55 protein-coding genes and 1 riboswitch (2 of these 56 only partly in view) are annotated in these 56,198 nt (G+C 64.7%); of the genes, 44 read left to right on the top strand and 11 right to left on the bottom strand.

Annotated elements, in window-relative coordinates; genetic code table 11:
• Positions 1–592 carry the 3' portion of a protein-methionine-sulfoxide reductase heme-binding subunit MsrQ gene (gene msrQ, locus LJ655_RS24945; RefSeq protein ID WP_230563883.1) on the top strand. 116 nt of this gene lie to the left of the window's left edge, so the window shows 592 of its 708 coding nt (coding positions 117–708); the start codon falls outside the window, past its left edge; its stop codon occupies positions 590–592.
• 114 nt (positions 593–706) lie between these two features.
• On the opposite strand, the gene lysA is transcribed toward msrQ, so the two are convergent.
• Together lysA and lptM are read right to left on the bottom strand one after the other, a co-directional pair.
• A complete protein-coding gene (gene lysA, locus LJ655_RS24940; protein WP_230563882.1) occupies positions 707–1,969 on the bottom strand; it encodes a diaminopimelate decarboxylase in 1,263 nt (420 codons plus the stop codon).
• 9 nt (positions 1,970–1,978) lie between these two features.
• The gene (gene lptM / locus LJ655_RS24935) at positions 1,979–2,323 is read right to left on the bottom strand and encodes an LPS translocon maturation chaperone LptM (protein WP_230563881.1); all 345 of its coding nucleotides are present in this window, start codon (positions 2,321–2,323) and stop codon (positions 1,979–1,981) included.
• Between the two features lie 35 nt (positions 2,324–2,358).
• On the opposite strand from lptM, the gene cyaY reads away from it, so the two are divergent.
• The gene (gene cyaY / locus LJ655_RS24930) at positions 2,359–2,679 is read left to right on the top strand and encodes an iron donor protein CyaY (RefSeq protein WP_230563880.1); all 321 of its coding nucleotides are present in this window, start codon (positions 2,359–2,361) and stop codon (positions 2,677–2,679) included.
• A gap of 79 nt (positions 2,680–2,758) precedes the next feature.
• On the opposite strand, the gene LJ655_RS24925 is transcribed toward cyaY, so the two are convergent.
• Positions 2,759–5,158, bottom strand: a complete 2,400-nt coding sequence (locus LJ655_RS24925; RefSeq protein ID WP_230563879.1) for a penicillin-binding protein 1A — start codon at positions 5,156–5,158, stop codon at positions 2,759–2,761.
• 295 nt (positions 5,159–5,453) lie between these two features.
• Here LJ655_RS24925 and pilM point away from each other — a divergent pair, with 295 nt between their 5' ends.
• From pilM to LJ655_RS24890, 7 genes are all read left to right on the top strand, one after another.
• The gene (gene pilM / locus LJ655_RS24920; protein ID WP_230563878.1) at positions 5,454–6,446 is read left to right on the top strand and encodes a type IV pilus biogenesis protein PilM; all 993 of its coding nucleotides are present in this window, start codon (positions 5,454–5,456) and stop codon (positions 6,444–6,446) included.
• Positions 6,443–7,150: a fimbrial assembly protein gene (locus LJ655_RS24915; RefSeq protein WP_230563877.1), complete on the top strand. Its 708-nt coding sequence runs from the start codon at positions 6,443–6,445 to the stop codon at positions 7,148–7,150. The genes pilM and LJ655_RS24915 overlap by 4 nt, the downstream gene beginning before the upstream one ends.
• A complete protein-coding gene (locus LJ655_RS24910; protein WP_230563876.1) occupies positions 7,147–8,055 on the top strand; it encodes a pilus assembly protein PilP in 909 nt (302 codons plus the stop codon). Before LJ655_RS24915 ends, LJ655_RS24910 begins: the two co-directional genes overlap by 4 nt.
• Positions 8,052–9,761 carry a type IV pilus secretin PilQ gene (locus LJ655_RS24905; protein WP_230563875.1) on the top strand — a complete coding sequence of 570 codons (1,710 nt, stop codon included), beginning with the start codon at positions 8,052–8,054 and terminating at the stop codon, positions 9,759–9,761. Before LJ655_RS24910 ends, LJ655_RS24905 begins: the two co-directional genes overlap by 4 nt.
• Before the next feature lie 114 nt (positions 9,762–9,875).
• A complete protein-coding gene (locus LJ655_RS24900) occupies positions 9,876–10,427 on the top strand; it encodes a shikimate kinase (RefSeq protein ID WP_230563874.1) in 552 nt (183 codons plus the stop codon).
• 8 nt (positions 10,428–10,435) lie between these two features.
• Positions 10,436–11,512, top strand: a complete 1,077-nt coding sequence (aroB, locus tag LJ655_RS24895) for a 3-dehydroquinate synthase (RefSeq protein WP_425605837.1) — start codon at positions 10,436–10,438, stop codon at positions 11,510–11,512.
• A gap of 161 nt (positions 11,513–11,673) precedes the next feature.
• Positions 11,674–12,861, top strand: a complete 1,188-nt coding sequence (locus LJ655_RS24890; protein WP_230563898.1) for a deoxyguanosinetriphosphate triphosphohydrolase — start codon at positions 11,674–11,676, stop codon at positions 12,859–12,861.
• A 110-nt stretch (positions 12,862–12,971) separates the two neighbouring features.
• Here LJ655_RS24890 and LJ655_RS24885 read toward each other — a convergent pair whose 3' ends face one another.
• Together LJ655_RS24885 and LJ655_RS24880 are read right to left on the bottom strand one after the other, a co-directional pair.
• Positions 12,972–13,352, bottom strand: a complete 381-nt coding sequence (locus tag LJ655_RS24885; protein ID WP_230563872.1) for an ElaB/YgaM/YqjD family protein — start codon at positions 13,350–13,352, stop codon at positions 12,972–12,974.
• Positions 13,353–13,717: 365 nt separating this feature from the next.
• Entirely contained in the window at positions 13,718–14,443 is a 726-nt protein-coding gene (locus tag LJ655_RS24880; protein ID WP_230563871.1) for an OmpW/AlkL family protein, read from the bottom strand.
• A 187-nt stretch (positions 14,444–14,630) separates the two neighbouring features.
• On the opposite strand from LJ655_RS24880, the gene LJ655_RS24875 reads away from it, so the two are divergent.
• From LJ655_RS24875 to LJ655_RS24865, 3 genes are all read left to right on the top strand, one after another.
• Positions 14,631–15,338 carry a transposase gene (locus LJ655_RS24875; RefSeq protein ID WP_230563870.1) on the top strand — a complete coding sequence of 236 codons (708 nt, stop codon included), beginning with the start codon at positions 14,631–14,633 and terminating at the stop codon, positions 15,336–15,338.
• 353 nt (positions 15,339–15,691) lie between these two features.
• Positions 15,692–20,395: a glutamate synthase-related protein gene (locus LJ655_RS24870; protein ID WP_230563869.1), complete on the top strand. Its 4,704-nt coding sequence runs from the start codon at positions 15,692–15,694 to the stop codon at positions 20,393–20,395.
• A 104-nt stretch (positions 20,396–20,499) separates the two neighbouring features.
• On the top strand, positions 20,500–21,969 hold the full coding sequence (locus LJ655_RS24865; RefSeq protein WP_230563868.1) for a glutamate synthase subunit beta: 1,470 nt from the start codon (positions 20,500–20,502) through the stop codon (positions 21,967–21,969).
• A 198-nt stretch (positions 21,970–22,167) separates the two neighbouring features.
• Here the strand turns inward: LJ655_RS24865 and LJ655_RS24860 are convergent, their stop codons facing one another.
• Positions 22,168–23,433, bottom strand: coding sequence for a D-amino acid dehydrogenase (locus LJ655_RS24860; RefSeq protein WP_230563867.1), 1,266 nt, complete (start codon positions 23,431–23,433; stop codon positions 22,168–22,170).
• 396 nt (positions 23,434–23,829) lie between these two features.
• Between LJ655_RS24860 and LJ655_RS24855 the strand changes: the two genes are divergently transcribed.
• Entirely contained in the window at positions 23,830–24,705 is an 876-nt protein-coding gene (locus LJ655_RS24855; protein WP_230563866.1) for a tyrosine-protein phosphatase, read from the top strand.
• Between the two features lie 190 nt (positions 24,706–24,895).
• Here LJ655_RS24855 and LJ655_RS24850 read toward each other — a convergent pair whose 3' ends face one another.
• The 4 genes from LJ655_RS24850 to LJ655_RS24835 form a co-directional block, all read right to left on the bottom strand.
• Complete coding sequence (locus LJ655_RS24850) at positions 24,896–26,209, bottom strand: ATP-binding protein (RefSeq protein WP_230563865.1); 1,314 nt, start codon at positions 26,207–26,209, stop codon at positions 24,896–24,898.
• The gene (locus tag LJ655_RS24845; RefSeq protein WP_230563864.1) at positions 26,206–26,946 is read right to left on the bottom strand and encodes a response regulator; all 741 of its coding nucleotides are present in this window, start codon (positions 26,944–26,946) and stop codon (positions 26,206–26,208) included. The genes LJ655_RS24850 and LJ655_RS24845 overlap by 4 nt, the downstream gene beginning before the upstream one ends.
• 679 nt (positions 26,947–27,625) lie before the next feature.
• Positions 27,626–27,904 (bottom strand): hypothetical protein, encoded by a 279-nt coding sequence (locus tag LJ655_RS24840; RefSeq protein ID WP_230563863.1) that lies wholly within the window; start codon positions 27,902–27,904, stop codon positions 27,626–27,628.
• 247 nt (positions 27,905–28,151) lie between these two features.
• Positions 28,152–29,903: an ABC transporter ATP-binding protein/permease gene (locus LJ655_RS24835; protein WP_230563862.1), complete on the bottom strand. Its 1,752-nt coding sequence runs from the start codon at positions 29,901–29,903 to the stop codon at positions 28,152–28,154.
• A gap of 423 nt (positions 29,904–30,326) precedes the next feature.
• Positions 30,327–30,450, top strand: a riboswitch (TPP riboswitch).
• A gap of 221 nt (positions 30,451–30,671) precedes the next feature.
• Here LJ655_RS24835 and LJ655_RS24830 point away from each other — a divergent pair.
• The 28 genes from LJ655_RS24830 to tatC all read left to right on the top strand — a co-directional run bounded on the left by LJ655_RS24830 (position 30,672) and on the right by tatC (position 52,296).
• Positions 30,672–31,802 carry an FAD-dependent oxidoreductase gene (locus tag LJ655_RS24830; protein ID WP_230563861.1) on the top strand — a complete coding sequence of 377 codons (1,131 nt, stop codon included), beginning with the start codon at positions 30,672–30,674 and terminating at the stop codon, positions 31,800–31,802.
• Positions 31,803–31,863: 61 nt separating this feature from the next.
• Positions 31,864–32,061 carry a sulfur carrier protein ThiS gene (gene thiS, locus LJ655_RS24825; protein ID WP_230563860.1) on the top strand — a complete coding sequence of 66 codons (198 nt, stop codon included), beginning with the start codon at positions 31,864–31,866 and terminating at the stop codon, positions 32,059–32,061.
• A 109-nt stretch (positions 32,062–32,170) separates the two neighbouring features.
• Positions 32,171–32,986 carry a thiazole synthase gene (locus tag LJ655_RS24820; protein ID WP_230563859.1) on the top strand — a complete coding sequence of 272 codons (816 nt, stop codon included), beginning with the start codon at positions 32,171–32,173 and terminating at the stop codon, positions 32,984–32,986.
• Complete coding sequence (thiE, locus tag LJ655_RS24815) at positions 32,983–34,086, top strand: thiamine phosphate synthase (RefSeq protein WP_230563858.1); 1,104 nt, start codon at positions 32,983–32,985, stop codon at positions 34,084–34,086. Before LJ655_RS24820 ends, thiE begins: the two co-directional genes overlap by 4 nt.
• 94 nt (positions 34,087–34,180) lie before the next feature.
• Positions 34,181–35,002 (top strand): ABC transporter ATP-binding protein, encoded by an 822-nt coding sequence (locus LJ655_RS24810; protein WP_230563857.1) that lies wholly within the window; start codon positions 34,181–34,183, stop codon positions 35,000–35,002.
• Positions 34,999–35,766 (top strand): lipid asymmetry maintenance ABC transporter permease subunit MlaE, encoded by a 768-nt coding sequence (mlaE, locus tag LJ655_RS24805; RefSeq protein ID WP_230563856.1) that lies wholly within the window; start codon positions 34,999–35,001, stop codon positions 35,764–35,766. The genes LJ655_RS24810 and mlaE overlap by 4 nt, the downstream gene beginning before the upstream one ends.
• Before the next feature lie 92 nt (positions 35,767–35,858).
• Positions 35,859–36,389: an outer membrane lipid asymmetry maintenance protein MlaD gene (mlaD, locus tag LJ655_RS24800; protein WP_230563855.1), complete on the top strand. Its 531-nt coding sequence runs from the start codon at positions 35,859–35,861 to the stop codon at positions 36,387–36,389.
• A gap of 20 nt (positions 36,390–36,409) precedes the next feature.
• Positions 36,410–37,393, top strand: a complete 984-nt coding sequence (locus LJ655_RS24795; RefSeq protein ID WP_230563854.1) for an MlaA family lipoprotein — start codon at positions 36,410–36,412, stop codon at positions 37,391–37,393.
• Between the two features lie 114 nt (positions 37,394–37,507).
• Positions 37,508–38,140 carry an MlaC/ttg2D family ABC transporter substrate-binding protein gene (locus LJ655_RS24790; RefSeq protein WP_230563853.1) on the top strand — a complete coding sequence of 211 codons (633 nt, stop codon included), beginning with the start codon at positions 37,508–37,510 and terminating at the stop codon, positions 38,138–38,140.
• Positions 38,137–38,457 (top strand): STAS domain-containing protein, encoded by a 321-nt coding sequence (locus LJ655_RS24785; protein WP_230563852.1) that lies wholly within the window; start codon positions 38,137–38,139, stop codon positions 38,455–38,457. The genes LJ655_RS24790 and LJ655_RS24785 overlap by 4 nt, the downstream gene beginning before the upstream one ends.
• A gap of 189 nt (positions 38,458–38,646) precedes the next feature.
• A complete protein-coding gene (locus LJ655_RS24780) occupies positions 38,647–39,579 on the top strand; it encodes an ABC transporter ATP-binding protein (RefSeq protein ID WP_230563851.1) in 933 nt (310 codons plus the stop codon).
• Complete coding sequence (locus LJ655_RS24775; RefSeq protein ID WP_230563850.1) at positions 39,576–40,340, top strand: ABC transporter permease; 765 nt, start codon at positions 39,576–39,578, stop codon at positions 40,338–40,340. The genes LJ655_RS24780 and LJ655_RS24775 overlap by 4 nt, the downstream gene beginning before the upstream one ends.
• A 15-nt stretch (positions 40,341–40,355) precedes the next feature.
• Positions 40,356–40,595 (top strand): BolA family protein, encoded by a 240-nt coding sequence (locus tag LJ655_RS24770; RefSeq protein ID WP_027199025.1) that lies wholly within the window; start codon positions 40,356–40,358, stop codon positions 40,593–40,595.
• A gap of 111 nt (positions 40,596–40,706) precedes the next feature.
• Positions 40,707–41,969 (top strand): UDP-N-acetylglucosamine 1-carboxyvinyltransferase, encoded by a 1,263-nt coding sequence (murA, locus tag LJ655_RS24765; RefSeq protein ID WP_230563849.1) that lies wholly within the window; start codon positions 40,707–40,709, stop codon positions 41,967–41,969.
• Positions 41,966–42,667: an ATP phosphoribosyltransferase gene (gene hisG / locus LJ655_RS24760; RefSeq protein WP_230563848.1), complete on the top strand. Its 702-nt coding sequence runs from the start codon at positions 41,966–41,968 to the stop codon at positions 42,665–42,667. The genes murA and hisG overlap by 4 nt, the downstream gene beginning before the upstream one ends.
• Positions 42,668–42,724: 57 nt before the next feature.
• Entirely contained in the window at positions 42,725–44,059 is a 1,335-nt protein-coding gene (gene hisD, locus LJ655_RS24755) for a histidinol dehydrogenase (protein WP_230563847.1), read from the top strand.
• A 136-nt stretch (positions 44,060–44,195) separates the two neighbouring features.
• Entirely contained in the window at positions 44,196–45,266 is a 1,071-nt protein-coding gene (gene hisC, locus LJ655_RS24750; protein ID WP_230563846.1) for a histidinol-phosphate transaminase, read from the top strand.
• An 88-nt stretch (positions 45,267–45,354) separates the two neighbouring features.
• Positions 45,355–45,942 (top strand): imidazoleglycerol-phosphate dehydratase HisB, encoded by a 588-nt coding sequence (gene hisB, locus LJ655_RS24745; RefSeq protein ID WP_176110143.1) that lies wholly within the window; start codon positions 45,355–45,357, stop codon positions 45,940–45,942.
• A 149-nt stretch (positions 45,943–46,091) separates the two neighbouring features.
• Complete coding sequence (gene hisH / locus LJ655_RS24740; RefSeq protein ID WP_230563845.1) at positions 46,092–46,733, top strand: imidazole glycerol phosphate synthase subunit HisH; 642 nt, start codon at positions 46,092–46,094, stop codon at positions 46,731–46,733.
• A 181-nt stretch (positions 46,734–46,914) separates the two neighbouring features.
• Positions 46,915–47,667 carry a 1-(5-phosphoribosyl)-5-[(5-phosphoribosylamino)methylideneamino]imidazole-4-carboxamide isomerase gene (gene hisA, locus LJ655_RS24735; protein WP_230563844.1) on the top strand — a complete coding sequence of 251 codons (753 nt, stop codon included), beginning with the start codon at positions 46,915–46,917 and terminating at the stop codon, positions 47,665–47,667.
• Between the two features lie 194 nt (positions 47,668–47,861).
• Entirely contained in the window at positions 47,862–48,635 is a 774-nt protein-coding gene (hisF, locus tag LJ655_RS24730) for an imidazole glycerol phosphate synthase subunit HisF (protein ID WP_230563843.1), read from the top strand.
• Position 48,636: 1 nt separating this feature from the next.
• Positions 48,637–49,047, top strand: a complete 411-nt coding sequence (hisI, locus tag LJ655_RS24725; RefSeq protein WP_230563842.1) for a phosphoribosyl-AMP cyclohydrolase — start codon at positions 48,637–48,639, stop codon at positions 49,045–49,047.
• Positions 49,044–49,439, top strand: a complete 396-nt coding sequence (locus LJ655_RS24720; RefSeq protein ID WP_230563841.1) for a phosphoribosyl-ATP diphosphatase — start codon at positions 49,044–49,046, stop codon at positions 49,437–49,439. Before hisI ends, LJ655_RS24720 begins: the two co-directional genes overlap by 4 nt.
• Positions 49,440–49,529: 90 nt before the next feature.
• Positions 49,530–49,925, top strand: coding sequence for a DUF4870 family protein (locus tag LJ655_RS24715; RefSeq protein ID WP_230563840.1), 396 nt, complete (start codon positions 49,530–49,532; stop codon positions 49,923–49,925).
• 93 nt (positions 49,926–50,018) lie between these two features.
• On the top strand, positions 50,019–50,384 hold the full coding sequence (locus tag LJ655_RS24710) for a histidine triad nucleotide-binding protein (protein ID WP_230563839.1): 366 nt from the start codon (positions 50,019–50,021) through the stop codon (positions 50,382–50,384).
• A 270-nt stretch (positions 50,385–50,654) separates the two neighbouring features.
• Positions 50,655–50,900: a Sec-independent protein translocase subunit TatA gene (gene tatA, locus LJ655_RS24705; protein ID WP_230563838.1), complete on the top strand. Its 246-nt coding sequence runs from the start codon at positions 50,655–50,657 to the stop codon at positions 50,898–50,900.
• A 48-nt stretch (positions 50,901–50,948) separates the two neighbouring features.
• Entirely contained in the window at positions 50,949–51,479 is a 531-nt protein-coding gene (gene tatB, locus LJ655_RS24700) for a Sec-independent protein translocase protein TatB (protein WP_230563837.1), read from the top strand.
• A gap of 34 nt (positions 51,480–51,513) precedes the next feature.
• Positions 51,514–52,296, top strand: coding sequence for a twin-arginine translocase subunit TatC (gene tatC / locus LJ655_RS24695; protein WP_230563836.1), 783 nt, complete (start codon positions 51,514–51,516; stop codon positions 52,294–52,296).
• Between the two features lie 137 nt (positions 52,297–52,433).
• Here tatC and LJ655_RS24690 read toward each other — a convergent pair whose 3' ends face one another.
• Positions 52,434–53,654 (bottom strand): Do family serine endopeptidase, encoded by a 1,221-nt coding sequence (locus LJ655_RS24690; protein WP_230563835.1) that lies wholly within the window; start codon positions 53,652–53,654, stop codon positions 52,434–52,436.
• Positions 53,655–53,674: 20 nt separating this feature from the next.
• On the opposite strand from LJ655_RS24690, the gene LJ655_RS24685 reads away from it, so the two are divergent.
• From LJ655_RS24685 to LJ655_RS24675, 3 genes are all read left to right on the top strand, one after another.
• Entirely contained in the window at positions 53,675–54,421 is a 747-nt protein-coding gene (locus LJ655_RS24685; protein ID WP_230563834.1) for a Nif3-like dinuclear metal center hexameric protein, read from the top strand.
• A 220-nt stretch (positions 54,422–54,641) separates the two neighbouring features.
• A complete protein-coding gene (gene petA, locus LJ655_RS24680) occupies positions 54,642–55,262 on the top strand; it encodes a ubiquinol-cytochrome c reductase iron-sulfur subunit (protein WP_230563897.1) in 621 nt (206 codons plus the stop codon).
• Positions 55,262–56,198: the 5' portion of a cytochrome b gene (locus LJ655_RS24675; protein WP_230563833.1), read on the top strand. It continues 443 nt past the right edge of the window; only the first 937 of its 1,380 coding nucleotides appear in the window; its start codon is at positions 55,262–55,264; its stop codon lies beyond the right edge, outside the window. The genes petA and LJ655_RS24675 overlap by 1 nt, the downstream gene beginning before the upstream one ends.

Genomic DNA, 56,198 nt, shown 5'->3' with positions numbered 1-56,198 from the left:
GGCGAAAGTCGGGGTCTTCATTGCGGCGCTGTACCCGCTCGCGCGCCTCGTCCTGTTCGGCATGACCGACCGGCTCGGCGCGAATCCGATCGAGTTCGTTACACGCTCGACGGGCCTGTGGACGCTCGTGTTCCTGTGCATCACGCTTACCGTAACGCCGTTGCGCCGTTTGACCGGTGTCGCCGCGTTGGTGCGGTTCCGGCGCATGCTCGGGCTCTACACGTTCTTCTATGCAACGCTGCACTTCACCACGTACCTGTGGTTCGACAAGTGGTTCGATGTCGCCGAGATTGCGAAGGACATCGGCAAGCGGCCGTTCGTCACCGTGGGCTTCGCCGCGTTCGTGCTGCTGATCGCGCTCGCGGTTACGTCGCCGCGCGCGATGGTGCGCAAGCTCGGGCGTCGCTGGCAGACGCTGCATCGCGCGATCTACGTGATCGGCACGCTCGCGATTCTGCATTTCTGGTGGATGAAGGCGGGCAAGCACGATCTGCTGCTGCCGAAGATTTACGGCACGGTGATGATCGCGCTGCTGGGATGGCGACTGGTGGTATGGATACGCGAGCGGAACACGGGAGTGCGCCGCCGATGACGCTGAGGCACCCCCACGTCACGCTGCCGCCGCAAAGAAAAATGGCGATGCCACCTTGGCATCGCCATTTTCATTTCTGCGTCCGACCGTGGGGTCTGTCGCTGGTGCTGACGTTTACGCCGGAAGAATCGTTTCACCCGCAAACAGCTGTTTGACGTCCTCGCGCGCGCGAACCACATAGGCTTGTGTACCATCCACCATCACCTCGGCGGCGCGCGCACGGGTGTTGTAATTCGAGCTCATCACAAAGCCGTACGCGCCGGCCGAGCGAATCGCGAGCAGATCCCCGGGTTCGACCGCGAGCAGCCGTTCGCGGCCGAGCCAGTCGCCGCTTTCGCAGACCGGGCCGACCACGTCGTATACGTGCGCGGGCACGTCGCGCTTCACGACCGGCTCGATGGCGTGATACGCGTCGTACATCGCGGGGCGCGCGAGATCGGTCATCGCTGCGTCGACGATCGCGAAGTTCTTGTCCTCGCCCGGCTTCAGAAACTCGAGACGCGTGAGCAGCACGCCCGCATTGCCGACCAGCGAGCGACCCGGCTCGAAATAGACTTCGCGGTGAGCGTGGCCGCGCGCTTCGATACGATCGAGCACCGTGCGCACGAACTCGCCAATTTCCGGCGGCGTTTCGTCGTCGTAGGTGATGCCGAGACCGCCACCGACGTCGATATGGCGAATCGTCACGCCGTCCTGCTCGATCTGCTCGACGAGTTCCAGCACCTTGTCGATCGCGTCGAGATAGGGCGCGACTTCGGTGATCTGCGAGCCGATATGGCAGTCGATGCCGACCACCTCGAGATTCGCCATTGCCGCAGCCGCCTGATAGGTGGCGCGTGCGTCTTCGAACGCGACGCCGAACTTGTTCGTCTTCAGGCCGGTGGAAATGTACGGATGGGTTTTCGCGTCGACGTCGGGATTGACGCGCAGCGATACCGGCGCCTTCTTGCCCATCTCGCCGGCTACCGCATTGAGGCGATCGAGTTCGGGAATCGATTCGACGTTGAAGCACTTGACGCCCGCCGCGAGCGCGTCGCGCATTTCGCTCGCCTGCTTGCCGACGCCAGAAAACACGGTGTTTTCCGCTTTGCCGCCGGCCGCGAGCACGCGTGCGAGTTCGCCGCCCGACACGATATCGAAGCCCGCGCCGAGGCGCGCGAACACGTTCAGCACCGCGAGATTGCTGTTGGCCTTGACGGCCACATGCACGCTCGCGCGACGCCCGGTGCAGGCACCCGCATAGGCGTTCCAGGCAGCGGTAAGTGCGGCGCGCGAATAGACGTACAACGGCGTGCCGAACTGCTCGGCGAGAGAAACGGCGGACACGCCTTCGGCGTGCAATACGCCGTCGACGTAGTCAAATGCGGATCGAGTCATGCGAGAGTCTTATTGAACGGACGGGACGGCAGAGGCGGGCAGCGGCACTGCGGGAGCCGATGCCGCCGAAGCAGGCGGTGTCGCGAGGTGGTCTTCGGGGGCAAGCGTGAGCGGCGTGCCCGAGGTGTCCGGGATCGAGCCTTTGTCGGCCGTGTTGCCGCTAACCGGTTGGGTCTGATCGGTCGACGGCGTTTGCGTGCGATGAGCCGGCGGGGCAGGCAGCGGCGGTACGGTGGGCAGATAGAGCGAGCCGCGTTGGCCGCAGCCGGTAAGCGCACAACCTGCGAGAATGACTAAAACCGATACAATCGCGCGGCCGGGCGCTGCCGCGCGCATCCGAGTTACGACTCGCATGACTGTCCCTGAATGAATAATCGATGGAGTTTAGCATGTCCGATAGTGATTACCTGACCCGTGCGGAAGCCGTGCTGGCCGCCATCGAGAGCGCGCTCGACGACATCGGCGCCGACATCGAGCTCGAGCGCAGCGGCAACGTCCTGACGCTCGAATTCGAGAATCGCTCGAAGATCATCGTCAACCTTCAGCCGCCAATGAGCGAGATCTGGATCGCGGCGAAGGCCGGCGGGTTCCACTTCCGTTTCGTCGATGGTGAATGGCGCGACACGCGCAGCGGCTCGGAGTTTTTCGCGGCGTTGTCGGAGTATGCGACGCAGCAGGCAGGGGAGCCGGTGCGGATTACCGCGCAATAAGCTCGAAGCGCTCTCAAAACAGGACCGCCGCGTATCGAACCCGGCGGTTTTTCTTTGCCGACGGCACGTCGGCGCGGCCTCAGTGTCCGCGGAACAGATTCATGATGTCCTGCTTCTCCTGCTCGCCGACCTGCTCCGGCGCGGCCGCGGTTGCCGCGCTCGCCTCGGCATCGAGCGTCGCCTGACTGACGCCGACCGTCGCGATGAACCCGTGCCCCGGCGTGAAGTCGTCGAAATAAAGTTCCGAACCGATTTCGGTGACGTTGTCGGGGCGCGCCATCTTGTACTCGGGCACGCCTTTCAGCGCGTGTCCCATGTAATCGATCCACACCGGCAGCGCGAGGCCGCCGCCGGTTTCCTTGTCGCCGAGACTGCGCGGGTTGTCGTAGCCGATCCACGCGATCGCGGTCAGCGTGTGCTGATAGCCGGCGAACCACGCATCGCGCGAATCGTTGGTCGTGCCAGTCTTGCCGGCGAGATCGGTGCGCTTGAGCACGTTGCTCTTTGCGCCGGTGCCGTGCTGCGCGACGCTTTGCAGCAGGCTGTTCATCACGTAGGCATTGCGCGGCGCTATCGCGAACGGTGCGCTTTGCCCGGCCACGAGCGGCTGCGCGTGCGCGACGACGATGCCGCGCTGATCGGTGACCTCGGCGATCAGATAAGGATTGATCCGGTAGCCGCCGTTCGCGAACACCGAGAACGCGCCCGCCATTTGAAGCGGCGTCACGAGGCCCGCGCCGAGCGCCATCGGCAGATAGGCGGGATGTCGGTCCGCGTCGAAGCCGAAGCGAGTGATGTATTGCTGTGCATACTTCGGGCCGATGTGGTTCAGGATGCGGATCGACACGAGATTCTTCGACTTCTGCAAAGCGGTGCGCATCGTCATCGGACCATCGAAGCCGCCGCCGTAGTTTTTCGGCTCCCACGCCTGGCCGCCGGTTTCGGCGGCGCTGAAAAAGAGCGGCGCGTCGTTGATGACCGTGGCGGGCCCAAGGCCCTTTTCGAGCGACGCCGAATAGATGAACGGCTTGAAGCTCGAGCCCGGCTGACGCCACGCCTGCGTCACGTGATTGAACTTGTTCTTGTTGAAGTCGAAGCCGCCGACCAGCGAGCGGATCGCGCCGTCCTGCGGCACCAGCGAGATAAACGCGCCTTCCACCTGCGGCAATTGCGTAATCGACCAGTCGCCGCCGCCGTCCTTCACGAGCCGCACGATCGCGCCGGGCCGGATGCGCTGATTCGGCTGTGCACGCGGGCCGAGCGCGAATTGCGCATAACGCAGGCCGTCGCCCTCGATCGTCGCGACATTGCCGTCAATGAACATCGCCTGCACCTGCTTCGGGCTCGCCGCCGTGACGACGGCCGCGATGATTTCGCCGTTGTCGGGATGCTCGAGCAGCGCGTCGTCGATGGCCTGCTCGCGCTCGTTGGCGTCGACGGGCAGATCGATGAACGCCTCCGGGCCGCGATAGCCGTGGCGGCGCTCGTAGTCCATCAGGCCCTTGCGCAGCGCGTGATAGGCGACGTCCTGATCGGCCGAATCGATCGTGGTCACGACGTTCAGGCCGCGCGTGTAGGCCTCTTCGCGATACTGCGCGTACATCATCTGCCGCACCATTTCCGCGACGTACTCCGCGTGCACGCTGTACTCCTTGCCCAAGCCCTTCACGACGAGCCGCTGGCGGCTCGCCTCGTCGTACTGCTCCTGGGTGATGTAGCGCAACTCGTACATGCGCTGCAGGATGTACTCCTGACGCACCTTCGCGCGCTTCGGATTGACGATCGGGTTATACGCGGACGGCGCCTTCGGCAAACCGGCGAGCATTGCCGATTCGGCGAGCGTCAGGTCCTTCAGATCCTTGCCGAAGTACACGCGCGCCGCGCTCGCGAAACCGTACGCGCGCTGACCGAGATAGATCTGGTTCATGTACACCTCGAGAATCTGATCTTTGGTCAGCTTCGACTCGATCTTGTACGCGAGCAGCATCTCGTAGATCTTGCGCGTGTAGGTCTTTTCGCTGGAGAGAAAGAAGTTGCGCGCGACCTGCATCGTGATCGTGCTCGCGCCTTGCGTCGCATGGCCATTGGTCAGCGCGACGAAGCCGGCCCGCGCGATGCCGGTCAGATCGACGCCACCGTGTTCATAGAAGCGCGCGTCCTCGATCGCGAGGATCGCTTTCTTCAGGCTGTCGGGCACGTCCTGGATGTGCACGATGTCGCGCCGCTCCTCGCCGAATTCGCCGATCAGCACGTGATCGGCCGTGTAGATGCGCAGCGGCACCTTCGGCTGGTAGTCGGTCAGCGCGTCGAGCGACGGCAGGTTCGGTGTCGCGACGACGAGCGCATAGCCGAGCAGCAGCGCCACGCACACGACACCTGCCACGATCAAGCCGAAAAAGCCGAGGATCAGCTTCTGCCACAACGGGCGCTTGCGCTTTTTGGGCGCGGGCGGCGGGGACGTAGGAGACGTGGATTGCATAGGAGTACCGGAAAAACAGTCCCGCGATTATAGCCGCCTGACGTTGTTGCTTTCGACTTGCTTACGGGCGGCGTGCGATCGACATGCGCCGGGCGCATGACGCAAAACGGGCACCGGACAGGCGCGGGAATGAGTTCGCTGCAGTCCCCACTGTAGTCGCTTTGATGGCGACCGGGGCGGCTTCGCGTGCGCGTTAGCCGTTCGGCCGAATGTCGTTAGGACGTGCGTCTGCCGACAATGATCCTTCATCACTCGCGTTCGAATGGTTCGTCGCGTGAGTCAGAGGGAGGGCGTGATGGCCTATAAAAACTCGTGGTTTCAGGCAGTGCGGGAGGGCCGGCAGAGTTTCGCCGCCGGCATCGACGTTGGTTCGCGAAACGTGCGTCTGGTTGTGTTGAGCCAACGCTCGCGCACACGGGGCGCGCTACATATCGAGTATGCGCGTACCGTGCCGCTCGCGGCCGGCGCAATGGCGGGCGCCGAGATAGTCGACCGTCAGGCCGTCGCGCGAGCGCTGCGCGATGCGTTCGCCGATTTGCCGCGCGAATGCGCGATGCACGCGCTGCGCTGCGCGATGGCGGTGCCCGCGTCGGCCACGCTGACGACGACGGTGCCGCTGGCGCGGCTCGCCGCCCAAAGCGACTGTGAGGAGGACGGCGGCGTTGCATTGGCCGGACTCGCGCCAGCCGTGATGAGCGAGGCGGAGCGCATCGCCGGACTCGAGCGTCATGCGCTCGCGGTCGACTGGTACGTCGATGAGATACCGGGGCCAGTGCGCTCGGTGAAGATCGCCGCGACCGCACGTCAGCATCTCGAAGCGCGCATCGAATGCGCGGCGACCGCGGGCATTTCTCTCTCCGCGATCGATGGCGAGCCGCATGCGGCACTGCGCGCGATGCGCTACGCGGCGAGCCGTGAACTCGATCCGAACGAGCCGTACGCGGCAGTGTGGGTCGGCTCCGACGGCGTGTACGGCTGGCGCGTCGTCGATGGCGCGAACGCCAACACAGTGCGATATCCCGCGCCCGAGCATGCGGATCTCGCCGACGCGTTGCGCGACCTCGCGCATGGTCCGGCGGTCGACTGCGCGCTGATCGGCGGTGAACTCGATCTGCTCGACGGCGTCGGCTTTTCGCTCGCCGATGTCGGCGACGCGCTCGGCTGCTCGGTGCTGCCGTTCGAATGCGCGCTGCTTGGCAGTCATGCACGGCCGCTCGACGACGCGTTGCTGCACGAGCCGGCCGGCGCGGTCGCTTTCGGGCTTGCGTTGCGCGGGATGCTGGAATGATCGGCGGTCTGTCGTTTTCGTCCGGCGCGACTGCGGATTCCGATCGGCGTGATCCGCGCGCCGCTGTGCCGTGGCTCGGCGGCTTCAATCTGCTGCCGTACCGTCAACGCAATGCGCGTCTTGCGCGGCGCCGCTGTATGCGTGACTGGGCTGTCGCGGCTTGCGTCGGCGCCGCGGGCGTGCTGCTGGTCGCCGGCTGGCAGAGTTTTGCCGCAGCGCGGCTCGATGCGCGGCTCGATGCGCGGCGCGAGTCGGCCAACGAGGCGCTGACGCGGCTCGCCGCGCCGCTCGAAGAGCACGCGAGGCTGTTGCGGGCCGAGGAGGAGCGGCGCAAAGCTGCGGCGCGCGCTGCGAGCCTTGCCACGCCGCTCGTGCGTCTGCGCGATCTGCTCGACGCGCTGAGCTTCGAGCCCGGTGGCAACGTCGTGTTGCGTCAGTTGCGCCAGCGCGAGCACGAGACCGAGGTGCTGGCGACTTCGAGCAGCCATATCGCTTCGGCTGAGTGGCTCAAGCGCCTTGGCTCGATCCACGGCGTGCAGGGCGCGGAGATGCGCGATCTGCATCGGCCGGCGGGGAAGAGCGGCACGTCGTCAGGACAGGCGATTGGCGGACCGGTGGAGTTCGATGCGCGTCTGCGCTGGGGCGATCCACCGCCGAAAGCGACACGCGCGTTGAAGGCGGCACAAACGGGAGGTGCACGATGAGCACGACCTTTTTCGAGCCAAGCGGTGCGGCGCACGTGTCCGCCGGTTTTTCACAGTGGCTCAAGCGGGCGCGTGTGCCGCTCGAGGCGTGGAGCGCGCGTCGTCGCCGGTTCGTTGCGGCGACGCTTGCCGCGCTCGTATTCGGCTTCGGCGCCTACGGCTGGAGCGCGGCCGATCTCGCCGGGCTGGCCGCGAGCCGCGGGGCGCTCGCGGCTAGTACGCAGCGCCTCGCGGATGCGCGGCGCGCGCTCGCGCAACTGCCGTTGCTGCGCCGTGCGGCTACGGCGTTGCCTGCCACGGCGCCGACTTCCGTGCCGTGGAGTTCCGCCGACGACGTGCGCATCGTCTCCGAGCTGGCCACGCAAAGCAGTGTCGCGTTGCTCGCGGTGGAACCAGGCGCGGCGAGCGGTGAGGGCGTCGAGCGGATGCGCGCGATTCAGCTCACGGCGCGCACGGACTTCGTTCACCTGATGGCGTTCTTCCAGGGACTTGCGCAACTGCCGGTGCTGATCGTTCCCATCGACGTGACCATCAAGCAGGACGGCAAAGGGCTCGCTGTTGCCGCGACGCTGCACGTATACGACGCGCTGCGGCCGGCGTTCGCGACGGACGCCGCAAGCGCCGGCGAAGCGGATGATGACGAGGACCTCATATTCTTCGATCCGTTTGCGCGGTCGCAGATCGTCGTGAGCGGTGAGGCGGGTGACACTGCGCAGTTGCGCCTCGTCGGTTTGCTGCGAGATCGCAGCCGCGGGCTCGCGTTGCTCGATACGCCGGACGGCACGACGACGGTCAAGGCAGGGCAGCAACTGGGCGTCGAGCGGGTCACGCAGCTCGATGCGCTCGGCATCACGCTCACGAACGGCGGGGCGACGCGCACGCTGACGCTCACGGAGGCCTCATGATGCGCGCGTTCAAGCGACGGAGCGCGGCGGCGTTGGGTGCCGGACGCGCACTTCCCAGCAGGTTCGGGCTGTGTTGGGGGCTCTACGTCGGTGCGACGCTCGGCGCCGGCATCGCGCAGGCATCGACGCCGCCGCCGCTGCCGACCTACGCCGCGCTCAATGATCCGGCCGCGTCGGCCGATACGAGCGACGGAACAGCGCCTTTACCACGCGGCAGCATCGGCGAAGCGGTGAATCCGTTCGGTGAGCCTTCCGCACAAAACGCGGGCCAGGACTCGGACGCTCAGCTGGCGGCTCCGCCTTCAGCAATAGCCTCCGACGCTTTCCCAGATGGCGTCACCGCCGGCCCGATAGCGCCGCCGCCGCCGAAACCGCGTGCCGCCCCGGCTCGCGAGGATCCGCCCGGTGCGCCCAGTCTCGAAGGGCCGCCGGTCCCGCTGCCGCCGCCGCTGCGCCTCGCCAATACGGCGGGCAGTGACGATTCTGGCCTTCCTGCGGGCAATCAGCCGATTTCGCTGAATTTCCAGCGCGCGGAGCTCGGCGCGGTCCTCAAAGCCTTCGCCGAATTCACTGGCCTGAACATCGTCGCGAGCGACAAAGTGCGCGGCGCCGTATCGCTCCGGTTCGACAAGGTGCCGTGGCGTACTGCGTTCGATACGCTGCTCGACGTCAACAATCTGGCGATGGAGCGCCACGGCAACGTCATCTGGGTCGCGCCGGCCGCTGAACTCGCCGCGCGCGAACGCCAGCGCTTCGAAGCCCATGCGCGCGCCGCGGACCTTGAGCCGCTCGCGAGCCGCACGTTCGAGCTCCACTACGCGCACGCCGAGGACGTGCGCCGTCTGCTCACCGGCGCCGGCACGCAGCGCGTGCTGTCCAAACGCGGCGCAGTCACCGCCGATCCTCGCACCAATCTGCTGTTCGTCACCGATCTTGCGGGGCGGCTCGAGCAGATCGCGGCGTTGATCGCCTCCGTCGACCGGCCGACCCGCCAGGTGCTGATCGAGGCGCAGATCGTCGAAGGCGACCATGGCTTTTCGCGCAATCTCGGGGTGCGGTTGTCGCTCGCCGGGACGAGCGCGGAGGGGAATTCGAGAGGGCTGAGCGGCGGCGCGGAAGGTACCGTGTACGATTTGTCGGCCCGCCCGATCTCCGGTTTCGATGCCGCAACCGCTGGCCTCACGCTATTCGCGGCGCACGCAACACGGCTGCTGAACATCGAACTCTCGGCGCTCGAATCCGAGGGGCATGGGAAAATCGTGTCGAGCCCGCGAGTCGTCACCGCGGACCGCATGAAGGCGATCGTCGAGCAGGGCACCGAGCTGCCGTATCAGGCCAAGGTCGGGCAGGGCATATCTGGCGTGCAGTTTCGTCGCGCGACGCTCAAATTGGAGGTCGAGCCGCAGATCATGCCGGATGGCCGCGTGGTGCTCGATCTCGACGTCGCGAAGGACAGCGTTGGCGCGCAGACCGACGCCGGGCCCGCGATCAACACCAAGCATGTGCAAACGCGCGTCGAAGTCGAGGATGGTGGTACGGTGTCGATCGGCGGAATTTACGAGACCGGCGACCGGGACGACGTCGAGAGGGTGCCCATCCTCGGCAAAATTCCGATTCTGGGGGCGTTGTTCCGCAATCGGACCCATAGCGACACGCGCAGCGAACTGGCGATTTTCATTACGCCGCGGGTGGTGGGGGACAAATAGGGCACATAGGAGCAGCGCGCGCCGTCGTCCGCCGGCGGCGCGCAGGCTCGACAAGGCAGCCGCTTTGCCAGTAAGCTGCGGCACGAACTACACCGGATTAGCCAGAGGACACCGTTGCAAGCGCGGGACGCACACGCCAATGTATTTTTCGTAGGGCTCATGGGGGCAGGAAAAACCACTGTGGGTCGGGCGGTTGCGCGCCTTCTCGAGCGCCCGTTCTTCGATTCCGACCATGAAATCGAGGTGCGCACGGGCGCGCGCATTCCGGTGATCTTCGAGCTGGAGGGGGAAGCGGGCTTTCGCGATCGCGAAGCGAGCGTCATCGCCGAGCTGACCCAGCGCGACAACATTGTGCTTGCGACCGGTGGCGGCGCGGTGTTGCGCCCGGAAAACCGCGAAGCGCTGAAAAGCCGAGGTCTCGTGATCTATCTGCGCGCCAATCCGCACGATCTTTGGCTGCGCACCCGGCGCGACAAGAATCGCCCGCTGCTGCAGACGGAAGACCCCAAGGCGCGTCTCGAAGCGCTCTATGAAGTGCGCGACCCGCTGTATCGCGAATGCGCGCATTTCGTGATTGAAACCGGCCGGCCCTCGGTCAACGGACTCGTCAACATGGTTCTGATGCAGCTCGAGATGGCCGGCGTCGCCAAACATCCTGCGTCATAATGGACCGTATGATTACCGTCAACGTCGAATTGGGCGAGCGTGCCTATCCCATCCATATCGGTGCTGATCTGATCGGCCACACCGAGTTGTTCGCACCGCATATCGCCGGCAACTCCGTCACGATCGTCACCAACACCACCGTCGATCCGCTCTACGGCGACAAGCTGCGCGCCGCCCTCGCGCCGCTGAACAAGCAGGTGTCCACGGTCGTTCTGCCAGATGGCGAAGCGCACAAGAATCTGCAGACGCTGAACCTGATCTTCGACGCGCTGCTCGGCTCGCGCGCCGACCGCAAGACCACGCTGATCGCGCTCGGCGGCGGCGTGATCGGCGACATGACCGGGTTTGCCGCCGCCTGCTACATGCGCGGCGTGCCGTTCATCCAGGTGCCGACCACGTTGCTGTCGCAGGTGGATTCGTCGGTCGGGGGCAAGACCGGCATCAACCATCCGCTCGGCAAGAACATGATCGGCGCGTTCTACCAGCCGCAGGCGGTCATCGCTGACATTGGCGCGTTGCGCACGCTACCCGAGCGCGAACTCGCGGCGGGCATCGCCGAGGTCATCAAGACCGGCGCGATCGCCGACGCTGACTTTTTTGCCTGGATCGAGGCCAATATCGAGGCTTTGAACCGCTGCGACCCGGACGCGTTGGCCGAAGCAATCAAGCGTTCGTGCGAGATCAAGGCGTCCGTGGTCGCGCAGGACGAACGCGAGGGCGGTCTGCGCGCGATCCTCAACTTCGGCCACACGTTCGGCCACGCGATCGAAGCCGGGCTCGGCTACGGCGAATGGCTGCACGGCGAGGCGGTCGGCTGCGGGATGGTGATGGCGGCGGATCTGTCGGTGCGCCTCGGCCATCTCGACGAAGCATCGCGCAAGCGGCTCGTCGATGTGGTGCTGGCCGCGCATCTGCCCACGCGGGCTCCCGCGCTCGGCGCGGATCGTTATATCGAGCTGATGCAAGTCGACAAGAAGGCCGAAGCCTGTGCGATCAAGTTCATTCTGTTGAAGCGTTTCGGTGAGACGCTGATCACTCGGGCGCCCGACACCGACGTACATGCGACGCTGGCCGCTGCCGTCTAGTTCCTGCCGGCCCCGCAGCCACGCTTCTCGCACCGTCACGAGGCGCCGCCCATGTTTCGGAGAATCCGGTGACTGACAGGCGCAGCGACGATTTCCAGCATGACCCGACCGCGCGTGCAGCCGCTGGGAGGGGCGCCGCTAGCGGCACCCATAACACAGCCATCGGCGCCGAAGCCGCTGCCGCTGTCGCAATACCCGCCGTCGTCGCGCCGACCCAGCAAGCGCTCGAAGCGCATCTCGCGCCATATGCGGCACACTCGAGCCAGTCGCGCGGGCGTCGCTATGCGGAAGCCGCACCGAACGCGCGCACCGAGTTTCAGCGCGATCGCGACCGTATCGTCCACTCGACCGCATTCCGGCGGCTCGAGTACAAGACCCAGGTATTCGTCAATCACGAGGGCGACCTGTTTCGCACGCGCCTCACGCATAGCCTCGAAGTAGCGCAGATCGCACGTTCGGTCGCGCGCAATCTGCGCGTCAACGAAGATCTCGTCGAAGCGATCTCGCTCGCGCACGATCTCGGCCATACGCCGTTCGGCCATGCCGGGCAGGATGCGTTGAACGAATGCATGCGCGAGCATGGCGGCTTCGAGCACAACCTGCAAAGCCTCGCGGTGGTCGACGAACTGGAAGAGCACTACGGAGCGTTCAATGGCCTGAACCTGTGCTTCGAGACGCGCGAGGGCATCCTCAAGCATTGCTCGCGCGACAATGCGCGGCGGCTCGGCGCATTGGGCGAGCGCTTTCTCGCAGGGCGGCAGCCGTCGCTCGAAGCCCAGATCGCGAACGTCGCCGACGAAATCGCGTACAACAATCACGACGTCGACGATGGTTTGCGCTCCGGTCTCCTGTCGCTCGAGCAGCTTGCAGAGGTCGAGCTCTGGCAGACGCACTGCGAGGCGGCGCGCGGCGACTACCCGCAGATCGAAGGGCGACGGCTGATTCACGAGACGGTGCGGCGTGTGATCAATACGCTGATCGTCGATCTGATCGAGACGACGCGCGCGAATCTCGCGCGCTACGCGCCGGCGTCGCTCGACGACGTGCGCGCGGCGCCGCCGCTCGTCGCGCACAGCGATGCAATCGCCGCGCAGGCGGCGGCGCTCAAGCGCTTTCTGTTAGGAAACCTGTACCGCCACTATCGCGTGATGCGGATGGCTAACAAGGCGCGTCGCATCGTGGCCGGCCTGTTCGACGCTTTCACCGACGACCCGCGACTATTGCCGCCGGACTACCAGTCGGCCGATGCGGCGCGCCAGCCGCGTCTGATCGCGCATTACATCGCGGGGATGACCGATCGCTATGCGGTCAAGGAGTATCAGCGGCTGTTCGTCATCGACGAGAACTAGGCGCTGGCGGGCAGGCGCGGTAACGGGTTAGCGTTCAGCGGCTCAGCGCGGCCGCATCCACCGCGGCCGTCGCCACCGTGGCCAGCACCGTCAAGCCGAGCCAGCCAGCGTTACCGCGAGCGCGACGCGAGCAATGCCCCCGCCACCAGCGCAAGGCCACCGACAATCGCGATCGTCTGCCAAGGATTGTCATGTACGTAGTCATCGGCGTCGGAGATCGCGACTCCCGCGCGGTCGCGCACCGCGTCGCGAGTGTCGTTCAGCCGCTCGCGCGCGGCCTCCAGTTGTTTGCGCAGCTTGCCGCGCAAGGCCGTGGCGTCGGCCTGCGTGCCGTCGGCCAAAGTTGATTCGAGTTCCGACAGCAGGTTGCGCAACTCGACCGCGATATCTTCGGCCGCATTGCGGCTATGGCGAGCAATGCGCCGCGCGCGGCGGCTCGCGCTTGTCCAGGATTCGCCGAGGGCGTCTCGCGTATTTGGAAGTGCAGTCATGGTCGCTCCGTCGATGAGTTGAAAGGCCCCGCGCACGGTCGCGCGGACACGCTATGCCCACACGCAATATCAGGTTGCAGCGTAGTAGATGCCATCCGAACGCAACTTCGATGCCAAAGCTCGACACCGCCCGGACCGCGGCGGGCGCGGCGGCCGCGAGAAGACCGGCGTGCCGGTATCTTCCGCAGATATTGCACGTGTGCGCGCCGAATGCGAGTCAATTTTACAAACGCTCACCGCCTGACGCGGCCATCGAGACGCCAGCTAAAAGCCAAATGAAAACGCCGTCATCGATTCGATGACGGCGTTCCCCATGCCGCGAAAATTCGACTACCCTAATTCAAGCCACTCGCTTTCGCGAAGCGTTAGAAGCGGTAACCCACATTGGCGTAGGTGACGATTGGATTCAGCTTGATCTTGGTCTGCGATTGGATGTTCAGCGTGCCCACCACCGTGGTCGACGTCGAATTCAGTTTCGCGGTCGTGCTGAGCGGCAGGTAAGAAATCGACACACCGGCGAACCAGTGCTGGTCGAAGGCGTACGTGAAGCCAGCATTAAACACAGGTACCCACGAACTATCCGTCGACACACTGGTCGGACCATGCAGAACGTTGGCTTCGAAGTTGCTGTTGGTGATCTTCGCGTCGGTGAACGAGACGCGGCTCACGCCGAGTCCGAGGTACGGCCGGAACGAAGCGGTCGGCGCGTTGAAGTAGTACTTGAACAGCAGAGTCGGACTCCACTGTTTGGCCTGCCCGAGCTTGCCGAACTGTTCGAGGCTACCCGAGCCTTCCAGGTCGAAAGTAGGAGGGACGCCAATGACGAATTCGGTAGCGATGTGGTCGGTGATGAAATAACCACCGGTGAAACCGATGGTGTCGGCCGAACTCAGCGAGGCACCGGTGTTCGCTTCGGTGATGTTGGTCGGGCTGCCGCCGATGCTGGTTACGGTGAGCGGGTCGCTGCTCGATTGGGGCGCCAGATGGAACCAGCCCGTCGAGAAGAAAAAGGTGCCGGCCGATTGCGCGTGCGCTGCCGTGCTCATACAGGCAAGTACCGCCATCCCCGTTACGGCCTGTTTTAATTTCATATGTGCTCCTCCAAAAAAGGCCCGCTCATTATGACTACAACGTTTGAAACAAACCATACGCGGCGGTTAGAGTTTTCTCCCTAAGCGCCACGTGTTTTCTGGCCTGGCCGCATGGCGCCGAACCTTGCGCCCGTGCGGCTCTTCTTACCTTCGGGTATATACCAACGCGACTAATGGACACTCCAGCATGGCACGGCTTGCACGTCTTTATGTCCCCGACCAGCCGCAGCACGTCATCCTCCGCGGGCTCGACCAGCAGCCTGCTTTCGTCGACGACCAGGACTACGAGCTTTTCATCGACTGTCTGAAGGCGGCTTCCCGGGACCATCACCTCTCGATCCACGCTTACGCCTTGATGCCGGGCGCCGTGCAACTGCTCGTCACGCCCACCGAGGAGTCGAGCCTGCCCAAGGCGATGCAGGCCGTCGGGCGGCGCTACGTCGCGCACTTCAACCGCCGCTATGCGCGCCGCGGCACATTGTGGGAAGGCCGCTACCGGGCCACGGTGATCGAAGGCGAGCGCTACTTCCTGCTCGCGAGCCGGGTCGTCGAAATGTGCCCGGTCCGCGCGCAGCTCGTCGGCGCGGCCGAGGACTATCGCTGGTCGAGCTATCGTCATCACATCGGCCTTACCCTCGACAGCCTGATTACCGATCATCCCCTCTACTGGTCCCTCGGCAATACACCGTTCGAGCGGCAGCGCGCTTATCGCGAACTGTGCGAGCAGCCGCTCGACGAGCGCGAAGCGAGTCAACTTCAGCAAGCCACGTTAAAGGGCTGGGTGCTCGGCAGCGACACTTACCGCGAATGGGCGGCGCGCGCCGCGAACCGGCGTGTGTCGCCGCTACCGCGTGGCCGGCCCCGCAAGGTGCGCGAGACGCCGCATACGCAGTGAGGCGACGACGAGGCAGCGCGACCGCGCCGCCGGTGGTGTCGTTTTAAATCCGAACAAAGTGTTTGGTATCAAGGGTCTGCATGCAAACGGCATTTCCTATGCCGTTTTCTTTACTCTCCGAATGATATGGCACCAATAAAATATAGCCGCAATGCACCAATTTTGTAATTGGTGCCTGATCATCACGATTTATTTGCTATTTCCTTGATTCGTCGCGTATATTCCGATTTCCGGCGCTTTTCGACCCGCGCAGTCCTGCTGCGAGAAGAGCGCCGTCGCGGTCGCCAGGCGCACTGCGGCAAAAAAACAAACGGTTTAACGGCCTGTCCGGCCTCCTCTCAGACGGTGTCCCCATGAACGACCACCAGCAACCGATTCACCCGGTTCCCGCCGCCCAAGGTCTGTACGACCCGCAGAACGAGCACGATGCCTGCGGCGTCGGCTTCGTCGCTCACATCAAGGGCCAGAAGAGTCACGAAATCGTCCAGCAAGGCCTGAAGATTCTCGAGAATCTCGATCACCGGGGCGCCGTCGGCGCCGATCCGCTGATGGGCGACGGCGCCGGCATCCTGATCCAGATTCCGGACGGCTTCTATCGCGAAGAGATGGCGAGGCAAGGCGTGACGCTGCCGCCGGCCGGCGAATACGGCGTCGGCATGATTTTCTTGCCGAAGGAGCATGCATCGCGTATCGCCTGCGAACAGGAGCTCGAGCGCACGGTGAAGGCCGAAGGCCAGGTCGTGCTCGGCTGGCGCGACGTGCCGGTCGACCACACCATGCCGATCTCGCCGACCGTGAAGGCGAGCGAGCCGCTGATCCGCCAGATCTTCATCGGCCGCGGCAAGGACATCATGGTCACCGATGCGCTCGAGCGGAAGCTGTACATCATCCGCAAGACCGCGAGTCACCGCATCCAGGCGCTCAAGCTCAAGCACGGCAAGGAATACTTCGTGCCGTCGTGCTCGGCGCGCACCGTGGTCTACAAGGGTCTGCTGCTGGCGGGCCAGGTCGGCGTGTACTACCGCGACCTGCAGGACGAGCGCACCGTCTCGGCGCTCGCGCTCGTGCACCAGCGCTTCTCGACCAACACTTTCCCGGCGTGGGAGCTGGCTCACCCGTACCGCATGATCGCCCACAACGGCGAAATCAACACGGTGAAGGGCAACGTCAACTGGCTGAACGCGCGTACCGGCGCGATCGCCTCGCACGTGCTCGGCGACGACTTGCCGAAGCTGTGGCCGCTGATCTATCCGGGCCAATCGGATACGGCATCGTTCGACAACTGTCTCGAACTGCTCGTGATGGCCGGCTACCCGCTCGTCCACGCCATGATGATGATGATCCCGGAAGCATGGGAACAGCACACGCTGATGGACGAGAACCGCCGCGCGTTCTACGAATACCATGCCGCCATGATGGAGCCGTGGGACGGCCCCGCCGCGATCGCGTTCACCGACGGCCGTCAGATCGGCGCAACGCTCGACCGTAACGGCCTGCGTCCGGCGCGCTACATCGTCACCGACGACGACCTCGTCATCATGGCGTCGGAAGCCGGCACGCTGCAGATTCCCGAGTCGAAGATCGTCAAGAAGTGGCGCCTGCAGCCGGGCAAGATGTTCCTGATCGACATGGAGCACGGCCGCATCATCGACGACAAGGAACTGAAGGACAACCTCGCGAACGCCAAGCCGTACAAGAGCTGGATCGACGCCGTGCGCATCAAGCTCGACGAGATCGAGGCGAAGGCCGAGGACGTCGTGACGGAACGCCGCGAAGCCGCTGCCTTGCTGGATCGCCAGCAGGCGTTCGGCTACACCCAGGAAGACCTGAAGTTCCTGATGGCGCCGATGGCGCAAGCGGGCGAGGAAGCCGTCGGCTCGATGGGCAACGACTCGCCGCTCGCGGTCATGTCCAACAAGAACAAGACGCTCTACCACTACTTCAAGCAGCTGTTCGCACAGGTCACGAACCCGCCGATCGACCCGATCCGTGAAAACATGGTGATGTCGCTCGTGTCGTTCATCGGCCCGAAGCCGAACCTGCTCGACACCAACAACATCAACCCACCGATGCGTCTCGAAGTGTCGCAGCCGGTGCTCGACTTCAAGGACATCGCGAAGATCCGCGCGATCGATCAGTACACCGGCGGCAAGTTCAGCTCGTATGAACTGAACATCTGCTATCCGGTCGCCTGGGGCAAGGAAGGCATCGAAGCGCGCCTCGCGTCCCTGTGCGCGGAAGCCGTCGATGCGGTCAAGTCCGGCTACAACATGCTGATCGTCTCGGACCGCAAGACCGACCGCGACAACGTCGCGATTCCGGCCCTGCTCGCTACGGCCGCGATCCACACGCACCTCGTGCAGCAGGGTCTGCGCACGAGCACGGGTCTCGTCGTCGAAACGGGTTCGGCGCGTGAAACGCACCACTTCGCGCTGCTCGCGGGCTATGGCGCGGAAGCCGTGCATCCGTACCTCGCGATGGAAACGCTCAGCCAGCTCGCTGCCGGCCTGAAGGGCGACCTGTCGGCGGAGAAGGCGGTCTACAACTTCACCAAGGCAGTCGGCAAGGGCCTGCAAAAGGTCATGTCGAAGATGGGCATTTCGACCTACATGTCGTACACCGGCGCGCAGATTTTCGAAGCGGTCGGTCTTGCCGAGGACCTCGTGTCGAAGTACTTCCACGGCACCTCGTCGAAGGTGGGCGGCATTGGACTTTTCGACGTCGCGGAAGAAGCGATCCGTCTGCACCGCGACGCGTTCGGCGACAACCCGGTCCTCGCGAGCATGCTCGACGCGGGCGGCGAGTACGCGTACCGCGTGCGCGGCGAAGAACACATGTGGACGCCGGATGCGATCGCCAAGCTGCAGCACTCGGCGCGCAGCAACTCGTACCAGACGTACAAGGAATACGCGCATCTGATCAACGATCAGACCAAGCGCCACATGACCTTCCGCGGCCTGTTCGAGTTCAAGTTCGATCCGACCAAGGCGATCCCGCTCGACGAAGTCGAACCGGCGAAGGAAATCGTCAAGCGTTTCGCAACCGGCGCGATGTCGATGGGCTCGATCAGCACCGAAGCGCACGCCACGCTCGCCGTCGCGATGAACCGCATCGGCGGCAAGTCGAACACCGGTGAAGGGGGCGAAGACGCGAACCGTTATCGCAACGAGCTGCGCGGCATTCCGATCAGGAACGGCGACACGATGAAGTCCGTGATCGGCGACGAAGTGATCGTCGACATTCCGCTCAAGGAAGGCGATTCCCTGCGTTCGCGCATCAAGCAGGTCGCGTCGGGCCGCTTCGGCGTGACGGCGGAGTACCTCGCGTCCGCGGACCAGATCCAGATCAAGATGGCGCAGGGCGCGAAGCCGGGCGAAGGCGGTCAGCTGCCGGGCCACAAGGTCTCGGACTACATCGGCAAGCTGCGTTACTCGGTGCCGGGCGTCGGCCTCATCTCGCCGCCGCCGCACCACGACATTTACTCGATCGAAGACCTGGCGCAGCTGATTCACGATCTGAAGAACGTGAACCCGTCGTCGAGCATCTCGGTGAAGCTCGTGTCGGAGTCGGGCGTCGGTACGGTTGCCGCGGGCGTCGCGAAGGCGAAGGCCGATCACGTCGTGATCGCCGGTCATGACGGTGGCACGGGTGCGTCGCCGCTGTCGTCGATCAAGCATGCGGGCACCCCTTGGGAACTGGGTCTTGCCGAAACGCAGCAGACACTCGTGCTGAACCGGCTGCGCGGCCGTATCCGCGTGCAGGCCGACGGCCAGATGAAGACCGGCCGCGACGTCGTGATCGGCGCGCTGCTCGGCGCGGACGAGTTCGGCTTCGCGACGGCGCCGCTCGTCGTCGAAGGCTGCATCATGATGCGCAAGTGCCATCTGAACACGTGTCCGGTCGGCGTTGCGACACAAGATCCGGTACTGCGCGCGAAGTTCAAGGGCCAGCCGGAACATGTCGTGAACTTCTTCTTCTTCGTTGCGGAAGAAGCGCGCGAAATCATGGCGCAACTCGGTATCCGCAAGTTCGACGACCTGATCGGCCGCGCGGAACTGCTCGACACGAAGAAGGGCATCGAGCACTGGAAGGCGAAGGGTCTCGACTTCTCGCGCGTGTTCTATCAGCCGCAAGTGCCGGCCGAAGTCGCGCGCAAGCACGTCGAGGAGCAGGATCACGGCCTCGACCGCGCGCTCGACCACACGCTGATCGAGAAGGCAAAGGCCGCGATCGAGAAGGGCGAGCACGTGTCGTTCATCCAGCCGGTGCGCAACGTGAACCGCACGGTCGGCGCGATGCTGTCGGGCACGATCGCGAAGAAGTACGGCCATGAAGGTCTCGCGGACGACGCGATTCACATCCAGCTCAAGGGCACCGCGGGCCAGAGCTTCGGTGCGTTCCTCGCGAAGGGCATCACGCTGGATCTGGTCGGCGACGGCAACGACTACGTCGGCAAGGGCCTGTCGGGTGGCCGCATCATCATCCGTCCGACCAACGATTTCCGCGGCAAGTCGGAAGAGAACATCATCTGCGGCAACACGGTGATGTACGGCGCGATCGAAGGTGAAGCGTTCTTCCGCGGTGTTGCGGGCGAGCGTTTCTGCGTGCGTAACTCGGGCGCGACGGCGGTTGTCGAAGGTACGGGCGATCACGGTTGCGAATACATGACGGGCGGCACGGTGGTCGTGCTCGGCGAGACGGGCCGTAATTTCGCGGCCGGCATGTCGGGCGGCATCGCATACGTATTCGATCCGGACGGCACGTTCGCGAGCAAGTGCAACAAGTCGATGGTCGCGCTCGACCCGGTGTTGCAACAGGCCGAGCAGGAGCGCACGGTCGACAAGGGCGTGTGGCATCACGGCACGACCGATGAAGCGCTGCTCAAGGGGCTCATCGAGCGTCACTTCCAGTTCACGGGCTCGCCGCGTGCGAAGGCGCTGCTCGAAAACTGGGACGCGGCGCGCCGTCAGTTCGTGAAGGTGTTCCCGACCGAATACAAGCGCGCGCTCGGCGAACTCGCCGCGAAGAAGGCGAGTAGCGAAGTGCTCGCCGCCTGAGCTGCCTTCACGGAAGTCACATTCAGACGTACCCGCCGCGTTCCGATCAGTCGGCGCGCGGCGGGTCCAAATTACCCCTAGATACAGATAGAGAAGAGAACCACATGGGCAAGGCAACCGGTTTTCTCGAGTTCGAACGTCGCCACGAGACGTACGAGGCTCCGCTCACGCGCGTGAAGCACTACAAGGAGTTCGTCGCGGCACTGAGCGACGACGAAGCGAAGATTCAAGGCGCACGTTGCATGGACTGCGGCATCCCGTTCTGCAACAACGGCTGCCCGGTCAACAACATCATCCCGGACTTCAATGACCTGGTGTTCCGTCAGGACTGGAAGAACGCGATCGAAGTGCTGCATTCGACCAACAATTTCCCCGAGTTCACGGGCCGCATCTGCCCGGCGCCGTGCGAAGCGGCGTGCACGCTCGGCATCAACGACGACCCGGTCGGCATCAAGTCGATCGAGCACGCGATCATTGACAAAGCCTGGGCCGAAGGCTGGGTCGCGCCGCAAACGCCGAAGCACAAGACCGGCAAGAAGATTGCCGTGGTCGGCTCGGGCCCCGCGGGTCTCGCGGCCGCGCAGCAACTCGCGCGCGCCGGTCACGACGTGACCGTATTCGAGAAGAACGACCGGATCGGCGGCCTGCTGCGCTACGGCATTCCCGACTTCAAGCTGGAGAAGTGGCAGATCGACCGCCGTATGCGCCAGATGGAAGCCGAAGGCGTGACGTTCCGCACCAACGTGTTCATCGGCAAGCCGGACTCGTTGCCCGCGTACATCGGCAACACCGCGAAGGAAACCATCACGCCGGCCGAGCTGAACGAGCAGTTCGACGCGGTCGTGATCGCCGGTGGTTCGGAAACGCCGCGCGATCTGCCGGTGCCCGGCCGCGAACTCGAAGGCGTGTACTACGCGATGGAATTCCTGCCGCAGCAGAACAAGGTCAACGCCGGCGACAAGGTGCCGAACCAGATCGTCGCGAAGGGCAAGCACGTGGTCGTGATCGGCGGTGGTGACACCGGTTCCGACTGCGTGGGCACGTCGAACCGTCACGGCGCGAAGAGCGTCACGCAGTTCGAACTGCTGCCGCAGCCGCCGGAAGAAGAGAACAAGCCGCTCGTGTGGCCGTATTGGCCGATCAAGCTGCGCACGTCCTCGTCGCACGAAGAAGGCTGCGAGCGCGATTGGGCGGTCGCGACCAAGCGCCTCGAAGGCAAGAACGGCAAGGTCGAGAAGCTGATCGCCGCGCGCGTCGAATGGAAGGACGGCAAGATGGTCGAAGTGCCGAACTCCGAATTCGAAATGAAGGCCGACCTCGTGCTGCTCGCGATGGGCTTTACGCAGCCGGTGTCGCCGGTGCTCGAAGCGTTCGGCGTCGACAAGGATGCGCGCGGCAACGTGCGCGCCGCGACCGAAGGCGAGAAGGCGTACTACACGTCGGTGGACAAGGTGTTCACGGCGGGCGACATGCGCCGTGGGCAGTCGCTGGTCGTGTGGGCGATCCGCGAGGGCCGTCAGTGCGCGCGTTCGGTCGATGCGTTCCTGATGGGTCATTCGGAACTGCCGCGTTGAGCGTCTTCAGCCGGTGTGTGCGAGGTTGTTTTAGACCTTGCACGCCGGCCACGGTTTGCAGGAGGACGTGGAGACGACAAGGCGCCCCATGAAGGGCGTCGGCAGCGGTAAAACGATGCAGTGAAAAAAGAGACCGGGCTCGCCTGAAAGGGGGAGCCCGGTTTTCTTTTGCGTGGTCGCGGGACGATTATCTCCGGCTCATTTGCGATAGCGCGCGAGCGTCAACCCATCGAGATCGATTTCCGGCTCGCGCTGCGTGATCAGATCCGCAACCACGCGCCCCGAGCCCATCGACATCGCCCAGCCCGTCGAGCCGTGCCCGAGGTTCAGCCATAAGTTGCCGAGGTTGCACGGACCGAGCAACGGCGCGCCATCGGGCGTCATCGGCCGGCGGCCGACCCAGAAGTGCGCGGAAGTCGCATTGGCCGCGTGCGGAAACCAGTCGCGCAGCACCGTGAGGAGCGTTTGCAGCGCCTGCTCGCGCAGCGTGGTCTGGCGATTGCCGAGCTCCGCCGTACCCGCGACGCGCAGGTTGTTGCCGAAGCGCGTGATCGCAGTCTTCAGCGATTCGTCCATCAGCGCCGCACGCGGCGCTTTTTCTTCGTCGATCACGGGCAGTGTCGCGGAATAGCCCTTCACCGGATAGAGCGGCACCTTGACGCCGAGCGGCGCGAGCAGCGCGGCGCTATCGACGCCGAGCGCGACGACCACTGCGTCGGCGGGTAGCGTCTGTGGACCGCGCTCGCTTTGAATATGTACACCGCGCACGGCCGCGCCCTCGACATCGAGCGACGTGACACGCGTGTCGAAGCGAAAGCTCACGCCATTGCGCTCGCAAATCGCGCGCAGCTCGCGGGTGAAGCGCGCGCAGTCACCGGCTTCGTCGTCGGGCAGATACAGGCCGGAAAACGGCGTCCGACGCGCCCAGCGCAGACCCGGCTCGATCTCCACGCATTGCGCGGCGCTGACTTCGCTATGCGTGATGCCCGTGTCACGCAGCACCGCGAGCGACGGCTGCGCGAGCTCGACGTCGTACTCGCTGCGAAATAGTTGCAGATAGCCCCGGCTGCGACCGTAGTCGAACGGATGCCGGCCGCGGAATTCATGCAGGCATGCGCGACTGTAGTACGCGATGCGCTGCATCCGCTCCTTGTTCACACGGAAGCGTTCGACGTCGCACTCGCGCAGCCAGCGTGCGATCCAGCGCCATTGAGCCGGATCGAGCGTGGGCCGGAAGATCAACGGCGAGGCGGGTTTGAAGAGATACTTGAGGATTGTCGCCGGCATGCCGGGGGCCGCCCACGGCGTCACATAGCCCGGCGCGATCACGCCGGCGTTGCCGAAACTCGTGGACAAGGCGACGTCGGGTTCGCGCTCGATCACCGTCACGTCGCAGCCTTGCTGCGACAGATAGAAAGCAGTGGCGACGCCGATCACGCCGCCGCCGAGAACGATCGTTTTCATGATTGTGAAGCTGCGGTTTCAGGCGATCTCACGCGGCGCAGCGGCTTAGCGCGGGTACTGTGCCCTTCGGGTCTCCAGGTGTACGTATTCTACGGGCGATGCGGCAGCGTGCGGCAGGCCGGGGTAAAGAAAGGCATCGGTACGTACCCTCGCGTGCTCGCGCGCCGTCGCGGCCCTATTCAAGCGGCACTGACGCGGCCCAACCGTACCTATTTTTTCTTACTAACCCCTACGATGTAACGCAAAACTTATCGGCGACCGTTAAACTGCGCGTGCGGCCCCGGCTGCCGCACCCTATCACTTTTGGACACCTGGCGCCCCCCGATGCCCATTACCGCGAAACGCCGTTCGCCTTCCCGCGCCCTTGCGAGCACGACCGTGCCTGCGCAGTGCGGCATGCTGGGCGAACCGTCGGTGCAGCGGCGGCGCTTTCTGAGGGGCTCGGCGGGTGCGGTCCTGGCGGCAGGTTTCGGCGGCACGCTGCTGTCCGCGTGCGGCGGCAGTCTCGACGCTGATCAACCGGAGACGCCGCGCCTCGCGTCGGTGAGCAATTTCCGCGATGTCGGCGGCGCGGGCTCCGGCTATCTGACCGTCGACGGCAAGCAGATGCGGCGCGGCGTGTTCTATCGGGCGAACGCGCTGACGCTGAGCGGCAAGGACGCAGCGACGCTCGACAAGCTCGGCGTCGTGTCGGTCTACGACTTGCGCACGCCTGCGGAAATCGCGCGTACCGCCGACGTACTGCCTGCCGGCGCGACATCCGCCACGCTGAACGTGCTCGGCACCAACGATTTCGTCGCACCCCCGTTCGATACAGCCGCCGACGCCGTCGCATTCATGCAAGCGCAGGCGCGCGCGTATGTGACTGGCGCCCCGCAGCGAGCCGCCTATGGCGCGTTGTTCGGCGCGCTCGCCGATGGCACGGGTGCGCAACTGTTCCATTCGACCGCCGGCAAGGATCGCGCGGGCTGGGTCGCGGCGCTCCTCCTCAGCATCGCCAATGTGCCACTCGACGTGATCATGCAGGACTATCTGCTGAGCAATGTCTATCTCGCGCCATCGATCGCCGCTCAAACTGCCACGCTGCGGGCGCAGGAAGGCGCGGCCATCGCGATGGCCAGGGCGCCGTTGCTCGACGTCGACGAGAATTATCTGCAAGCGGGCTTCAACGAGGTGCAGGCGAGTTACGGCACGATGGCAAGCTACCTGACGCGAGGCCTCGGTCTTTCCACGGCGACGGTCGACGCACTGCGCAATCGACTCGTGCATTGATGCGCTTCGCCGTCGCGCTTTGCGGACCTTGCGACTGCGCAAAAAAGGTCCGCCACAGGGGTGGACGGACCGAAAAGGGCGGCATCGAGGTTGCCAAGCGTGACTACACGTTCATCGCCCGCGTGGCAGCCGGTGCAGTAAGGGCAGGAAAGTAACGCGGTCCGCGCACCAATGGCTGCGCGTATCCTCACTACAGCGCCGGGTCCATCGGCAATTCGATCCGTACTTCGAGCCCGCCTCTCGAGTGGTTGCGCACGAGGCAGCGACCGCCGCGATCGTGCGTGAGCCGTGCGACGATCGCGAGACCGAGCCCGCAATGGCCTTCGCCACCGCGCGCGGCGTCGAGCCGCACGAACGGCTTCATCGCCGCGGCAATGCGGTCGTCGGGAATGCCTGGGCCGTGGTCGCGCACGCGGATCGTCCAATGAGCGTCGCTGCACGCGGTCGAAATCTCCACCGGCGGCACGCCGTGTTCGAGCGCGTTGTCGACGAGGTTCGTCACGAGCCGGTCGAGCAGCGTGCGCGGCAGCGTGAACGAGGGACCGGCGCGCAAATCGAGCGCGAAGAGCGGGGTTTCGGGAGCTTGGGCCGCTTCGGGCATCTCCGCAACTTCAGCGGCTTGCGCGTCATCACCCGAGGAAAATTGCTCGCGCAAAAACTCGTCGACTTCGACGGGCGGTCCGGTGTCCGCCGATTGGCCCGCGAATTCCAGAAACTGCTGGACGATGTTGGTCAGCGAATCGACGTCGCGGATCAGGCCCGCGCGCTCGTCTTCGTCGACCAGTACGCTTGCCCGCAACTTCAGGCGCGTGAGCGGTGCCTTCAGATCGTGCGCGACACCGGCGAGCATCACCGCCTGGTCGTCGCCGGCTTCGTTCAGGCGCCGCATCATGTCGTTGAATGACCCGATCAGATCGCGCAGTTCGCGCGGACCCTGCACCGGTACGGGCTCCGGCCGGCCGCCCGCGCCGAACGCGCGCGATGCATCGGCGACGCGCGACAGCGGCCGTTGCATCTGCCACACCGCGAACAACGACAGGATCAGCCCGGCGAGCAGCATTGAGACCGATTCGGTCAGAAAGCGCGGCGCCGGCGGTACGTCGACCGGCACGACGACCCAGTTCGATTTGCCAGGAGACAGCACCCACAGCTGCGGCGGATGCAGATCGTCGACGGCGATCTGCGTGCCGGCCGGCAGGTTCTCGCGCAAATGCCGGCTCAGCTCGACCAACATGCGCTCCGTCGGCTCGTGCAGATGCACGCTGGTCGGCATGTTCCAAGTGGGCACCAGGTGCACGCGCATCGCGGGCGGGATCGCGGCGCCCTTGATCGGCTCACCGTTGATCGCCTGCAGCACGAGCAGAATGCCGCGCGCGAAGCCGTCGGCTTCATGGCGCGGCGGCTGCATCGTCACCAGCACGAACCAGCTCGCCTGAATCGCGAACAGCACCGCCGCCGACAGCAACGCCATTCTGCCGAATAGCGTGTTCAGCGGATTTTTCATGCGCTCGGGGCGGCCTCGTCCTCGAAGGGCGTGCTGCTGGCATCGGGCACGAACACGTAGCCTTTGCCGCGCACCGTTTGGACGTAGCACGGATTGGACGGGTCGTCCTCGATCACGCGGCGCAAGCGCCAGATTGGCACGTCGAGGCTGCGGTCGCGGAAGGCGAGGTTGTCGCGATGCACGAGATCGTGAATCAGCACGCGCGACATCACCTTGTACGGGTGGTTGACGAAGATCTTGAGCAGGGCGAATTCGCTATCGCGAAGCGGCAGCTTGGCATCGTCGCGGCTCAGCGAGCGCGTGGCGAAGTCGAGTTCGAACGGACCGAAGCGATAGCGCTTGCGTGCTTCGGGTGCGCTCGTGGCGGGCGGCCCGCGCCGGCGCAGCACGGTCTGGATGCGCACGAGCAGCTCGCGCGGATCGAACGGCTTGGTCAGGTAGTCGTCCGCGCCGAGCGACAGTCCGACGATGCGGTCGGCCACCGTGCCGCGCGCGGTCACGAAGATCACCGGGATGTCGTCGCCGGCGGCGCGCAACGCAGTGAGTGCGCGCAGGCCGTCGGTGTTCGGCATCATGATGTCGAGGACGACGACCGACGGCCGCTCACGCTCGAGGCGACGCTGCAAATGGGTGCCGTCGTGCAGCACCGACGCATCGAAGCCGTTCGACTGCAGGAATTTGCAAAGCAGATCGCGTACGACCGGATCGTCGTCGACGATGAGGACCTGTGGATTCATGGCGAAATTCTAGACTGGCGCGTCCGACGCGCGATCGGGCATTTCCTTACCAACGCTTACTGTGTGCCGAGCGGCGCTGACGCGTTCGCGTCGCGCGGCAGATCGACGAAGATCTAGTGCTCACTTTAGCACTGCATGGTTTGGCTATCTGCAACGACCGGCACGCGATGGCAACAGTTGGCAAGCACAGGAAAACACTTGCAAGCGCGCGGAACGGTTCGTAACACCTGCGCGAAAGCGTGCTTTGCTTCGCCCATCGTCGGCACCTGCGTGGCGCGATGATTCATCCCGCAGCACGTCGCGCCGCACGCCGAACGAGGCCCGCAGCCTCCGGCGACGCTGCCCAGCGTTCAACCGATTCCGGTGCGCAGAGCGCGCCTTCGCGAGGCCCATCATGACGATCCACAATGCGAATACGTCGGCCACCAGTTCGCTTGGTTCGAACGGTTTGCCGAGAAGGCGGCGCAGGAAAAACCAGCCTGCCGGTAGTCAGTGGGTCGGCGTAGTCGATCGCGGCGTAGTAGACGGGCTTTGAACCACGGGCAACGCGCAGTGCATCCGAGGCCCGCAAAGCGCGTGAGTCAGCGGACACACGAGCGGGCGGCGACGAGGTCACGAGGCAGCGCCCGAAGGCGGTCACAAAGCACGATGGGCATCAACAGCAACGGCGGCCACGCGCTCAGCGCGTGACGCGCAGTCGCAATTCGTTCTGACCTTGCACGCTCGCAGTGACGTTCACGCGCCGCGTGTCGGTCGTCACGATGAAATGCTGGAGCACCGGTGTATTGACGTCGTGCACGACCTGCGCAAAGCAGGCGGCGATGTCGGCGGGCTGGTTCGGCTCGGCCGTGGGCGCGGCATCGACGGCGTTCGCGAGCAGCAGCGCCGCGCCGCAGGCGAGCGCGATGCGCGGGAGGCAAGAGGGGAACGAAGGTGAAGAACGGCGAGCGAATGACATGGGCGAGAAGTCCGGAGAGCGGTTGCGATGAAAGCCGTGACTGACATCAACGAAGGACCGCGCATGGCGCGGCCCGTGCGACTATCGTCGCAGCCCGCGGGCATTTTCAAAGGGGGGAACAGCCTGCGCGCTTCGCAAATGCTTTCGAACTCTTCTCGTGTCTTTCCGGATGTTGCGCCGGCAGGTGGTCGCCGGCGCGCTGCGGTGGCTCGACCGGGCGGCGTCGTTTCAGCGCCGCTCGCGTCGCTCATGCCGCTACTGCTTCGGCCGAGCGCTCGACGTCGAGCGTTTCCTCATGGAACGCCGCGAGCGATTCGCGATGCGCGACGCTGACGATCGCCGCCTTGGGCAGCCGCTCCGTGAACAGGTGATAGAGCCGTGCCTCGTTTTCCGCATCGAGCGCGCTGGTCGCTTCGTCGAGGAACAGGTAGTCGGGCTTGTGCAGCAGCACGCGTGCGGCGGCGAAACGCTGCTGCTCGCCGGGCGACAGCACACGGGTCCAGTGCGCCGATTCCCGCAGACGATCCGCGTATTCCGACAGATGGCAGGTGACGAGCGCGTCGCGGCATTCGTCGTCGCCATAGGTGTCCGCCGCCGACGGATACGCGAGCGCCGCCTTCAGCGTGCCGATCGGCATGTAGCTGACCTGTGGGATGAACATCATGCGCGCGTTGACCGGCGCGTCGATCGAGCCGTCGCCGAACGGCCACAGGCCCGCGAGCGCGCGCATCAGCGTGCTCTTGCCGGCGCCCGACGGACCGCGCACGAGCCAGCGTGAGCCCGGCCGGATCGCGATATCGCGGATGCGCGCGAGCGGGTTGCCATTCGGCAGCGCGAGCTTGAGGCTATCGGTAGTGAGCGCGTTCGCGTCGACGAAGTGCAGGTTGATGCCACCATGCTCGGTGGCCGGCGACACCGATTCCTTCAGACGCGGCGAATGCACGACGCGCTTGAATTCGCGCAACCGGTTCACGGTCGCGCGCCATTCGACGAGGCTCGTATAACTGTTGATGAACCACGAGAACGAATCGCTGACGGTACCGAATGCGCTGGAAATCTGCATCAGCACACCGAACGTGAACGCGCCCGCGAAGTAGCGCGGCGAGGCGACGACGATCGGGAAAATGATCGCGATCTGGCCGTAGAAGCTCAATACGAAGGTCAGACGCTTCGTGTACTTCATCACCTGCCACCAGTTGTCGCGGATGCGGCCGAACAGCGTGCGCGCGTTCGTCTTCTCGGTCTCCATGCCGTTGTAGAACGCGATCTGCTCGGCGTTCTCACGCAACCGGATCAGGCCGAAACGGAAATCCGCCTCGACTTTCTGCGCCTGATAGTTGATCGACACGAGCGGATGGCCGACCTTTTGCGTGACGAGCGAGCCGACCACCGCATACAGCGCCGCGGCCCACACCATGTAGCCGGGGATCTGCAGCGGCATGCCGCCGAGCGAAATGCTCAACGCGCCCGCGAGCGACCACAGGATCGTGATGAACGAGACGAGCGTGACGACGGTGGACAACAGATCGAGCGTCAGCGACAGCGTGGTGGTCGCGAACGACTGCAGGTCGTCGCTGATCCGCTGGTCCGGGTTGTCGGCGAGGCGGTCGCGTTCGATGCGGTAGAAGGCGCTGTCGTTGAGCCACTCGTTCAGGTAGCGGGTGGTCAGCCACTGGCGCCAGCGGAAGCCGAGCATCTGGCGCAGATAGCGTCCGTACACGGCGAGGATGATGAAGCCGAACGCGAGTCCGGTGAAGACCATCAGCAGATGCGGGAAGTCGTGGACGTTCTTCGCCTGCAGCGCGTTGTAGAAGTCCCGGCTCCAGCTATTCAGGCGCACGTTGATCCAGACGACGAGCAGGTTCATCACGATGATCGTGACGAGCAGCCCCCACGCGATGCCTCGTTCCTCTGAAACCCAGTAGGGTTTGATCAGGTTCCACGCGGAGACCTTTTCGTCGGGCGGCAGCGCGGGGCTGGCAGAAGTATGTGGTGTCATGAGCGTTCTGATGAAGTGCTGGCCCGAACTGCCGTTGCGGCGCGCGGGTTCGATCTGGTTGACCCATGTCGGGCGATCCCGCGAACAGCCGCCCCCTTTGCGGGGCCGCCGCTGGGGCGGGTCTGCGATACCTGGCCGGACATCGCGCTCGACGAACGCGAGTCCGGACGGGCGCCCGATTCTGGCGTGACGCCCTTAAGCGAAAATTAATTTTCGCGGCCGGTATCGGCTCAGGTGCCGCCGCCACGCATGCGGCCAGGAGCGCCGCGCGCGCCGCGCTTTTGCGGCACCGCTCACGGCATTGTGCCAGAGCGCCGGCCCGCTTCGCATTGGCTTCACGATAGCCCGGGCCAGATCAAAATCGCGGCTGCGACGGCGCCGTGCTGGTTTGCGGGCGCCGCGCCTTTTATGGTCTAATGACCTGCGACGAAACAGGGGTGCTTCGCCCACAGCAGGCATGACTTTCATGCCGGGGCGGCGAGGCTGAGAGAGACCCTTTGCACCCGATCCGGGTAATACCGGCGCGGGAAGTTTCCGGAAGCAGCCGTCTTCCATTCCCCGCCGGGAGGCAAGCGCACCACATATGCGCGTGCAGTGCCCGGCCGGCTTCACCCGCCGGTTTCGTCCTGGGTACGTGCGTTTTTGGCCGTACGGAAAGGACTCGATGACCGCCTATTCTTCAGACATGCATTCTCCCCTTCGTCACGCCGTCTCGGGCGCGCTGTGCCGTTCTCGCGTCGCCCGCCACAGTAGAACGGAGCGTGCGCGATGACCGGTCCCGCCCGACCCGATTTCGCCGTGCTCGGCGGCGGCCTGTGCGGTCGGCTGGTCGCGTGGCGTCTGGCTGGCGACGGGCATCGCGTGGCGCTCTACGAGCGCGGCGATGCAGCCGGTTCGCAGGCCGCCGCGTGGGTTGCAGCGGCGATGCTCGCGCCGCTCGCCGAAGCCGCGAGCGCCGAGTTGCTGATCACGCGGCTCGGCGCGAGTTCGCTCGAAAGCTGGCCTCGTGTGCTCGCCGAACTGCCGGAGCCGGTGTTTTTCCAGCGCAACGGCACGCTCGTCGTCTGGCATCACGCGGATCGCACCGAGGCTCCGCTGTTCGAGCGCCGCGTGCGCGCCAACGCACCGGCTGAGCTACTCGAAGGCGGCTTCGTCGCGCTTTCGGGCGCGCAGCTGGGCGCCGCCGAGCCCGCGTTAGCGGGCCGCTTCAACCACGGTTGGCTGCTGCCGCGCGAAGGTCAGCTCGACAATCGCCAGGTGCTGTCCGCGCTCGCGGCGGGGCTTGCCGAGCGCGGTGTCGACACGCACTGGAACACGCCGATCGACGACGCATCGCTGCCCGCTGCCGGCATCACGATCGATTGCCGCGGACTCGGCGCGAAGCCCGTGCTGCCGACGCTGCGCGGCATCCGTGGCGAGGTCGCGCGCGTGCATGCGCCTCATCTGCAGTTGACGCGCCCGGTGCGGCTGCTGCATCCGCGCTACCCGCTGTATATCGCGCCGAAGCAGAACGGCCTCTATGTGATCGGCGCGACCGAGGTCGAAGGCGAGGACATGTCGCCAGTCAGCGTGCGCTCGGCGCTCGAGCTGCTGAGTGCGGCGTTTTCGGTCCATCCGGGCTTTGGCGAGGCACGCATTCTCGAGCTCAATTCGCAGTGCCGGCCGACCTTGCCTGATCACCGCCCCGCGCTATTGTGGGACGGTGCGCGCACGCTGCGCGTGAACGGCCTGTACCGGCATGGCTATATGATCGCGCCCGAAGTGGCCGACGAAGCCGTACGTTTCGCGAGCGCGCTGCTCGACGGCCGCGTCGGCGACGCCGACGCATTCGCCGGATGGCGGCGCGAGGCGCGCTGGAGCGAGCTGTTCCAGCAGGATTTCGCGCGGGAGCCGGCCTGAGCGTGGCGGCCTTCGCGCCGCGCTGCCGCTTCCGCCATCGATTGGACCGTATTCGAACACCATGGACATTCATATCAATCAGAAGCCGTTGTCGCTACCCGAGGGCGCGACGGTTGCCGATGCACTCGCCGCTTTTGGCGCCCGTCCGCCGTACGCGGTCGCGCTGAACGGCGATTTCGTCGCGCGTGCGCAGCATGCGGCGCGCGCGTTGCAAACGGGCGACCGGCTAGATGTGGTGCAGCCGGTTGCGGGCGGCTGAGCGCGCTCGCGCCAGCCGGTAACCCACCGAACATCCACCACCGCCGCTGAAAACCCATTGCCGCAACATTGTCGGTGCCCTGCCGCGCCGGCAAACCAGGATGATGCAAATGACTTCTCACGAGACCGCCGACGCGCTGACGCTATACGGTCAAACTTTCGCGAGCCGCGTGCTGCTCGGCACGTCGCGCTACCCGTCGCTGCAGTCGCTGTCCGATTCGATCGACGCCGCGCGCCCCGGCATGGTGACCGTCGCGCTGCGCCGTCAGATGAACGAGGGCAATGCCGAAGCGGGCTTCTTCGATCTGCTCAAGCGCCACGGCGTGCCGCTCCTGCCGAACACGGCGGGCTGCCTGACCGTCGGTGAAGCGGTGACGACCGCGCACATGGCGCGCGAAATCTTCGAGACCGACTGGATCAAGCTCGAACTGATCGGCGACGACTACACGCTGCAGCCCGACCCGGTCGGCCTGATCGAGGCCGCCGCGCGGCTCGTCAAGGACGGCTTCAAGGTGCTGCCGTACTGCACTGAGGATCTGGTGATCGGCCGCCGGCTGCTCGATGCCGGCTGCGAGGCGCTGATGCCGTGGGGTGCGCCGATCGGCACCGGCAAGGGCGTGATCAATCCGTACGGCCTGCGCGTGCTGCGCGAGCGCCTTCCGGACGTGCCGCTGATCGTCGACGCCGGGCTCGGCGTGCCGTCGCATGCGGCGCAGGTGATGGAGTGGGGCTTCGACGGGGTGCTGCTGAATACGGCGGTGTCGCAGGCGACGCACCCCGACGCGATGGCCCGCGCGTTCGCGCTGGGCGTCGAAGCGGGCCGGCAAGCGTATCTCGCGGGTCCGATGGCCGAGCGCGAGAGCGCGCACGCGAGCACGCCGGTGGTCGGCATGCCGTTCTGGCATCAGGATGGAGGGGCCGCATGACACAGTCGTTGACCTTGAAGAACCGCGATCTGTTCTGGCCGACGGCCGACGAACTCATCGAAGCCGCGGAGCGCATTCGCGCCTGTCTCGGCGACTGGCCCCCCACGCACGCGCCGTGGCGCATTTGCCTGACCGTGCCCGATGAACCGAACGGCGGCGACCTGATCGTGATCGCCGACGCGCAGCCGCACGGCGAACAGGTGGCGCGCTGGTTGACGCGAGGCGCGGGCGTGATCGTCGCCGCGGAAAACCGCGCGACGCTGCATCTGGGTGGCGAGAAGTACGGTCTCGAAGGCCACCTGGCGGAAGACTGGGTTCCGGCGCTGGCCGCTTTTCTCGACTGCGGCTTCGATCCGCACGACGCGCTGGTGCTCGCGCTCGCGTGGCGCGACGGCGACGAAACCCGCACCGACGACGCGTTCCCGGCCGACCTCGCCCGCTTTCCGCGACTCACCGGCCTGCCGGCTGCGCCCGCAGAGGCGTTTCCGCGCTGCCCGGAAAAGCTCGGTCTGTACCCGGTGCTGCCGAGCGCGGACTGGGTCGAGCGGGTGGTCGGCTTCGGCGTGAAAACGGTGCAATTGCGCCGCAAGTCGGCCGAACCCGCTGACGAACTGAAACGCGAAATTGCCCGCTGCGTGGCGGCCGGTCGCGCGCACGACGCCCGGGTGTTCATCAATGACCACTGGCAGGCGGCGCTCGAGGCGGGCGCGTACGGCGTGCACCTCGGCCAGGAAGACGTGCATACCGCGGATCTGTTCGCGCTGGCCGGCGCGGGCATCCGGCTTGGTCTGTCGACGCACGGTTTTTACGAGATGCTGAAGGCGCTGCATTTCCGTCCGAGCTACATTGCTTTGGGCGCCGTGTTCCCGACCACGACGAAGGTCATGCCGACCGCACCGCAGGGCTTGCGGCGCCTCGCGCGCTACGTGCGGCTGCTCGATGGGGTGGTGCCGCTCGTCGCGATCGGCGGGATCGATCTGCAGGTGCTGCCGGACGTGCTCGCAACGGGCGTCGGCTGTGCGGCCGTGGTGCGCGCGGTGACGGAAGCGGCCGACCCGGCCGCCGCCGTTTCCGCGCTGCAACACATGTTTACGCAATAATCGTCAAGCATAGTCAAGGAACGGGGCACCTCACGGCAGCTTTTGCATGATGGCCCTATAATTCGGCCTTCCCTGTAAAAGGACTGTCAGTTTGGTGACTTCCTCCCCCGAGACCTTACTCGAGCTGCGCGACGTCGACTTCGGTTACGGCGACCGGCTCGTCCTGTCGAATCTGAATCTGCGATTTCGTCGCGGTCAGGTCGTCGCAGTCATGGGCGGCTCGGGTTGCGGCAAGACCACGGTGCTGCGTCTGATCGGCGGCCTCGTGCGCGCGCAGCGCGGCCAGGTGCTGTTCCACGGCCAGGATCTCGGCGAACAGACGCGCGAAGGCCTCTACGCGCTGCGTCGCAAGATGGGCATGCTGTTCCAGTTCGGCGCGCTGTTTACCGACATGTCGGTGTTCGAAAACGTCGCCTTCTCGCTGCGCGAGCACACCGACCTCCCTGAAGAACTTCTGCGCGACCTCGTGCTGATGAAGCTCAACGCGGTCGGCCTGCGCGGCGCGCGCGACCTGCTGCCGTCGGAAATTTCGGGTGGCATGGCGCGGCGCGTGGCGCTCGCCCGCGCGATCGCGCTCGACCCCGAATTGATGATGTACGACGAGCCGTTCGCCGGCCTCGACCCCATTTCACTCGGCATCACCGCGAATCTGATCCGCACACTGAACCAGGCGCTCGGCGCCACGTCGATTCTCGTCACGCACGACGTGCCGGAATCGTTCGCGATTGCGGACTACGTGTACTTCCTGTCCAACGGCGGGGTGCTCGCCGAAGGCACGCCGGACGAATTGCGCGCCTCGACCGACCCGACCGTACGTCAATTCATCGACGGCGCGCCGGACGGCCCGTTCAGATTCCACTATCCTGCGAAGGCGTCGCTCGCGGCCGACTTCGGCGTCGGCGGAGGCCAGTCATGATCAGTACGATTGGTCGCGCGGTGCTCAGCGGACTCGGCACGGCCGGCTATGCGACGCGCTTTTTCCTGCGCCTCCTGCTCGAGTTCTTCCCGCTGCTGCGCCGCCCGCGCCTTGTCACGAAGCAGATCCACTTCGTCGGTAATTATTCGCTCGTGATCATCGCGGTGTCGGGGTTGTTCGTCGGCTTCGTGCTCGGTCTGCAGGGCTATTACACGCTGAACCGCTACGGCTCCGAGCAGGCGCTCGGGTTGCTGGTCGCGCTGTCGCTCGTGCGCGAGCTCGGGCCGGTCGTGACGGCGCTGCTGTTCGCCGGCCGCGCGGGCACGTCGCTGACCGCCGAGATCGGCCTGATGAAGGCGGGCGAGCAGCTCACCGCGATGGAAATGATGGCCGTCGATCCGGTCAAGGTCGTCATCGCGCCGCGCCTGTGGGCCGGCATTGTCTCGATGCCGATTCTCGCCGCGATCTTCAGCGCGGTCGGCGTTCTGGGCGGTTACGTAGTGGGTGTGCTGCTGATCGGCGTCGATGCCGGCGCGTTCTGGTCGCAGATGCAAAGCGGCGTGGACGTGTGGCGCGATGTCGGCGCGGGTGTCGTCAAGAGCGTCGTGTTCGGCCTCGCGGTGACGTTCGTCGCGCTGTTTCAAGGCTACGAGGCGAAGCCGACGCCGGAAGGCGTGTCGCGCGCGACGACCCGCACGGTCGTGTATGCGTCGCTCGCGGTGCTCGGGCTCGATTTCCTGCTGACCGCCCTGATGTTCAGTTAAGACCGCGCCGCGCGCCGGCGGCCCGGCGGCGCATGATGCGCCGCGCGCGGCGGGTAGTGGCGGCGGCGCGGCGGATTCACTTTGGGATGACGATGAAAAAAAATGCTCTCGACTTCTGGGTCGGCCTGTTTGTGGTGCTGGGTTTCGTGGCGTTGCTGTTTCTCGCGCTGAAGGCCGGCAACATGAGTTCGTTGTCGTTCCAGGCAACCTACCCGCTCAAGCTCAAGTTCGACAACATCGGCGGGCTGAAGGCGCGCGCGCCGGTGAAGAGCGCGGGCGTGACGGTCGGCCGGGTCGCGTCGATCGGCTTTGATAGCAACACTTACCAGGCGCTCGTCACGATCGATATCGACAAGCAGTTCCAGTTTCCGCGGGATACGTCGGCGAAGATCCTGACCTCGGGGCTGCTCGGCGAGCAGTACATCGGGCTCGAACCAGGCGGTGACTCGGAAATGCTCAAGGCTGGCGATACGATCTCGATGACGCAATCGGCGATCGTGCTGGAGAATCTGATCGGCCAGTTCCTGTATAGCAAGGCCGCGGATGCCGGCGCGGCGAAGCCCGCTGCATCGGCTCCCGCACCGGCGCCTGAGGCGCCGGCCTCCGGCGCTGCCGGCCAGTAAGGCCAACAAGGAGAACTACGATGCAGACGACACTGCAGACCGCGCGCAGCGGCGCGCGCGTCCTACAGTTCGGCAAGATCGCGGTGGCGGTTGCGTTGCTCGCCGGTTGCACGACCGTGCAGACGCCCACCAAGGGCGACCCGTTCGAAGGGCTCAACCGCACGATCTTCACCGTCAACGACAAGATCGACCAGTACGCGCTGAAACCGGTCGCGAAGGGCTACGTTTGGGTCACGCCGCAGCCGGTGCGCGACAGCGTAACGAACTTTTTCTCGAATATCGGCGACGTCTATATCGCGGCGAACAACCTGCTGCAGCTGCGCATCGCCGACGGCGTGTCCGACATCATGCGGATCGTGATCAACACGGTGTTCGGCGTCGGCGGCCTGTTCGACGTCGCGACGCTCGCGAAGCTGCCCAAGCACGAGAATGACCTCGGCCTGACGCTCGGCCACTATGGCGTGCCGCCGGGGCCGTACCTGGTGCTGCCGCTGTTCGGGCCGAGCACGGTGCGCGATGCGGTCGGCTCGATCGGCAACTACTACGTGAACCCGATCAGCTATATCGATCCGCCGGGCCTGAGCTGGGCCCTGTATGGCCTGAACATCGTCAACACGCGCGCCAACCTGCTCGGCGCGGGCGAGGTGCTGGAAGGCGCGGCGCTCGACAAATACTCGTTCGTGCGCAACGCATTTCTGCAGCGACGTCAGTATCTGCTGTCTGCGGGTGGTCGGCGTCCGCAGGAACTGCCTAACTATGACGAGGAGGCGCCGCTGCCGAAGTATGACGAAGGTGCGCCCGACACGCAGGGCGCTCCGGGCAATGCGGCTCCGGCATCTGGCGCGGCCGCGCCGGCGCCGCAGGGCGCGTCGGCCCCCGAGGCCGCATCGGGCGCCGAAACACCGCCGCTCGACATGAACGGCGGCCCCGAAACCACGCAGATTCCGGCCGGCCAGTTGGTGCCACCTACGCATTTCAACTTCCCGTCGTTCAGATTGCGTTGAACGTGCAGCCGTAACAGATCGATACGACTCTCGCAGTTTGCGCATGGATTGCCGTCGAACTCGCGTGATAAGGTCGGTTCAAACCGTTGCACTATTTTTGAGGCAAAGCTCGATATGAAAAAATTCTTCCTGATCCCCTTGTTTGCGGCGTTGTTTTCATTCGTCAGCGTGGGGGCATCGGCGCAAGCCGTGGACACCAACTCGCCCGAGGCGCTGATCAAGACCGCCACCCAGCAGGTGATGGACGCGATTCGCAACGACAAGTCGATCCAGCAGGGCGACATCACGCGCATCACGGCTCTCGTCAACGAAAAGATCCTGCCGTACACCGACTTCCGCCGCACCACGCAGCTCGCGATGGGCCGCAATTGGCGCACCGCGACGCCCGAGCAGCAGAATCAGGTGATCGAGCAGTTCAAGATGCTGCTGATCCGCACCTATTCGGGAGCGCTCGCGCAGGTGCGCGACCAGCAGATCCAGTACAAGCCGTTCCGCATGAACCCGGACGACACCGACACGGTGGTGCGCTCGGTCGTCATGAACAACGGCCAGCCGATCGAACTCGACTACCGCCTGTACAAGACGCCGCAAGGCTGGCGCGTGTATGACATCAATGTGCTCGGCGCGTGGCTGATCCAGGCGTATCAGCAGCAGTTCAACGAGCAGATCCAGCAGAAGGGCGTGGACGGACTGATCCAGTTCCTCACGCAGCGCAATCAGCAACTCGCCGCGGGCAAGCAGTCGTGAGCGACGTGCTGAACCCGGTCGCGAATCGCTTCGACAGCGGTGCGACGCTGACCCACGAGAGCGCGAAGGCCGAGCTCGCGGCGGGTCTGGAACGTATCGCGGCGGGCGCGCGCGGCGTCGATTGCGCGCCGCTCGAGCAATTCGATTCCTCGGCGCTCGCCGTGCTGCTCGCGTGGGTGCGGGCCGCGGCGGCGCGCGGCGGGAAGTTTGAAATCATCAATCTGCCGGCGGGTCTCGCCAGTCTCGCGCAGGCCTACGGCGTCGATACTCTCCTGACTCCTGCCGCATCCTGCACGGTTGCGTCAGCGCGACACTGACGCTCCTCCAGCGTCGTCTCCCTCCTTCCCGCCGGGCCGGGGGCGCCAGTTTTTGCCCTATAATCAAACGTTTTTTTGGGGCGTTGAACTGGCCCCTAATCGGCCCCGGTTCCGTTTCTTCAAGCATTTGCTCGTCCCGAGGCTCCATCGGGGCTACTTCGGGCGCCGCGACGCACGCGGCCCATAGTCATGTCAGCCATAGAAATTCGTAACGTCAAGAAGCGCTACAAGGACTTGCAGGCGCTCAAGGGCGTCAGCCTCACGGTCGAAGACGGCGAGTTCTTCGGACTGCTCGGTCCGAACGGCGCGGGCAAGACGACGCTCATCAGCATTCTCGCGGGTCTCGCGCGCGCCGATGAAGGCAGCATCGCGGTGCGCGGTCACGACGTCGTCGACGATTTCCGCAACGCGCGCCGTGCGCTCGGTGTGGTGCCGCAGGAACTCGTGTTCGATCCGTTCTTCACGGTGCGCGAAACCTTGCGCATCCAGTCGGGCTACTACGGGCTGCGCAACAACGACGCGTGGATCGACGAGATCATGGCCAATCTCGATCTGACCGAGAAAGCCGACGCGAATATGCGCGCGCTGTCCGGCGGCATGAAACGCCGCGTGCTGGTCGCCCAGGCGCTGGTGCATCGTCCGCCGGTGATCGTGCTCGACGAGCCGACCGCGGGCGTCGACGTCGAACTGCGCCAGACGCTGTGGAAGTTCATCTCCCGCCTGAATCGCGAAGGCCACACCATCGTGCTGACCACGCATTACCTGGAAGAAGCCGAATCGCTGTGCGACCGCATCGCAATGCTGCGCCGTGGCGAGGTCGTCGCGCTCGATCGCACCAGCACGCTGTTGCAGCGTTTCGCCGGCATGCAGTTGTTCGTGCGTTTCGCACAGGGCGTGCTGCCCGCCGAGTTGCGTCCGCTTGAGGCGGAAAGCGGCGCGGCCAACGGCAACGGCCGGCAGCATCTGCTGCGCCTGACCAGCTATGACGACGTCGAGCGCATCCTCGCGCAATGCCGCGCGGCCGGTTGTACATTCGAAGAAATCGAGGTGCGCAAGGCCGACCTCGAAGACGTATTCGTTCAGGTGATGAACGGTCCGGAAGTCATCGAGGGGCTTGCATGAGCGGCTACAGTGGATTTAGCACGCTGTTTTACAAAGAACTGCTGCGTTTCTGGAAGGTGTCGTTTCAGACCGTGCTTGCACCGGTCATCACTGCGCTCCTGTACCTGACCATCTTCGGCCACGCGCTGCGCGGCCACGTACAGGTCTATGCGGGCGTCGAATATACGAGCTTCCTGGTTCCAGGACTCGTGATGATGAGCGTGCTGCAGAACGCCTTCGCGAACAGTTCTTCTTCGCTGATCCAGTCGAAGATCACGGGCAATCTCGTGTTCGTGCTGTTGCCGCCTCTGTCGCACTACGAGATGTTCGCGGCCTACGTGCTCGCGGCCGTCGCGCGCGGCTTGTGTGTCGGCTTCGGTGTGTTCATCGTCACGATCTGGTTCGTGCCGCTTGCCTTTACGGCGCCGCTCTACATCATCGTGTTCGCGATGTTCGGCGCGGCGATCCTCGGCACGCTGGGTCTGATCGCCGGTATCTGGGCCGAGAAGTTCGACCAGCTCGCCGCGTTCCAGAACTTTCTGATCATGCCGCTTACGTTCCTGTCGGGCGTGTTCTACTCGACGCATACGCTGCCGCCCGTGTGGCGCGAAGTATCGCGCCTCAATCCGTTTTTCTACATGATCGACGGCTTTCGCTATGGCTTTTTCGGCGTGTCGGATATCGACCCGCTCGTGAGCCTCGCGATCGTCGCCGGTTTCTTCGTGGTGCTGGCTGTCGTCGCGATGCGCATGCTCGCCTCCGGCTACAAGCTGCGCCACTGACGAGGAGCTTCTCTCATGTTGCCGACTCCCGAACAGGTCAAACAGTACATTGCGGCTGGACTCGCGTGCGAGCACCTCGAAGTCGAAGGCGACGGTCAGCATTTCTTTGCGACGATCGTCTCGCCGAACTTCGAAGGCAAGCGCCCGATCCAGCGCCATCAACTCGTGTATGCGGCGCTCGGCGACCGCATGCGCGAAGAAATCCACGCGCTCAGCATGAAGACGCTGACGCCCGCCGAATGGCAGAACGCGTAATCTGGAAATTTAGTGCGAATCACTCAGGAAGGGCGCGACGCCGCCAGCGGCGCGCCGAATACACTCAAGGCAGGTCCGGGGGCGAACCGGGCCGATCAGGAACCGACAGGCATGGATAAACTCATCATTGAAGGTGGCTACCCGCTCTCCGGTGAAGTTGTCGTCTCGGGTGCGAAGAACGCGGCATTGCCGATCCTGTGCGCGGGTCTGCTCACCGCCGATCCGGTGCATCTGGAGAACGTGCCCGATCTGCAGGACGTGCGCACGATGCTCAAGCTGCTCGGCCAGATGGGCGTGCGGATCGAAGCCGGCGAAGGGCGCGTCGCGCTCGACGCGTCGAAGGTCGACAACCTCGTCGCGCCATATGAGATGGTGAAGACGATGCGTGCGTCGATCCTCGTGCTCGGACCGCTCGTCGCGCGCTTCGGCCATGCGCGCGTGTCGCTGCCGGGCGGCTGCGCGATCGGCGCGCGTCCGGTCGATCAGCACATCAAAGGTCTGCAGGCGATGGGCGCCGAGATCACGATCGAGCACGGCTTCATCGAGGCGCGCGCGAAGCGTCTGAAGGGCGCGCGTATCGTCACCGACATGATCACCGTGACCGGCACGGAGAACCTGCTGATGGCGGCGGTGCTCGCCGAAGGCGAGACGATCATCGAGAACGCCGCGCGTGAACCCGAAGTGGTGGACCTCGCGCATCTGCTCGTCGCGATGGGCGCGAAGATCGACGGTATCGGCACCGACCGCCTCGTGATCCAGGGCGTCGACAAGCTGCACGGCGCAAAGCACACGGTGATTCCGGATCGCATCGAAGCGGGCACGTTCCTGTGCGCGGTCGCGGCGGCCGGCGGCAACGTCACGCTGCGCAAAATGCGTCCGCTGCTGCTCGAGGCCGTCACCGAAAAGCTGCGCGAAGCGGGCGTTTCGGTCGAGGAAGGCGACGAATGGATGCGCGTGCGCATGGACAGGCGTCCGAACGCGGTGACGTTCCGCACCTCCGAGTACCCGGCGTTCCCGACTGACATGCAGGCGCAGTTCATGGCGCTCAACACCATCGCTGCAGGCACGGCGCAGGTCGTCGAGACGATCTTCGAAAACCGCTTCATGCACGTGCAGGAACTGAACCGCCTCGGCGCGAGCATCACGATCGACGGCAACACCGCGCTCGTGACCGGCGTCGAGAAGCTCTCCGGCGCGAAGGTGATGGCCACCGATCTGCGCGCGTCCGCGAGTCTCGTCATCGCCGCGCTGCGCGCCGAGGGCGAGACGCTGATCGACCGCATCTATCACCTCGACCGCGGCTACGACCGCATGGAAGCGAAGCTCAACGCAATCGGCGCGAAGGTGCGCCGCGTGTCCGGGAGCCAGGCATGAGTTCGATGCCGCAAACGTCGTCGTCGCCGGCGGTGAGCGCGCCGCTCACGCTCGCGTTGTCGAAAGGGCGTATCTTCGAGGAAACGCTGCCGTTGCTCGCGGCGGCCGGCATCGAAGTCGCGGAAGATCCGGAAACGTCGCGCAAATTGATTCTGCCGACCACCGACCCGAACCTGCGCGTGATCATCGTGCGCGCGACCGACGTGCCGACCTACGTCGAGTACGGCGCGGCCGACTTCGGCGTGGCCGGCAAGGACGTGCTGCTCGAACATGGCGGCAGCGGCCTGTATCAGCCGGTCGATCTCGACATTGCGCGTTGCCGCATGTCGGTCGCGGTCGCGGCGGGTTTCGACTACGCGAACGCGGTTCGCCAGGGCGCGCGTCTGCGGGTCGCGACCAAGTACGTTGAAACCGCACGCGAGCATTTTGCCGCCAAGGGCGTGCACGTCGATCTGATCAAGCTGTATGGTTCGATGGAGCTCGCGCCGCTGGTCGGCCTCGCCGACGCGATCGTCGACCTGGTCAGCTCGGGCAATACGCTGCGTGCGAACAATCTGGTCGAGGTGGAGGAGATCATGCAGATTTCATCGCGCCTCGTCGTGAACCAGGCGGCGCTGAAGCTCAAACGCGCCGCATTGCGACCGATTCTCGACGCGTTCGCCAATGCGTCGTCGAAAGCCGGCGCCCCGGCGGCCTGACTGTCGATGTCACTCTGATCAGCTGCGGCTGAGCGCCTTACCGAAACGGATACCTGTATGTCTACCAAGATTCGCAAACTCGATTCCACCGCTCACGACTTCCAGAAGTCGCTGCACGCGGTGCTCGCGTTCGAGGCGAGCGAAGACGAAGCCATCGAGCGCTCGGTCGCGCAGATTCTGAACGACGTGAAGGCGCGCGGCGACGAGGCAGTGCTCGAGTACACGAAACGCTTCGATCGAATCGAGGCGACAAGCGTGGCCGGGCTCGAGCTGCCGATGTCGGAGCTCGAAGCGGCGCTCGAAAGTCTCGAGCCGAAGCGGCGTGCGGCGCTCGAAGCGGCGGCGGCGCGCGTGCGCGGCTATCACGAGAAGCAGAAGATCGAGTGCGGCAGCCATAGCTGGCAGTACACGGAAGCGGACGGCACCGTACTCGGCCAGAAGGTCACGCCGCTCGATCGCGCGGGAATCTACGTGCCGGGCGGCAAAGCGGCGTATCCGTCGTCGGTGCTGATGAACGCGATTCCGGCGCGGGTGGCCGGTGTGCGCGAAATCGTGATGGTCGTGCCGACGCCCGACGGCGTGAAGAATCCGCTCGTGCTCGCCGCCGCGCTGCTGGGCGGCGTCGATCGCGTGTTCACGATCGGCGGCGCGCAGGCGGTGGGCGCGCTCGCGTACGGCACGCAAACCGTGCCCGCAGTGGACAAGATCTGCGGCCCCGGCAATGCGTATGTCGCGTCAGCGAAACGGCGCGTGTTCGGCACGGTCGGCATCGACATGATCGCCGGGCCGTCGGAAATCCTCGTGCTGTGCGACGGCACGACCGATCCGCGCTGGGTCGCGATGGACCTGTTCTCGCAGGCCGAGCACGACGAGCTCGCGCAGTCGATCCTGCTGTGCCCGGACGACGCGTTCATCGCGCGCGTGAAGGAAGCGATCGACGAACTGCTGCCCGCCATGCCTCGCCGCGAAGTGATCCGCACTTCGCTCGAAAACCGCGGCGCGCTGATCAAGGTGCGCGACATGGCCGAGGCCTGCGCGATCGTCAACGACATTGCGCCGGAGCACCTCGAAATCTCGGCGCTGGAGCCGCATCAATGGGCGCAGCAGATCCGCCACGCGGGCGCGATCTTCCTTGGCCGCTACACGAGCGAGAGCCTCGGCGACTACTGCGCGGGCCCGAATCACGTGCTGCCGACGTCGCGCACCGCACGGTTCTCGTCGCCGCTTGGCGTCTATGATTTCTTCAAGCGTTCGAGCCTGATCGAGGTCAGCGCGGAAGGTGCGCAGACGCTCGGCGAGATTGCCGCCGAACTCGCCTATGGCGAAGGTCTGCAAGCTCATGCGCGCAGCGCGGAATACCGGATGCGGCAGAACAGCAACGAACGCGGCTGAGGCCGATCACCGATAGCGACGGATCGCGCCCCACCCGGCCGTTCAATAACGACGATAGAGACCAACCCGAGCGGCCCCGCGCCGACGACGCCGGCTCCGGCTCCGGCGTTCCGCGCACGGGCCGGCCCCCGAAGCTATGACGACACCTCAAGACATCATCCGCAGCGACGTGCTCGCAATGACGAGCTATCCGGTTCCGGACGCCACCGGCTTCATCAAGCTCGACGCCATGGAAAACCCGTTTTCGCTGCCGCCGGAACTCGCCGCGCATCTCGGCGAGCGTCTGGCCGGCGTCGCGCTGAATCGTTATCCGGCGCCGCGCCCCGAGCAATTGATCGAGCGCATCCGTCACGTGATGCGCGTGCCGGCAGCTTGCGAAGTGCTGCTCGGCAACGGCTCGGATGAAATCATCAGCATCATCTCGGTTGCATGCGCGAAGCCGGGTGCGACGGTGCTCGCACCGGTGCCGGGATTCGTCATGTATCAGGTGTCGGCAAAGCTCGCGAATCTCGAATTCGTCGGGGTACCGCTGAAACCCGACTTCACGCTCGACACCGACGCGATGCTCGCGGCGATCGCCGAACATGAACCGGCGATCATCTATCTCGCGTATCCGAACAACCCGACCGGCACACTATTCGACGAAGCCGAGATCGAACGCATCATCGCCGCGGCGGGCAAGAGCCTCGTCGTGATCGACGAGGCGTATCAGCCCTTCGCGCAGAAGAGCTGGCTGCCGCGCGCCGATCAGTTCGACAACGTCGTCGTGATGCGCACGGTATCCAAGCTGGGCCTTGCCGGGATCCGGCTCGGTTACCTGGTCGGCAAGCCCGCGTGGCTGAACGAGTTCGACAAGGTGCGCCCGCCGTACAACACCAACGTGCTGACGCAGGCCGCCGCCGATTTCCTGCTCGACCACATCGGCGTGCTCGACGCGCAGGCAGCGCAATTGCGTGACGAGCGCGAGAAGCTCGCGCGGGAGGTGGCCGAGCTGCCTGGCGCCGAGGTGTTCCCGAGCGCGGGCAACTTTCTGCTCGTGCGGGTGCCCGATGCGTCGGTAGTTTTCGAAACCCTGCTTACTGCGCGGGTTTTGATCAAAAACGTGAGTAAAATGCATCCATTGCTGGCTAATTGTGTGCGTTTGACCGTCGGTTCGCCTGACGAGAACGCCCAGTTGCTCGCCGGCCTGAAACTCGTGTTGCGGTAATCCGCTGCACTGAGCGGCTGCACCGGCCAGCCCGCCATTTTTCCACCCCACATTACTAGCGCTTTTAAGCCAGATTCGAGGAATTGCCATGCGCCTTGCGGAAGTCGTTCGCAACACCAGCGAAACGCAGATCCGTGTGAAGATCAACCTGGACGGCACCGGCCAGCAGAAGCTGGCCACCGGTGTGCCGTTCCTGGACCACATGCTCGATCAGATCGCCCGCCACGGGCTGTTCGACCTCGAGATCGAAGCGCATGGCGACCTGCACATCGACGACCACCATACGGTCGAAGACACCGGCATCACGCTCGGCCAGGCCGTCGCAAAGGCGATCGGCGATCGCAAGGGCATTCGCCGCTACGGTCATTCGTACGTGCCGCTCGACGAAGCGCTGTCGCGCGTCGTGATCGATTTTTCCGGCCGTCCGGGCCTCGAATTCCATGTGCCGTTCACGCGTGCGCGCATCGGCACGTTCGACGTCGATCTGTCGATCGAATTTTTCCGCGGCTTTGTGAACCATGCCGGCGTGACCTTGCATGTCGACAATCTGCGCGGCATCAACGCGCACCATCAGCTCGAAACGGTCTTCAAGGCGTTCGGGCGCGCGCTGCGCATGGCCGTCGAACTCGACGAGCGCGCGGCTGGGCAGATTCCGTCGACCAAGGGCAGCCTTTAACCGGTTTCATCGCCTCCAACGTCTTTGGGCCAATCACCTTCGAGCGATTTCCGTCAGGCAATTCATCGGGCAGGAGCGCGCGAGCCGGCACGTCGTTCGACGTCGCGCAGCGGCGTCGATCGGTTGAAGGCAGAGCGGCCAATTTTGAAATGAAAACTTCGATAGCGATTGTGGATTATGGAATGGGCAACCTGCGCTCGGTTGCCCAGGCATTGCGCAAGGCCGCGCCGGAAGCGGAAGTGGCGATCGTCGATCGTCCCGAGGCGATCCGCGCGGCCGACCGCGTGGTGCTGCCCGGCCAGGGCGCGATGCCCGACTGCATGCGCAGTCTCGCGGAGTCCGGCTTGCAGGAAGCGGTCGTCGAAGCGTCACGCAGCAAGCCGCTGATGGGCGTGTGCGTCGGCGAGCAGATGCTGTTCGACTGGAGCGCCGAGGGCGATACGCCGGGTCTGGGTCTGCTGGCGGGCAAGGTGGTGCGCTTCGAGCTCGAAGGCCAGGTGCAGGACGACGGCTCGCGCTTCAAGGTCCCGCAGATGGGCTGGAACCGTGTGCGTCAGGCGCAGCCGCATCCGCTCTGGGACGGCGTCGCCGACAACGCGTTCTTCTACTTCGTGCACAGCTACTACGTGGTGCCGGACAACCCGGCGCATACGTCGGGCGAGACGGTCTATGGCGTGCCCTTTACCTCGGCAGTGGCGCGGGATAACATCTTCGCCACCCAATTCCACCCTGAAAAGAGCGCCGAGGCGGGTCTGCGCGTGTATCGCAACTTCGTGCACTGGAACCCGTGAACGCCTTTCTTTATCCCGTTGCCGCGCGCGCGTCGCGCGGCGCCGCGGTCCCGCATCTCAACGGCGCCCCACCGGAGCGCCGAAAGAGTTGTACTAAACTAGCGGGACGGCGTTGCGGCGGGCTGACTCGCCAGCCGCTGCCGCCGACCTTCAACCCACTCCCAGATAACACCCGATTGCTATGCTGCTGATTCCCGCCATCGACCTGAAAGATGGTCAGTGTGTACGCCTCAAACAAGGCGATATGGACCAGGCGACGATTTTCTCCGAGGAACCGGCGGCAATGGCCCGACATTGGGTCGACCGCGGCGCGCGTCGTCTGCATCTGGTCGATCTGAATGGCGCGTTCGCCGGCAAGCCGAAGAACGGCGATGCGATCCGGGCGATCATCGATGAAGTGGGCGGCGAGATTCCGGTCCAGCTGGGCGGTGGCATCCGCGATCTGAACACGATCGAGCGCTATCTGGACGACGGTTTGTCGTACGTGATCATCGGCACGGCGGCGGTGAAGAACCCCGGCTTTCTGCAGGACGCGTGCACCGCGTTCGGCGGCCACATCATCGTGGGCCTCGACGCGAAAGACGGCAAGGTTGCAACCGACGGCTGGAGCAAGCTGACCGGGCACGAAGTAGCCGACCTCGCACGCAAGTTCGAGGACTACGGCTGCGAGTCGATCATCTATACCGACATCGGCCGCGACGGCATGCTGCAAGGCATCAACATCGAAGCGACGGTGCGCCTCGCGCGGGCGGTCAAGATTCCGGTGATCGCGAGCGGCGGGCTGTCGAATCTCGCGGACATCGAATCGCTGTGCGAAGTCGAAGGCGAGGGCATCGAAGGCGTGATCTGCGGCCGCGCGATCTATTCGGGCGACCTCGACTTCGCGGCCGCGCAAACGCTCGCCGACCGGCTGCGCGAAGCGGACGACGCTTAAGCACGGCGCCGGCCTGCGGCGCTCGCTCGAGCGACGGCTTGCCGCCCGCGCACGTCGCACGATCACGTACCCGGAATCGCTCCAGCTTGGGGCGGGCACCCACTTGCGGCGCGATGCAACCGCTCGCGCCGGCACCGTGCCGCTTGCCTCAGAGCGAGCGGCCTCATCAGCGGTATTGGCAGAATTGCACGATCATGGCTCTAGCTAAACGCATCATCCCCTGTCTCGACGTCACCGCGGGCCGCGTGGTCAAGGGCGTCAACTTCGTCGAACTGCGCGACGCGGGCGACCCGGTCGAAATCGCGCGCCGTTACGACGATCAGGGCGCCGACGAACTCACGTTCCTCGACATCACCGCGACCTCGGATCAGCGCGATCTGATCCTGCCGATCATCGAGGCGGTCGCCTCGCAGGTGTTCATTCCGCTGACGGTCGGCGGCGGCGTGCGCGCGGTCGAAGACGTGCGGCGCCTGCTGAACGCGGGAGCCGACAAGATCAGCATGAACTCGTCGGCGGTCGCGAATCCGCAACTCGTGAGGGACGCGACCGACAAGTACGGCTCGCAGTGCATCGTCGTCGCGATCGACGCGAAGCGCGTGTCGGCCGATGGCGAGACGCCGCGCTGGGAAGTGTTCACGCACGGCGGGCGCAAGGCGACCGGCCTCGACGCGGTTCAATGGGCGCGCAAGATGGCCGAGCTCGGCGCGGGCGAAATCCTGCTGACCAGCATGGATCGCGACGGCACCAAGAGTGGCTTCGACCTCGCGCTCACGCGCGCGGTGTCGGACGCGGTGCCGGTGCCGGTGATCGCCTCGGGCGGCGTCGGCAATCTGCAGCATCTCGCCGACGGCATCAAGAGCGGCCACGCGGACGCCGTGCTCGCCGCGAGCATCTTCCACTATGGCGAACACACGGTCGGCGAGGCCAAGCGCTTCATGGCCGACCAGGGTATTTCGGTGAGGTTGTGACGTGACGAACGCTTCGGCAGTGAACTGGCTCGACAAGGTCAAGTGGGACGCGAACGGCCTCGTGCCGGTTATAGCGCAGGAAGCATCGACGAACGACGTGCTGATGTTCGCGTGGATGAATCGCGAGGCTCTCGCGAAGACCGTCGAGACCGGCCGCGCGGTGTATTTCTCGCGCTCGCGCCAGCGCCTGTGGTTGAAGGGCGAGGAGTCGGGCCATGTGCAGCACGTGCATGAAGTGCGGCTCGATTGCGATGAAGACGTCGTGCTGCTGAAAGTCGAGCAGGTATCGGGCATTGCGTGCCACACGGGACGTCACTCGTGCTTTTTCCAGAAATTCGAAGGTTCGGTGAACGACGGCGACTGGCAGGCCGTCGATCCCGTACTGAAAGACCCCGAACACATCTACAAATGACGCAATCCACGCAAAACCCGTCGCCCGCCGATGCTTCCACGCTCGATACGCTGCTGCGCCTCGCGGCGGTGATCGATAGCCGCAAGGGCGGCGATCCGGACATCTCATACGTTTCGCGCCTGTTCCACAAGGGCGACGACGCGGTGCTGAAGAAGATCGGCGAAGAAGCCACCGAAGTCGTGCTGGCCGCGAAGGACGCGCGGCACGGCGGCGCGCCGAAGGCGCTGGTCGGCGAGGTCGCGGACCTGTGGTTTCACTGCCTCGTGATGCTGTCGCATTTCGATCTGAGCCCCGCCGACGTGGTCGCCGAACTCGAGCGGCGCGAAGGCCTGTCGGGCATCGAGGAAAAGGCGCTGCGCAAGAGCCGCGAGCGCGAGGAAAACGGCGATTGAGCAACCGAAGCGGAAATCTGGCGTTTCCGCTTGAAGTCGCGCGCGCCGGCGCCTATATAGCGGTAACTGCCCGTTCAGGAGGACCCAAGCATGGAACAGCCGCAAGAAAGTTACCCGCCGCCGGTCTACCGCCACGCGATGGAGCCTGAACGCGAGCGCAGCCTGCGTACGCTCACGCACGTGCTGTACGCGCTCTACGCGGTCCACTGGCTGACCGGCGGGCTCACCATTCTGATCGCGATCATCATCAACTACATCAAACGGCCAGACGTGGCCGGCACGCCGTACGAAGCGCACTTCGAATGGCAGATCCGCACGTTCTGGCTGGGCCTTGTCGGCTACGCGATCGGCGCGTTGCTGCTGCTCGTCGTGATCGGCATTCCGGTACTGTGGGCCGTCAGCATATGGATGTTGTACCGTATTATCAAAGGCTGGTTGTACCTGTACGATAACAAGCCGTTCGCGAATCCGGCCGGCTGGGTCTGAACGCTTGCCGGTCTGTATGAGCGGGCCGGCTTTCGGGTCGAACCTGGCCGCGTGCGGCTTCGCTCGCTTATGTCATATCGCGTCAGGAACACGATGAGTCACGATCCGAACTGTCTTTTCTGCAAGATCGCCGCTGGCGAAATCCCGTCGACCAAGGTCCACGAAGACGATGAGTTCGTCGCCTTTCGCGACATCCGGCCGGCGGCTGAAACGCACGTGCTGGTGATTCCTCGCAAGCACATCGCGACGCTGTCGAACTGCACCGAAAACGACGCGCCTCTGCTTGGTAGAATGCTTGTCCTGACCGCGCGTCTGGCCGAGAAATTAGGGGTCGCTTACTCAGGTGGCGCAACAGGCTTTCGCACGGTGATCAATACCGGTCCGGGTGGTGGTCAGGAGGTGTATCACCTGCACGCGCACATTCTCGCAGGACCGCGCCCTTGGCAACGCATGGGCTGAGCGCGGGTTCGCGCGTCATGCATGACGGGAGAAAAGCAGCAGCCGCCGCGAGTTTTGGCCGGAGACAATACCGCTACCGTTGTCTTTGCCGCTCTGTAATGGCATCGACGCGATCGTCCGACCAGAATGACAACGGTGGTGATGGCGGCGTCGCGAGCGCGCTGGGGCGGCCTGCGGTAACTTAGGGATACATGGAGACGAAGCGCACGCGCTTCAGGTCGTGCAAATCTGCCGCGTTCGGATGCGGTATCGGGGTTAAGGAGAGTAGTCATGGGTTCGCTGAGTATTTGGCATTGGTTGATCGTTCTGTTGATCGTCGCGCTCGTGTTCGGCACGAAGAAGCTGCGCAACATCGGCAGCGATCTGGGCGGCGCGGTGAAGGGTTTCAAGGAAGGCATGAAGGAAGCTGAATCGCCGTCGGCCGACACGCAACCGCAGCAGCGCGAGCTGCCGCGCAACGGCGCGGTGGACGTCGAGGCGAAGGAAAAGGCGCCGCACTCGGGCGACTACCGCTAAGCCGCGGCGTTCGCGCCGTTCCCGCGTTTCTGACGGACATTCCAATTCATGCTGGACCTCGGTCTAACCAAGATGGCGCTGATCGGCGTCGTCGCGCTGGTCGTCCTCGGGCCTGAGCGCCTGCCGCGTGTCGCTCGCACGGCCGGCGCGCTGTTCGGTCGCGCGCAGCGGTACATCAACGACGTGAAGGCCGAGGTCACGCGCGAAATCGAACTCGACGAACTGCGGCGCATGAAGACTGAGTTCGAGAAGGCCGCGACGAATGTCGAAACGGCCGTACAGGACAACCTGCGCAAGCATGAGAGCGAGCTGAACGAAGCGTGGAATAGCGGCACGTCGGTGTCGCCGAGCATCGCCGGCGGCGCGCTCGAAGACGCCGCCGGTAGCACCGGCGCCGCCTCCTGGCCGGTCAGTACGCCGGCCGCCGCGCCCAAACGCAAGAATTGGCGCGTCCGGCAGAGCGCCACGCCCACCTGGTACAAGCGTGCGAGCCTGCGCCGCACGCGCGTGCAGTCGGGCGCCGCGCGCGTCGCGCGGCACACGCCCGCCAACCTGCGTCGTCCGACGCGGTTTTTCTGATGTTCAGATCGACAATCTCTAACCGAGGGCCGGTGTGAGCGACCCCCAGCAATCCCAGAACGAAGGCGCAGAAGAGACCTTCATTTCCCACCTCGTCGAACTGCGTGACCGCATCATCCGTGCGGGGCTCGCCGTCATCGTCGTGTTTATCGGGCTCGTGTACTGGGCACCTGACATCTTCAGACTGCTCGCGCGGCCGCTCATGATGAATCTGCCGAAGGACGGCAAGATGATCGTCACCGACGTCACCGGCTCGTTCTTCGTGCCGATGAAGGTGACGATGCTGGTCGCCTTCGTGATCGCGTTGCCGGTCGTGCTGTACCAGATCTGGGCGTTCGTCGCGCCGGGGCTCTATCAGCACGAGAAGAAGCTGGTCGGGCCGCTCGTCGCGAGCAGCTATACGCTGTTCCTGTGCGGCATGGCGTTCGCGTACTTCGTCGTGTTTCCGACCATCTTCCGCGTGATGGCGCACTACAACGCGCCGCTCGGCGCGGAGATGACGACCGATATAGACAATTACCTGAGCTTCGTGCTCACCATGTTCATCGCATTCGGTGTGACGTTCGAGGTGCCGATCCTCGTCGTGCTGCTGGTGCGCATGAACGTGCTGACGCTGAAGAAGCTCAAGGAAATCCGGCCGTATGTGATCGTTGGCGCATTCGTGGTGTCGGCCGTCGTAACGCCGCCGGACGTGTTTTCGCAACTCATTCTCGCGATTCCGCTGATTCTGCTCTACGAAGCGGGCATCATTGCGGCGCGGCTGATCGTCGGCAAGCAGCCGGTGGTCGTCGAGGATGCGAGTCCGCCGTCGAGTTGAGGTGTCGCGAGCCGATGCCGTGCGTCGCGTGACGGCGAACTGCGCGCGGAACAACTAGCGCGTAGATGAAAGGTGCAACGAAAAAGGGCAGTCCATCGCGGACTGCCCTTTTTCGTTGCGCGGAGCCTCCGTCACCCTCAGCCGCCGTCGTCATCGGGCTGATCGCCGCCGCTATCGTCCGGGGCCTGCTTTGGCGGCGGGGGGCGCTTGCCGATCATCACGTCGATATCGATCTGATGGCCCTTGCGCACCAGATGCACCTTCGCCGACGTGCCCGGCTTGATTTGCGCGATCACGTTCAACAGGCGCGTGGTATCGGTGATCTCCTGGCCATTCACGTTCGTCAGAATGTCGCCGGGTTTGATGCCCGCGCGGTCGGCCGGTCCGCTCTTCAGCACGCCCGCGACGATCGCGCCCGACTTCTGATCGAGCCCGAACGACTCCGCGATCTCCGGCGTCACGTCCTGCGGTTCGACGCCGATCCAGCCGCGCGTGACCGTGCCCGTCGTGATGATGCTCTCGAGGACGCTGCGCGCGGTCGACACCGGAATCGCGAAGCCGATGCCGAGCGAGCCGCCCGAGCGCGAGTAGATCGCGGTATTGATGCCGAGCAGGTTGCCGTTGACGTCGACGAGCGCACCGCCCGAGTTGCCGGGGTTGATCGGCGCGTCGGTCTGGATAAAGTTCTCGAAGGTGTTGATGCCGAGGTGGTTGCGGCCCAGCGCGCTGACGATGCCCATCGTCACGGTCTGGCCGACGCCGAACGGATTGCCGATCGCGAGCACGACGTCGCCGACGCGGGTCTGTTCTATCCGGCCGAGCGTGATGGTGGGCAGATTGGTCATGTTGACCTTGAGCACGGCCAGATCCGTCTCGGGGTCGATGCCGATCACCTTCGCACTGGCGGTGCGGCCGTCGGCGAGCGCGACTTCGATCTGATCGGCGCCGTCGACCACGTGCTGGTTCGTTAGAATGTAACCTTCCGAACTCACGATCACGCCTGAGCCGAGATTCGAGGCAGGCTGCTCCTGCTGCTTGCGATTGTTCCTGTCGCCGAAGAAATAGCGGAACAGTGGATCTTTGGCGCGCGGGTCGGGAGGCAGTGAGCCATCCTTGCTGGAGAACACGTTGACGACCGCGGGCATGGCCTTTTGCGCCGCTTCCGCATACGACGATTCGGCGTGACCATGGCTGATGCCCGGTGACACTTCCCGCAGGGCGACGATCGGTTCGGCGAGTTGTCTGCCGAACTGTCCTTGACGCTGGAGCCACTGCGGTTTGAGGGTCGCAATGATGAACATCAGCGCCAACAGCACCGTCACCGCCTGGGCAAATAACAGCCAGAAGCGTCTAAGCATCTGAAGACTAGAGGTCTAATATGGATCGGATTGAACTTGAATTGTACTTGAACAATCTCCTTGAAACCGCGCGCTTCAAGGACTATTGCCCGAACGGATTACAGGTCGAGGGACGCCGCCGGATCAACAAACTCGCGACCGGCGTGACCGCATCGGTGGCCTTTCTGGAGGCCGCGCTCGACTGGGGCGCAGACGCCGTGCTGGTCCATCATGGCTACTTCTGGCGCAATGAGGCACCGCAGATCACCGGCCGCAAACACGCGCGTTTGAAGCTGCTGCTCGCCAACGACCTGAACCTGTTCGCCTACCATCTGCCGCTCGACGATCACCCCCGGTTCGGCAACAACGCCCAGATCGGCGAGAAGATGGGCTGGATCAGCGACGCGCGCTTTGGCGAGAACGATCTCGGCTGGCTCGCCACGTTGCCGATGCCGATCACGCTGTCGCACCTGAGCGCGGAAATCGAGCAGACGCTCGGGCGTACGCCGCTCGTGTTCGGCGATCCGGATCTCGAACTGCGCCGCGTCGGCTGGTGCACGGGCGCCGCGCAAAACATGTTCGACGCGGCGATCAACGCGGGCGCCGACGTCTACGTGACCGGCGAAGTATCGGAGTCGGTGATGCACACGGCGGCGGAAAGCGGCGTCGCGTTTCTCGCGGCCGGTCATCACGCGACCGAACGCTTCGGCGTGCAGGCGGTGGGCAAGCATGTGTCCGAATCGTTCGATATCGAACACCTGTTTATCGATATCCCCAATCCCGTTTGAATTGCGAATTGCATTAACGAAGAAAAAGGCAGGAATACCGTAGAAGGCACTTAAAAGGAGGTGCGAAAAAGTTTGTGATCGGTACGGACAAACCCTGAGTTATCAAAGGCTTCGCACGGTTTTTGGCAATCGGCCCTTGTAAATGGCGACTCCATTCGAGCAAACTAGCGGCGGTAGAAGCGACGTGAAGGAAAAATCCAACTCAGAAGTGGGGCGTGTGATGCGAGACAAAGAAGAGGAACGCGTCGATGGCAGCCGCCGTAACTGGCTGGTAGCGACGACCGTAGCAGGCGGCATAGGAGGTGTTGCCGTCGTCGTACCCTTTGTTAGTTCGTTTGCACCATCCGAAAAGGCCAAGGCCGCGGGTGCCCCGGTCGAAGTCGATATCAGTGGTCTGAAGCCCGGCGACATGATGACGGTCGCCTGGCGCGGCAAGCCGGTGTGGATCATCAACCGCACGGATCGCATGCTCGCCGATGTTCAAAAAGCCGATAGCCAGGTCGCGGACCCCCACTCGCTGAATCCGTTCTCAATGCCGCTGCCGGACTACTGCAACAACGAATACCGTTCACGCGCCGAGAACAAGCATCTGCTGGTTGCCGTCGCCGTTTGCACGCATCTGGGCTGCACGCCGACACCGCGCTTCCAGGAAGGCCCCCAGCCCAATCTCCCCGACGACTGGCCAGGCGGCTTCCTGTGCCCGTGCCACGGTTCGACCTACGACATGGACGGCCGCGTCTTCAAGAACAAACCCGCTCCGCAGAACCTCGACATCCCGCGCTACATGTTCACGTCGGCGACGGCACTTGTCATCGGCAGGGATGAAAAAGGGGAAGCGTAATGGCGAGCGAACACGAAGTAGAGACGACCGGGCTGGCTGGCTGGATCGACCAGCGCTTCCCGATGACGGCCGCGTGGAAGAAGCACGCTTCCGAGTACTACGCGCCGAAGAACTTCAACTTCTGGTACTTCTTCGGTTCGCTCGCGTTGCTGGTGCTGGTCAACCAGATCGTCACCGGCATTTTCCTGACGATGAACTACAAGCCCGATGCGACGCTCGCGTTCTCGTCGGTCGAGTACATCATGCGCGAGGTGCCGTGGGGCTGGCTGATCCGCTACATGCACTCCACAGGCGCGTCGATGTTCTTCGTCGTCGTGTACCTGCACATGTTCCGCGGGCTCATGTATGGCTCGTACCGCAAGCCGCGCGAACTCGTGTGGATTTTTGGCTGCCTGATTTTCCTGAGCCTGATGGCCGAAGCGTTTTTCGGCTATCTGCTGCCGTGGGGCCAGATGTCGTTCTGGGGCGCGCAAGTGATCGTGAACCTGTTCTCGGCGATTCCGTTCATCGGGCCGGATCTGTCGCTGTGGATTCGCGGCGACTACGTGGTCTCCGACGTCACGCTGAACCGGTTCTTCGCGTTTCACGTGATCGCGATTCCGCTGGTGCTGGTCGGCCTCGTGATCGCGCACCTGATTGCGCTGCACGAAGTCGGCTCGAACAATCCCGACGGCATCGAGATCAAGGCGAAGAAGGGCCCGGATGGCGTGCCGCTCGACGGCGTTCCTTTCCACCCGTATTACTCGGTGCACGACTTCATGGGGGTGACGATTTTTCTGCTGATTTTCGCGGCGATCATCTTCTTCGCGCCGGAAATGGGCGGGTACTTCCTTGAAGCGAACAACTTCATTCCCGCGAATCCGCTGCAAACGCCGCCTGAAATTGCGCCTGTGTGGTACTTCACCGCCTTTTATGCGATGCTGCGCGCCACCACCG

The organism is Paraburkholderia translucens (assembly GCF_020881035.1).
Taxonomy (GTDB): Bacteria; Pseudomonadota; Gammaproteobacteria; order Burkholderiales; family Burkholderiaceae; genus Paraburkholderia; species Paraburkholderia translucens.
The sequence above is the reverse complement of the archived record's forward strand: the minus strand, read 5'-3'. Positions and strand labels throughout refer to the sequence as shown.

Excerpts from the sequence above, each read along its gene's own strand:
- murA (WP_230563849.1), top strand. The coding sequence starts at position 40,707 with ATGGATAAACTCATCATTGAAGGTGGCTACCCGCTCTCCGGTGAAGTT.
- LJ655_RS24865 (WP_230563868.1), top strand. The coding sequence starts at position 20,500 with ATGGGCAAGGCAACCGGTTTTCTCGAGTTCGAACGTCGCCACGAGACG.
- LJ655_RS24795 (WP_230563854.1), top strand. The coding sequence starts at position 36,410 with ATGCAGACGACACTGCAGACCGCGCGCAGCGGCGCGCGCGTCCTACAG.
- LJ655_RS24720 (WP_230563841.1), top strand. The coding sequence starts at position 49,044 with ATGACGCAATCCACGCAAAACCCGTCGCCCGCCGATGCTTCCACGCTC.
- LJ655_RS24885 (WP_230563872.1), bottom strand. The coding sequence starts at position 13,352 with ATGACTGCACTTCCAAATACGCGAGACGCCCTCGGCGAATCCTGGACA.
- hisC (WP_230563846.1), top strand. The coding sequence starts at position 44,196 with ATGACGACACCTCAAGACATCATCCGCAGCGACGTGCTCGCAATGACG.
- LJ655_RS24685 (WP_230563834.1), top strand. The coding sequence starts at position 53,675 with ATGGATCGGATTGAACTTGAATTGTACTTGAACAATCTCCTTGAAACC.
- LJ655_RS24690 (WP_230563835.1), bottom strand. The coding sequence starts at position 53,654 with ATGCTTAGACGCTTCTGGCTGTTATTTGCCCAGGCGGTGACGGTGCTG.
- LJ655_RS24880 (WP_230563871.1), bottom strand. The coding sequence starts at position 14,443 with ATGAAATTAAAACAGGCCGTAACGGGGATGGCGGTACTTGCCTGTATG.
- LJ655_RS24875 (WP_230563870.1), top strand. The coding sequence starts at position 14,631 with ATGGCACGGCTTGCACGTCTTTATGTCCCCGACCAGCCGCAGCACGTC.
- LJ655_RS24905 (WP_230563875.1), top strand. The coding sequence starts at position 8,052 with ATGATGCGCGCGTTCAAGCGACGGAGCGCGGCGGCGTTGGGTGCCGGA.
- hisB (WP_176110143.1), top strand. The coding sequence starts at position 45,355 with ATGCGCCTTGCGGAAGTCGTTCGCAACACCAGCGAAACGCAGATCCGT.
- LJ655_RS24835 (WP_230563862.1), bottom strand. The coding sequence starts at position 29,903 with ATGACACCACATACTTCTGCCAGCCCCGCGCTGCCGCCCGACGAAAAG.
- pilM (WP_230563878.1), top strand. The coding sequence starts at position 5,454 with ATGGCCTATAAAAACTCGTGGTTTCAGGCAGTGCGGGAGGGCCGGCAG.
- mlaE (WP_230563856.1), top strand. The coding sequence starts at position 34,999 with ATGATCAGTACGATTGGTCGCGCGGTGCTCAGCGGACTCGGCACGGCC.
- LJ655_RS24870 (WP_230563869.1), top strand. The coding sequence starts at position 15,692 with ATGAACGACCACCAGCAACCGATTCACCCGGTTCCCGCCGCCCAAGGT.
- hisD (WP_230563847.1), top strand. The coding sequence starts at position 42,725 with ATGTCTACCAAGATTCGCAAACTCGATTCCACCGCTCACGACTTCCAG.
- LJ655_RS24710 (WP_230563839.1), top strand. The coding sequence starts at position 50,019 with ATGAGTCACGATCCGAACTGTCTTTTCTGCAAGATCGCCGCTGGCGAA.
- aroB (WP_425605837.1), top strand. The coding sequence starts at position 10,436 with ATGATTACCGTCAACGTCGAATTGGGCGAGCGTGCCTATCCCATCCAT.
- hisG (WP_230563848.1), top strand. The coding sequence starts at position 41,966 with ATGAGTTCGATGCCGCAAACGTCGTCGTCGCCGGCGGTGAGCGCGCCG.
- LJ655_RS24790 (WP_230563853.1), top strand. The coding sequence starts at position 37,508 with ATGAAAAAATTCTTCCTGATCCCCTTGTTTGCGGCGTTGTTTTCATTC.
- LJ655_RS24910 (WP_230563876.1), top strand. The coding sequence starts at position 7,147 with ATGAGCACGACCTTTTTCGAGCCAAGCGGTGCGGCGCACGTGTCCGCC.
- LJ655_RS24780 (WP_230563851.1), top strand. The coding sequence starts at position 38,647 with ATGTCAGCCATAGAAATTCGTAACGTCAAGAAGCGCTACAAGGACTTG.
- LJ655_RS24850 (WP_230563865.1), bottom strand. The coding sequence starts at position 26,209 with ATGAAAAATCCGCTGAACACGCTATTCGGCAGAATGGCGTTGCTGTCG.
- thiE (WP_230563858.1), top strand. The coding sequence starts at position 32,983 with ATGACACAGTCGTTGACCTTGAAGAACCGCGATCTGTTCTGGCCGACG.
- LJ655_RS24770 (WP_027199025.1), top strand. The coding sequence starts at position 40,356 with ATGTTGCCGACTCCCGAACAGGTCAAACAGTACATTGCGGCTGGACTC.
- petA (WP_230563897.1), top strand. The coding sequence starts at position 54,642 with ATGCGAGACAAAGAAGAGGAACGCGTCGATGGCAGCCGCCGTAACTGG.
- lysA (WP_230563882.1), bottom strand. The coding sequence starts at position 1,969 with ATGACTCGATCCGCATTTGACTACGTCGACGGCGTATTGCACGCCGAA.
- LJ655_RS24820 (WP_230563859.1), top strand. The coding sequence starts at position 32,171 with ATGACTTCTCACGAGACCGCCGACGCGCTGACGCTATACGGTCAAACT.
- lptM (WP_230563881.1), bottom strand. The coding sequence starts at position 2,323 with ATGCGAGTCGTAACTCGGATGCGCGCGGCAGCGCCCGGCCGCGCGATT.
- LJ655_RS24830 (WP_230563861.1), top strand. The coding sequence starts at position 30,672 with ATGACCGGTCCCGCCCGACCCGATTTCGCCGTGCTCGGCGGCGGCCTG.
- mlaD (WP_230563855.1), top strand. The coding sequence starts at position 35,859 with ATGAAAAAAAATGCTCTCGACTTCTGGGTCGGCCTGTTTGTGGTGCTG.
- LJ655_RS24860 (WP_230563867.1), bottom strand. The coding sequence starts at position 23,433 with ATGAAAACGATCGTTCTCGGCGGCGGCGTGATCGGCGTCGCCACTGCT.
- tatA (WP_230563838.1), top strand. The coding sequence starts at position 50,655 with ATGGGTTCGCTGAGTATTTGGCATTGGTTGATCGTTCTGTTGATCGTC.
- hisH (WP_230563845.1), top strand. The coding sequence starts at position 46,092 with ATGAAAACTTCGATAGCGATTGTGGATTATGGAATGGGCAACCTGCGC.
- hisA (WP_230563844.1), top strand. The coding sequence starts at position 46,915 with ATGCTGCTGATTCCCGCCATCGACCTGAAAGATGGTCAGTGTGTACGC.
- LJ655_RS24775 (WP_230563850.1), top strand. The coding sequence starts at position 39,576 with ATGAGCGGCTACAGTGGATTTAGCACGCTGTTTTACAAAGAACTGCTG.
- cyaY (WP_230563880.1), top strand. The coding sequence starts at position 2,359 with ATGTCCGATAGTGATTACCTGACCCGTGCGGAAGCCGTGCTGGCCGCC.
- thiS (WP_230563860.1), top strand. The coding sequence starts at position 31,864 with ATGGACATTCATATCAATCAGAAGCCGTTGTCGCTACCCGAGGGCGCG.
- LJ655_RS24840 (WP_230563863.1), bottom strand. The coding sequence starts at position 27,904 with ATGTCATTCGCTCGCCGTTCTTCACCTTCGTTCCCCTCTTGCCTCCCG.
- LJ655_RS24915 (WP_230563877.1), top strand. The coding sequence starts at position 6,443 with ATGATCGGCGGTCTGTCGTTTTCGTCCGGCGCGACTGCGGATTCCGAT.
- LJ655_RS24715 (WP_230563840.1), top strand. The coding sequence starts at position 49,530 with ATGGAACAGCCGCAAGAAAGTTACCCGCCGCCGGTCTACCGCCACGCG.
- LJ655_RS24845 (WP_230563864.1), bottom strand. The coding sequence starts at position 26,946 with ATGAATCCACAGGTCCTCATCGTCGACGACGATCCGGTCGTACGCGAT.
- hisF (WP_230563843.1), top strand. The coding sequence starts at position 47,862 with ATGGCTCTAGCTAAACGCATCATCCCCTGTCTCGACGTCACCGCGGGC.
- LJ655_RS24855 (WP_230563866.1), top strand. The coding sequence starts at position 23,830 with ATGCTGGGCGAACCGTCGGTGCAGCGGCGGCGCTTTCTGAGGGGCTCG.
- tatB (WP_230563837.1), top strand. The coding sequence starts at position 50,949 with ATGCTGGACCTCGGTCTAACCAAGATGGCGCTGATCGGCGTCGTCGCG.
- LJ655_RS24925 (WP_230563879.1), bottom strand. The coding sequence starts at position 5,158 with ATGCAATCCACGTCTCCTACGTCCCCGCCGCCCGCGCCCAAAAAGCGC.